The organism is Amycolatopsis rifamycinica (genome assembly GCF_000695625.1).
Classification (GTDB): Bacteria; Actinomycetota; Actinomycetes; order Mycobacteriales; family Pseudonocardiaceae; genus Amycolatopsis; species Amycolatopsis rifamycinica.
Window position 1 is genome coordinate 1 of record NZ_JMQI01000021.1, and the last position, 54,720, is coordinate 54,720.

A 54,720-nucleotide genomic window follows, 5' to 3' on the forward strand; every position below is an offset into this window, starting at 1 on the left:
CGTGTCACCCTTCCGGTCATGTTTCCCGTGTCCGATAGCGCGACGCTCGCAGGCTTGTCCCTGCCGAGCGCCCTGTCGGCACGGCTGTTCGCGGTCCTGTCCGGCGGCGCTCGAAGCTGACCCTTCCCCGATTTCCCCGCCCAGGGCGCGAAACCGCCGGGGGAGGGTCGACGCGCTCCGCCCGGTTTCGCGCATTCTTCTTCCAGCGCAGGGAAAACGCATGACCAAGCAGCAGTACGTGCGGACCAAGCCGCACCTGAACATCGGCACGATGGGGCACGTCGACCACGGCAAGACCACCCTCACCGCGGCCATCACCAAGGTGCTCGCCGAGCAGGGCGGGACCAACCGCTACGTCGCCTTCGACCGCATCGACCGCGCGCCGGAGGAGATCGAGCGCGGCATCACCATCAACATCGCGCACGTCGAGTACGAGACGCCGACCCGGCACTACGCGCACGTCGACATGCCGGGCCACGCCGACTACGTCAAGAACATGATCACCGGCGCGGCCCAGCTCGACGGCGCCGTGCTCGTGGTTTCGGCGCAGGACGGCGCGATGCCGCAGACCCGCGAGCACGTCGTCCTGGCGCGCCGGATCGGGGTCGAGCACCTCGTCGTCGCGCTCAACAAGGCCGACCTCGCCGACGACGAGGAGCTGCTCGACCTGGTCGAGCTCGAGGTGCGCGAACTGCTCACCCGCTACGGGTTCGACGGCGACGCCGTGCCCGTGGTCCGGGTGTCCGGGCTGCGCGCGCTCGAGGGCGACCCGCGGTGGACGCGGCGGATCCTCGACCTGCTCGCCGCCGTCGACGAGCACGTGCCGATCCCGCCGCGGCGGCTCGACCTGCCGTTCCTGATGCCGATCGAGAACGTCCTGACCATCACCGGCCGCGGCACCGTCGTGACCGGCGCGGTGGAGCAGGGCACCCTCGCGGTCGGTGACGCGGTCGAGGTGATCGGGCTCGGCCCGGCGGTGACCAGCGTGGCCACCGGGCTCGAGACGTTCGGCAAGCCGATGGACCGCGCCGAGGCGGGTGACAACGCCGCGGTGCTGCTGCGCGGGGTGAAGCGCGGCGAGGTCCGGCGTGGCCAGGTCGTCTGCCTGCCCGGCAGCGTCCGCCCGCACCGGCGGTTCCGCGCGGACGTCCACGTGCTGTCGGCCGCCGAAGGGGGCAGGCGGACGCCGTTCGCGGCGAACTACCGGCCGCAGTTCCACTTCCGCACCAGTGACGTCGTCGGGGTGGTCGCCCTCGCCGAGGGCGTCACGGTCGTCCGCCCGGGCGACGCGGCGGAGCTGACGGTGGAGCTGGGGCAGGCGGTCGCGATGAGCCCGGGCCTCGGGTTCGCCATGCGTGAAGGCCGGCTGACCGTCGCCGCGGGCACGGTGCGCGAGGTACTGGACTGAAGATCGGGCTCGTCCCCGCCCGGGGGCGGGGACGAGCCCGACTCGCTGGGAGAGCTGCGGGTCCGGCCCGGCCATTGGCCGGGCGACGGTCGCACGATCGACACCGCCGCGAGCAACCGCGCGATCGACGCGGCCGCGACCCGCGGGGATCCGGCCGGTCAGCCCCGGCTCAGCGGCCGCGGAGTTTCGGGCGGGCCAGCCCGACCACGGACAGGGCGATCAAGGCCACCGCCGCCACCGCGGCGATCACCGTCAGGACGGGCGCCCGGCCGTCCGTGCCGGTCAGGGTGACGATGCTCGAGACGAGCAGGATCGCCCCCACGCCCAGGTAGAGCCAGCAAAGCGAAGCCGTCGTCGGGATGACGTGCCAGCGTCGTTCGGCCATCGAAACCTCCTCGATCGGGTGCGTTCTGCGAATTGCCCCGATCGGGAGTCGATCAAACCGGCGGGAATCCGACCTGACCCCGCGTGGCGATCAAGCCGTCGCGAACCTGCCGGAACTGGTGGTCGGCCGGCGGTTCACTGGGCCCATGAACGCACCTCCGCCGCGGTGGCCGGCCGTCTTCGCCGTCACCGTCGGGATCTTCGCCGTCGTCACCACCGAAATCCTGCCGATCGGGCTGCTGAACCCGATCGCGGCCGGGTTCGGTGTCCCGGCCGGGACCGCCGGCTGGACCATGACCGTGCCCGGTTTCGTCGCCGCGCCGCTGGTCACCGTCGCGGCCGGCCGGATCGACCGGCGGCTGGTGCTGGGCGGCCTGCTGGTCCTGCTCGCGGCCGCCGGGTTCCTCGCCGCCGCCGCGCCCGCGTTCTGGGTGCTGCTGGCCGCGAGGTTCCTCGTCGGTGTCGTCATCGGCGGCTTCTGGTCGATCGGCGCCGGGCTGGCGCCCCGGCTGGTCGGGACGGCGGCCGCCGCGCGGGCGACGTCGGTGATCTTCGCGGCCGTGCCGCTGGGCTCGGTACTGGGCGTGCCGCTCGGCACCCTCGTCGGGCAGCTCGCGGGCTGGCGGACGGCGTTCCTCCTGCTGGGCGTGCTGAGTCTCGGAACGGCCGCCGCCATCGTGGTTCTCGCGCCGCCGCTGCCGCCGACGGAGGCCACCCGCCTTACCGTCCTGAGTGGACTCATGCGGCGCCGCGGCGTCCGAAGTGGACTGCTGGTGACGTTCCTGGTCGTCCTGGCCCACTTCGGCACGTACACCTACGTGACGCCCCTGCTGCGCGACGTCGTCCGGCCGGAGGCGCTCAGCGGTTACCTGCTGGCGTACGGCGCCGCCGGCATCGCGGGGACCTTCTTGGCGGGGCGGCACCGGGCCGGCTTCGCGATCGCGGCGGTGGTGATCGCGGCGGCGGTCTTCGCCCTGCCGCACACCGGACCGATCGGCGCGCTCGTCACCCTCGTGGCGTGGGGCGCGGCCTACGGCGCGGTTCCCGTCTGTTCCCAGGCCTGGTTCGCCCGCGAAGCGCCCGACGCACCGGAAGCGGCGACGGTCCTGTTCACCTCCTCCTTCCAGGCCACGCTTTCCGCCGGGGCGCTGGCCGGGGGGTTCGTGGTGGACGCCGTGTCGGTCCCGGCCGTCATGACCTGCGGGGGAGTGGCCGCCCTGCTGGCCGCCGCGGCGATCCGGGGCGCGCGCGGGATCCCGGCGGCCACCGGGCGCCGCTGATACCCGGCCGGCGTTCCGCTGGTCGGAACACCAGCCTGTCCCGACCGCCCGGCGTGGTGCGACGGTCGGACCATGGCTCCCGTGATGGCGGCGATCGTCGGCCCCGGCAACATCGGCACCGATTTGCTGGCGAAGCTGCGACGCAGTGAAGTGATCGAAGTCGGTTACGTGGTCGGAGTGGTCGAGTCGGACGGCCTCGAGCGTGCCCGCGCGCAGGGCATCGCGGCGTCGGCCGAGGGCGTCGACTGGCTGCTGCGCCAGGATCCCCTGCCGCAGCTCGTGTTCGAGGCGACGTCGGCGAGGGCGCACGCCGCGAACGCCCCGCGGTACGAGGCGGCCGGTATCCAGGCGATCGACCTGACCCCGGCGCACCTCGGCCCGATGGTGTGCCCGCCGGTGAACCTCGGCGCGCACCTCGACGCGCCGAACGTCTCGATGATCACCTGCGGCGGCCAGGCCACCATCCCCATGGTGCACGCCGTGTCCCGGGTCGCCACCGTCCCGTACGCCGAGATCGTCGCGTCGGTCGCTTCGCGCGGCGCGGGGCCGGGGACGCGGGCGAACATCGACGAGTTCACCCGCACGACGTCGCAGGCGGTGGCCGAGATCGGCGGGGCCGGACGCGGCAAGGCGATCATCATCCTCAACCCGGTCGAGCCGCCGATGATCATGCGGGACACGGTGTTCTGCGCGATCCCCGCCGACGCCGACCGCGACGCGATCACCGCGTCGATCCGCGCGATGGCCGAGGAGGTCCGCGAGTACGTGCCGGGATACACGTTGCGGGCGGACCCGCAGTTCGACGACGCGCGCGAGGACTGGGCCGGGAACGCCCGCGTCGGGATCTTCCTCGAGGTCCGCGGCAACGGCGACTACCTGCCGGAGTACGCCGGGAACCTGGACATCATGACCGCCGCGGCCGCCCGGGTGGGCGAGCTGGTGGCGCGCGCGAAGCAGGAGGTGCCGGCATGACCCGGCCGGAACTGCGCCACGACGTCCGGATCGTCGACACGACGCTGCGCGACGGCAGCCACGCGATGGCCCACCAGTTCACCGAGCAGCAGGTACGCGACACGGTGCGCGCGCTCGACCGTGCCGGCGTCGAGGTGATCGAGGTGACCCACGGCGACGGCCTCGGCGGCTCGTCGTTCACCTACGGCTTCTCCGCCGTCGACGAGCTGGAACTGATCTCCGCGGCGCGCGAAGAGGCGAAGCAGGCGAAGATCGCGGTGCTCCTGGTACCGGGGATCGGCACGGCCGAAGACCTGCGGCGCGCTTTCGACGCGGGCGCGGAGATGGTCCGGGTGGCGACGCACTGCACCGAAGCGGACGTCTCCCCGCAGCACTTCGGCCTGGCGCGCGAACTCGGCATGGAGACGGCGGGGTTCCTGATGATGGCGCACCGGACGCCGCCGGAAGACCTGGCGAAGCAGGCGCGGATCATGGTGGACGCGGGCTGCCAGGCGGCGTACGTGACGGACTCGGCGGGCGCGTTGCTGATGCACGAAGCCCGCGCCCGCTTCGAAGCGCTGGTCGCCGAAGTCGGCGACACGGCGTGGGTCGGCTACCACGGGCACCAGAACCTGTCGCTCGGCGTCGCGAACTCGGTCCTGGCCTATGAAGCGGGGGTCCGGTACATCGACGGATCGCTGTGCGCGCTCGGCGCGGGCGCGGGCAACTCGCCGACGGAGGTCCTGGCGGCGGTGTTCGACCGCTTGGGGATCGGCACCGGTCTCGACGTCGGCGGCCTGCTGGACGCGGCGGAGGAGGTCGTCCGCCCGTACCTGCACCGCTGGCCGAAGATGGACCGCAACGCGGTCGTCCAGGGCTGGGCCGGGGTGTACTCGAGCTTCCTGCTGCACGCCGAGCGCGCGGCGGAGCGCTACGGCGTCCCGGCGCAGGCGATCCTGCGCCGCTGTGGCGAGCTCGCGCTGGTGGGCGGGCAGGAGGACATGATCATCGACGTGGCGGTGCGGCTGGCGGCGGAGGGATAGGCAACCGGATCCCGGCTTCGGGCGTGGGAAGGGCATGGAAACCGACCCCACCCTGGACGACGCGCCGGACATCCCGTGGCCCGTATGCCGCCGTGCGCTGCGGACGGGACCGCTCCGGCGCGCGTCTTGGCCGCGGCGCGTGCCGGCGGTGGCCGTGGATCTCGTGCTGCACCTGTTCGTGGCGACCGAGGTCGCGATGGTGGTGGACCTGACGGTGGGGGTCGCCTTCGTGGTCACGTTGGTGGCGACCTACCTCGCCGTGTCCTTCGGCCACCGCGTGTTCCTGCAGCGGTGGTGGGGCGCGACGATCGGCCGGCTGCTCGCCGGCCTGCGCTGCGCCGACCCGAGAACGGGCCGCCGTCCGACACTGGGCCGCCTCGCCGTCGGCTGGCTGTACGGCGTGGCCGTGGGCATCGCTGTCGTGCTCCCGTAGAGCGTGGCCCATGGGTGAGTGAACCAGGCGACCACCCCATCGGCCACGCTCTCAACCGGCGAACCGGTCCAGGGCGGCGAGCTTCCAGGCGCGTTTGACATCGCTCGCGCCGTGCCCGGACCGGTCGTCGACGAGCAGTTCGGCGTCCGGCCAGGCTTCGGCCAGCTCCCACGCCGTCGTCACCGGGCAGCTGAGGTCCAGCCGGCCGTGGATCAGCACGCCGGGGATGCCCGCGAGGCGTCCGGCGTCACGGATCACCGCGCCCTCCTCGAGCCAGCCGGCGTGCGCGTAGTAGTGCGTGGTGAGCCGGACGAACGCCAGCAGCGCGTCGTCCGGAGGTCCACTGTGGACCTCCGTCGACGCGCCCGGTTCCAGCGACAGGACCGTTTCTTCCCAGGCGTTCCACGCGAGGGCCGCGTGGTCCCGCCGGGCCGGGTCCGCCATCAGCCGGGCGTAGGCGGACACGACGTCGTCGTCCCCGGCGACGTCGCGGAAACGCCGCCACGCCTCGGGGAAGAAGCGTCCGGCGCCGCGGTACAGCCAGTCGATTTCCGACCGGCGGGTGGTGCTGATCGCGCTGACCACGATCTCCGTCACCCGGTGCGGGAAGCGCTCGGCGTAGACCAGCGCGAGGGTCGTGCCCCACGAGCCACCCGTCACCAGCCAGCGTTCGACGCCGAGGTGCTCCCGCAGCCGTTCGAGGTCGGCGACGAGGTGGTCCGTGGTGTTGTGCCGCAGCGACGTCGCCGGATCGGCGGCGTGCGGACGGCTCCGGCCGCAGCCGCGCTGGTCCAGCAGCACGACGCGGTACCGGGCCGGGTCGAACATCCGCCGCATGCCGGGCGGGCAGCCCTGGCCGGGACCGCCGTGCAGCATGACCGCCGGCTTGCCGTCCGGGTTCCCGCAGGTCTCCCAGTACACGTGGTGGCCGTCGCCGACGTCGAGCAGCCCGTGGGCGTACGGCTCGATCGGCGGGTGCGGTTCGATCACCCGCCCCATCCTGTCAGGCGGGCTCGCCGAACCACCCGCGCAGCGCCGCTTCGAGACCGGCCGTCGAACCGTCCTCGCGCGCCCAGGCGATGTACCCGTCCGGCCGGACCAGCACGCCGGTCAGCGCCGGCTCGCTGTCGCACTTCGCGGACAGCACGTTCACCCGCCCGGCCCAGCCACTCGCCGTCTCGCGCAGGTCACCGCGGTCGGCGAGGTCGAGCAGCAGGGCCCTGCCGTCGTGGAGGCGCTCGCCGAGCCGGGTGCCGTCGGCGAAGGCGAAGTCGGGCGCGGCCCGGCCGGTGAGGTCGTGCTCGCCGTCGATCGGGTAGCGGTGCAGCACGCCGGAGAGCTTCTTGGCCAGGTAAGTCGCACCGTCGCCGGTGTGCAGGAGATCGGTGACGACCTGCCGCAAGGCCTTGGTCCGCACGTCGCTGCGCATCAGGGCGACCTGCGCGCGGGTCCACTCGAGCACCCACTCGCCGATCGGGTGCCGCTCGGTCGTGTACGTGTCGAGCAGGCCGTCGGGCGCCCAGCCGTGGACGGTGGCGGCGAGCTTCCAGCCGAGGTTGACGGCGTCGCCGATGCCGAGGTTGAGGCCCTGCCCGCCGAAGGGGGAGTGGACGTGCGCCGCGTCGCCGGCCAGCAGCACGCGGCCCTGGCGGTAGGTGCTCGCCTGGCGCGCGTTGTCGGTGAAGCGGGTCGCGCTGTGGACCTTGATCACGCGGATGTCGGCGCCGGAGACCCGCCGGATGCTGTCTTCGAGCTCCTGCGCGGTGATCGGCGCGTCGCGGTCCGCCGGCGGTCCGTCGAATTCGACGGTGAGCATCCGCCCGGGCGTCGGCCCGTGGACGTAGAGCCCGCCGGGGCCGTGCTGCCACCCGGCGGGCAGCACGTCGGTCCCGGTCAGCTCGGCCATCATCTGCCGACCGGTGATGGCCGGATCGGTTCCGGGAAAGGCGAATCCCGCCAGCTTGCGGACCGAGCTGCGTCCCCCGTCGCAGCCGACGAGCCACCCGGCGCGCACTTCGCCGTCGCCGAGCCGCACGGTGACGCCGTCGTCGTCGGCGTCGAACCCGGTCAGCTCGACACCGCGCCGGACCTCGACCCCCAGTTCGGCGGCGCGCTCGGCGAGGATCGCCTCGACGGCCTGCTGCTGGATGACGACCACCCGGGCGGCGGGCCCGACGTCCCGGAACGCCGGATCGGTGAAGTCGACCCCGCCCGAGGTGACCATGATCCCGGCGAAGTGCCCCACCGGGACGGCTTTCGGCCCGTTCCCGCCGCGTGACTCGAGGAACTTCTGGATCTGGGCGAAGTTCTGCTGGACGACCGCGTCCATCGCGGGCAGCAGCCCCCGCCGGTAGAAAGCCTCGGCCGTGGTCAGGTTGACCGACCCGGCCTTGATCGTCTGGTCCGGCTCGGGCAGCCGTTCGACGACGAGCACGTCCACGCCCGCCAGCCGCAGTTCACAGGCCAGCATCAAGCCGACCGGTCCGCCCCCGGAGATCACCACATCCCTGTTCATGGCTCCGATGATGCCGCTAAACTTTTACCGAGTCAAACTTTGAGCTCGGTCTATACTCCGGGGCATGGCGGACCAGGGACTGCGCGAGCGGAAGAAGCAGGCCACCCGCCTGCTGATCTCGAACGTGGCCACCGGCTTGTTCATCGAGCGAGGCTTCGAGGAGGTGACGGTGGCGGAGATCGCGGAGGCGGCGGGCGTCTCGAAGATGACGGTGTTCAACTACTTCCCGCGCAAAGAGGACCTGTTCCTGGACCGCCACGCGGACCGCCTGGCGGAGCTGACGGAGGTGATCCGCGCCCGCCCGGCGGGCGTCTCACCGTGCGCGGCGCTGCGCCGTCACCAGCACGAACTGCTTTCCTCGGGCCACCCGCTGTCGGGCGCCATCCCGGGCGGCCCGGGTTTCTGGTGGGTCCTGACGTCGAGCCCGGCGCTGATGGCCCGGTGGTACGAGCAGGAGCGCGAGATCGCGGACGCGTTCGCCTCGGTGCTGACGGAGGAGACGGGCGAGGTGTTCCGGTCGCGCATGGTGGCCGGCCTGCTGACCACGGCGATCACCACGGTGTTCGCCCACGCCATGGGCCGGATCGTGGCGGGGGACGACGCGGAGGTGGTCCGGCGCGAGCAGGTGGCGGTGATCGACCAGGCGTTCGACCTGGTGGAGCGCGGGGTCGGCGGCTTCCCCGGTAGCGCGGACTGACCGGCCGGACCGCCTCACGGACGAAGAGGCCGGTGTTTCGCCGCGTCGCGTCTCACGTCTGCGGTCGCCCGCCGGCCTCCCGGGCGTCGACGATGTACTCCGCCAGCCGCTCGAAGTCACCCCTCCGCCCGAAGTGGTGCCGCTTGGTGCCGCGCACGATCAGCGGAACGGCCTCGTCGTTGCTCTCCTGTTCGTACAGCTTGAGCACGAGGATCTTCGGTTCACCCTGCCGCTTCACGTCGAGGTGCAGGACGGAATCGATCTCGCGGTTCGCCCACTCCGACTTCTTCAGGTTCGAGCTGGCGCACAGGAGCAGGAAGCGGCAGGTCATCAGCCCCTTCTCGATGGTTCTCCGCGTCGTGTCGCCCGGGAGCAGCTCGACGTCGTCGTACCAGGACCTGATCCCGTAGTCCCGCCACAGCCGGTCCTTGATTTCGCGGATCACCGGCTTGTCCGGACTCGCGTGGCACAGATAGACGTCGTACTCGAAGTCGGGTGGCTTCGCGCCGACCACGCCCTTCAGCGCTCTCAGCAGCTCGTTGCGCTGGTCGAGCGAAAGCTGGTCCACGCCGTGGGCGGCGAGCCACAGCACCATGATCGGTTCGGCGACGCGCCGGTAGCTCGTCGCCGCCCGGGTGAAGAAGTCGGGCAGGTTCACCCACAGGAGCGGGCACTGCGCCCCGGACAGCGTGACGGGCACCGGATCCCTCGTCTCGACGCTCCCCGACACCAGGACGAAGAGGCCGCGTTCCGCGGACGGCCGGCCGATCTTGCCGGTGACCTGGTCGACGGTGAGGTGCAGGCCGGTGTCCACCGTGACGAGTTCCGTGTAGTTGAGAAGCTGGCGCAGGGTGGCCTGCCAGGCCTCCCTTTCACTGAGGCGTGCGGAGCTGCGGGCGTCGACGAGGCTCAGCGGCCCCCGGCGGTTGGCTCCCAGCAGGTAGGGAGCGACCTGCGCGGTGTGCTGCACGACGCGGTCGAGGATGAACCGGTCGTACTGGCGCTTGGCGTCCTTGCCGGCTTCCGTGCCGGTGTTGGCCAGTTTCTCGTTGACCTCCTCGCTGATGAACGACAGGAGCGCCACGTCGGTCATGGCGACGAGGTCCGCGGTCCGGGTGCGCTTCAACGCCGCCGCGAGTTCACCGACGACTTCGCCGGCGCGGTGGGTGTGCTTGGGCTCGGCGGTGCCGCCGAACCCCGAACCCTCCAGGTTGTACACCCCGACCTCGCCGCGCAGGATGACGAACATCGACTCGCCGGGCTCGCCGACGCGGCAGATCACTTCGCCGGGAGTGCGCTCGACCAGGTGACCCAGCTTCAGCATTTCGGTCAGTTCTTCGGCCCGCAGGCTTTCGAGGAAGCTGCGGTTCTCGAGCGTGTCCGCCTTCAGGATTCGCGACGCGTCCTCGAGGTGGCTCGTGACGGCCTCGTCCTTCGCGTTGATCTGCGAGATCCGTTTCGCGTAGTAGAGCGCGCCCCAGCCGTCCTGCTTTTTCAGGCAGTTCTTCAACGAGGTCAGATCGTCGGTCTCGGCCTTCGCCCATCGTGACCTCGCGGTGCCGGAGGACATCAGCCAGAGCAGCTGGCGGATCGAGGCGCGGTCCACCCGCAGGCGTTCGTCGTGGAATTCGACGTCCGCGGCCAGCGCGGACGAGGCGATCCCCCGCCGGAAGGTGTCGGAGACGACGACTCCGTCGCCGGTGGCCTGCCTGATCAGCCAGCCGGCGAAGTTGATCCCGGCGCCCACCACCTGGGTGCGCATGTCGGCGCCGAAAAGCGTCGCGACGGAACCGAGGTGGCCGGTCACGCGCAGGATGACCTGTTCTTCGCGCGCCCAAGCGGTCAGTTCGTCGATGAGCCGGACGGCGTCGGCCTGCCAGTCGTCGCCGAGGAAGACCACGTGCCCGCCGTCGCCACCCGAAGACCAGACCACTTTTCCCGGTTCACGACGATGTATCGCGTCACCGACGATCCGATTGATCGCCGCGACCCGTCGCACCTGTTTCAGCTCGCTGGCCGAGGAATGGCCGAGGATGTCGCAGGACACCACCGCGACTTCCCGGAATTCGGTCGAATTTTCCCGATCCACCGGCTGCCTCCTCCGCCCCGTGGCCGCGCGAACCACGGGGCGCCCTCGTCCGTTCGGGCCACATTACTGGGTGCGAGGAGGTGTGTCTCCGAGCGCGGATGGCGGGCGTGGCGACGGACTGCCATTAGACGCGCTAATGTTGCCTAAGAAACCTTAGCTGGAGTAACGAGCGCGCCGCTCATACGGTGACCGGGTGCTGCCTCTCCTGCTGGCCGGGTTCGGGACCGGCCTGTCCTTGATCGTCGCCATCGGGTCCCAGAACGCGTTCTTGCTGCAACAAGGCCTGCGTGGGGGTGCGGTGGCGCCGCTGGTCGTCATCTGTGCCGTGTCCGACCTCGTGTTGATCGGGCTGGGCGTCAGCGGGATCGGGGCGGTGCTGGAGCGGTGGCCGACCGCCATCGGCGTCATTGCCGTCGGCGGCGGGTTGTTCCTGCTGGGGTACGGAGCGCTCGCCGCGCGGCGAGCGCTCAGGCCGTCCGTCATGACCGTGGGTGAGGAACGGACGCCGCTGCGGAAGGCCGTGCTGGCCTGTGTGGCCTTCACCTGGCTCAACCCGCACGTCTACCTCGACACCGTGCTGCTGCTCGGCTCGGTCGCCGTCGCGCACGGGGATGGGCGGTGGTTGTTCGGGGCGGGGGCCGGGATCGCCAGCGCCGTCTGGTTCAGTGCCCTCGGGTTCGGGGCCAAACGGCTCGCCGGCGTGTTCGCGAAGCCGATGGCCTGGCGGGTGCTGGACGTCGTGATCGCCGTGACCATGACCGCGCTGGGGGTCGGCATGCTGCTCAGCCGCGTCCGTGGTGGCTGAGTGTTCAGTCGCCGCCTCTGGCCATGATCCGTCGCGCGATGGCGAGGACGAGGCGGGTCGGCAGCAGCCGACCGAAGACGAAAGCGGTCAGCGCGTTGGCTTTGCCGTCGATGACCGCCGGTCCGGTGCCCGCGAGGGCACGCACCACGGTGGCGGCGACAGCTTCGGGGCTGCGCGTACCGCGGGCGTTCATCGGTGTCTTGGTGGGGCCGGGGCTGACCGCGACCACCCGGACCCCGGTGCCCCGGGTCTCGGCCCACAGCGCCTGGGTGAACGAGACGACGAACGCCTTCGTCGCCGAGTACACCGCCAGGTAGGGGGAGGGGATGTACCCGCCGGTGCTGGCGATGTTGACGACGGCCCCGTGGCCGCGGGCGACCATCGCGGGCACCAGAAGCGTGGTGAGCTCGGTCAAGGCGGTGACGTTGACGTCGATCAAGGACCGGAACCGGGCCGGATCGCCGTCGAGCGCCGGCCCGCGTGAGCTGACCCCGGCGTTGTTGACCAGCAGCTCCACCTCGATGCCCTCGTCGGCCAGCGTCTTGGCCAGCCGCGTCGGCGCGTCGGCGGCGGCGAGATCGAGGGGGACGGTGCGCACGGTCACGCCGTGCCGCCGGCTCAGCCGCTCGGCGGTCTCGTCGAGCTTGCCGGCGCTGCGGGCGACGAGGACGAGGTGCGCGCCGGAGGCGGCCAGCCGCTCGGCGATGGCCGCTCCGATGCCGGTGGAGGCGCCGGTGACGACGGCGAACTTGTCGCGCAGGTGCGTTGCTGTGGTCATGAACTCGACGCTAAACCTTGACGTCCGTGTCAAGGTCAAGGTGAACTGAGGCATGCGCATCGGCGAGTTGAGCAAGGCGACCGGCGTCAGCACCCGGGCACTGCGCTACTACGAACAGCAGGGCCTGCTGCGCAGCGAGCGCCGGCCCAACGGGTACCGCGAGTACGCCCCCGATTCGATCGAGGTCGTCGCGTTCGTCCAGGACATGTTCCGGGCCGGTCTGTCTTCGGACGTGGTCCGGGACATCCTGCCGTGCGCCGGAGACGAGCGCCCGCGCGGCGACTGCGCCGCCCTCCTGGCGCGCGTCCAGCAGGTCCGCGACGAACTCCTGCGGCAGGAACAGCACATCGCCGAGCGCCGCCGGCGACTGGACTCCTATCTCGTCGACGGTTACGAGGCACTCCCGGGCCGGTGGGGCCTGCACCAAGCCGCGGGGTCATGACGGCCGCCCGCCGAATCGCCAGTGGTGAACCTCGATGGCGGCGTAGCGGTCCGGGGTGAGGGCGGCGCGTGCCGTGTCCGAATCCGGCGCACGCACCAGCGCCGCCGTACCCAGCCAGCGGACGCCGTTGTCGGACAGGAGCGGCCCGTAGGCGATGAGGCCCTCCCGGCCGGGTGGCACGGCGAGGTCGGCGGCCGGCCCCGAGCCGAGACCGAGCACGAGGTACCGGTGGCCACCGGTGCGGCCGCCGGGGAAGTCCCCATGGTGCGCCCCAGCGTGTTGCGCCACCGGCGCAGCAGCACATCGCGGTACACGCCGGCCTGGTAGTTGGGCTCGTCGAAGACGAACGCGCGGGCGGCGGCGAAATCGGGCAGGTCGACGATGTGCACGCTGCCGGTGGGCGTGTCGCCGTCGTCGGCGAGGGTCGGGCCGCGGGCGATCATCCGCGTCGCGTACCGGTCCATGTAAGACCAGTGCCCTTCCCGCAACTGCTCGCGTAGCGCCACGGAGCCGGGCCGATCGCGGTGGTAGCAGAAGAACTCCATGCCCTCAGTGTCCCCTCAAGCGGTGTCCTCTCAAGCGGTCTCCCAGGTGGTGCCGTCCGTGCGGGCGCCCCGCAGGCCCGGGAGCGGGAAGCCCTCCAGTGCCGACGTCGCGAAAGTCCGATGTGGACTCCACGACGTCGATCGCAGCAGGCGCCGGGACATGCCCGTCCAGCCCGCCGGGGTGGCGCTGACCACCCACGCGTCCGGCTCCGGGGCCGCGAAGCGAAGGGCTTGGCGCAGCCACGACGCCGCCGTCTCGGGCCAGGTCACCGTGGCCAGCACCGTGCCGCCCCACGCCGTGGCGAGTCGCTCGCCGTCCGCGCGGGAAGAGGTGTCCGTGCCGATCACGATGTGCCGGGCCCCGCCGATCAGGCCCAGGAGGGCCTCGAGTTCGAGGGACGTCATGCCGCGTCGTGGAAGACGAGGCCGAGCGTGTGACGACGGCCCGTCCGGACCACCGAAACACCGTGGCGCACCGGGGCCGCCGACCAGCCGCGGGCCGAGCGGACCGGCCTGTCGCGGGTGGTGAACACCAGGCCGCGGCCCTGCGGGACGAGCGTTGCCGTGCCGCGGGACTGGGCGCGCGGCCGCTGCTCGACCAGCAGGAACTCGCCGCCGGTGTGGTCGGTGCCCGGGTCGTTGAGGTTGATCACCACCTGCAGCGGGAACACCTTGTCGCCGTAGAGATCGCGGTGCAGCGCGTTCCAGCCGCCCGTCTCGTAGCGCAGCAGGATCGGTGTCGGCCGCCGCTTACCCGCGGCGTGGCACACCGCCAACCACTCGTCCAAAGTGGACGGCCACTCGGCCGGACGGCCGAGGCGCGCGGCCCAGTCCCGCGCGATCGGCAGCAGCCGCGGGTAGAGCGCCTGCCGCAGCCGCTGCACCGGTTCCGGGAACGGTGCGGCGAAGTAGTGGTAGTCGCCGTTGTCCCCGAAGCGGTGACGGCGCAGGTTCACCGTCGCCCGGAAGTGCGACGGCTCGTCCCACAGCGCGACCAGCCGCGCGCACTCGGCCGGGGTGAGCAGCTCCGGCAGGAGCGCGCAGCCGAGGTCGTCGAGCTCGGCGGCCACCGCGGCCCAGTCCGCCGCGGCGACGCGCTCTTCGAACGTCGTCACGCCGCCTCCATCGTCAGCAGGACCCGCTTGGCTTCCTCGCCGCCGGCGTACTGGCCGTACGACCCGTCGGACCGGACCACCCGGTGGCACGGCACCACCACCGGCACCGGGTTGAGCGCGCACGCGGTGCCGACCGCGCGGACCGCCCTCGGGCTGCCGGCCGCCGCCGCCACCTGCGCGTAGCTTTCCGTGCGGCCGTAGGCGATCTCGGGCAGGTGGTCCAGCACCGCCCGGCGGAACCCCCGCGCCAGCCGGAGGTCCAGCGGGACGTCGAAGGCGTGCCGCTCGCCGGTGAAGTACTCGTCGAGCTGCCGCGCCACCGGATCGAGCCGGGCCGGCGCCCGGAGGATCCGCGGGCTGATCAGCGACGCCAGCTCGGCCAGCACGGCTTCGTGGTCCTGACGGTCGAACGCCACCTTCACCAGCCCCTGCTCGGTCGCCGCCAGCAGCAGCGACCCGACCGGGGAGTCGACCGTGTGGTAGGCGACGTCCAGCAGCCCCCGGTCGGCAGCGTCGGCGACGAGCCGCTCGTGCATCACGCGCGAGTCGAGCAGGATCTCGTCGGTGAAGAACCGGAACATGTCCGTCATGAGTGCGCTCCTTCCAGGGGGTAGCCGGACCGCAGTGCCTTGACGCCGTCGGCGGCCGCCCGCCGCGCGGCGTCGGCGGTGCCGCCGGTGATCTCCGCGATCTCGCGGTACGGCAGCCCGGCCAGGTAGTGGTAGGCGACGGCGAGGCGCTGCTTGTCCGGCAGCCTCGCCAGCGCGTCCCACAGGTCGCCGTTCCACGCGTCCGCGCGGCCGGGCCGGTCCGGGACCTCCCCGACCGGGACCGGGTGGCGGGCCCGCGCGCGGGTGACGTCGACGGCCTTGCGGTGGGCGATCGTGACGAGCCACGCCTGCACATTCGTGTCGGCGGGCAGATCCGGGTACGCCTTCAACGCGGCCAGGAAGGTTTCCGACCAGGCGTCTTCGGCGTCGGCCGGCCCGAGCACGGCCCGGCAGACCCGGAGGACCATCGGCCCGTGCTCGGTCACGACTTGCTCGAACGGTGTCACGATCACACCAGGTAGACGTCCGGGAGCGCCGGAACGTGAGATCACGGTTTCGCGGTACCGGTCACGACGGTCGCTCCCACCTCGTCGCAGGAGTGCACCCGCGGCGACAACCCCGCCTCCGCGAGGATTTCCGCCAGCACGGGCGCCTGCCGTTCGCTCGATTCGATCAGCAGGGTCCCGCCGGGCGCGAGCCAGCCCGGCGCACCCGCGGCGACCCGGCGGGCGAGGTCGAGGCCGTCCGCGCCGCCGTCGAGCGCCACCAGCGGCTCGTGCAGGCGAGCCTCCGGCGGCATCGTCGCGACGGCGTCCGAAGGCACGTACGGCACGTTCGCCAGCAGCACGTCGACCCGGCCGCGCAGGGCCGACGGCAATGCGTCGTAGAGATCGCCCCGGTGGACGTGGGCGTCCGGCAGGTTCAGCCGGGCGCACTCGACCGCGGCGGGTTCGACGTCGGCGGCGTGCAGCTCACGCGGCGGGCGCGCCGCGGCGAACGCGGCCCCCAGCGCGCCGGAGCCGCAGCACAGGTCGAGCACCACCGGGTCCGGGGGAGCGAGCGAGACGGCCACGTCGACCAGGAACCCCGTGCGGTGCCGCGGCACGAACACCCCAGGCCGCACGGTGACGCGCAGGCCGTGGAACTCCGCCCAGCCCAGCAGGTGCTCCAGGGGCAGCCCGGCGACGCGGCGTTCGACGAGCGCGTCGAGTTCCGCGGGGGTCGTGGCGGCGGCGACGAGGAGATCGGCCTCGTCCTCGGCGAACACGCAGCCCGCGGCGCGCAGCCGGGAGACGACGGTAGGAGTGTCCAACGGGGAAGGAGCTTACAAGACCTGCACCGCGTCACCGACGTTCAGCCCGGTGAAGAACGCCGCCGCATCGCCGTCGGTCAAGTGGACGCAGCCGTGCGACGGCGCGTCGAGCGGCCCGGCGTGGAAGGCGATGCCGCCGGCGGCGAAGAACACCGAGTTGGGCATGTCGGTGCCGTACTGGCTGCTGCGGTGCTCGCGGTCCTTCCACACGACGTGGAACGACCCGGCGGGCGTCGCCTGGTCGGGCGGTCCGAAGCCGGCCGGGACCGGGCCGCGGACCACCCGGCCGTCCCGCAGCAGCCAGGCCTGCCGCTGCGCCAGGCTCACGCAGGCACCGGTCGCGATGGCGCACGGCGGCGCGGGCGGGGGCGTGGTCTTCGTCGTCGTCACCGGAGTGGTGGTCAGCGGCACCGGCTCGGCGATCGGGCTCGGTGTCGTCGTGCGCGGGGCCGCGCAGGCCCCCGTGACCAGCACCGCCCCCAGCAGGGTCACCACCCCGGTCCTGCGCATCCGTCATCCCCTCGCCGAAAGCTCCGCCGGGGAGTAGTACGGGTGAACGGCCCCGGAGGTTGAGCGCGAGTGGGTTACCCCGGCCGGGCGACGCCGAATCGCTACTCCGGGGCACCGTCCCGCCCAGCGCCACGACGAGCCGAACGGCTCGCTCACCAGCGCGGTCAGGTCGGCTTCGGCGAGCGCGGTGTCCGGCACGGCCGGGGTGGTGACCACGGACCTGATGCCGAGCTTCCAGCACGGCGACCGGCACGCTGATGCCGGCACCAGCGTGCCGAGTGGCAGCAGGCGATGCCGAGGCAGGCAGCAAGGTGCGACGGAGGGAACAGCACTCACCGTCACGGGCCGGTCGGGTTTGCCCGGCCTCACCCGTCTCGGGGATGATCCGCGGCGTGAGCAGCCAGAACGCGACCGGACGGCCCGCCCCGCCGGTGCTCGACGACATCTCGCGGCAGATCATCGCGCAGCTTCGGGAGGACGGGCGGCGGGCGTACGCGACCATCGGCAAGGCGGTCGGCCTGTCCGAGGCGGCGGTCCGGCAGCGGGTGCAGCGGCTGGCCGACTCCGGCGTCATCCAGATCGTCGCCGTCTCCGATCCCCTGCGGGTCGGGCTGTTGCGGCAGGCGATGATCGCGATCACCGTCGACGGCCCGCTCGAGCCGGTCGGCGACGCACTGGCCGAAATGGACGAGATCGCGTACGTGATCCTCTGCGCCGGACGCTACGACCTGCTCTGCGAGGCCGTCTGCGCCGACGACGAGGCACTGCTCCAGCTGATCTCGACGCGGATCCGCGCGCTGCCCGGCGTCCGGCACGCAGAGGCGATGGTCTACCTCAAGCTGCGGAAACAGACGTACCAGTGGGGTACCCGCTGACCGTGGCGTCCACTTTGGACAAGCCTGCGGTGGCGCGGTGGGGTCGGCCTCCGGCCCCGCTGTCCACGATACCGGGCGGCACCGACGATTCCGGTGCTCCGGCCGGGACCACTGACCCGATCGGGCGGGGAACCCGCGTTCCCGGACCCGGGGGCGCGTTCCTGAGTACCGTGGATCGCGGGGGGACCGGGGGAGCGGCCGGTGACCGGCCCGCCCGCGTCCGCGCCGATCGGCCGCGCACCCGGGAGGAGAACCCATGACCGCCACGACCGACACCCCGCGTCTGCCGTTCCCGCGGCCGAACGTCCTGGAAATCGCCCCGCTGTTCGACGTGCTGCGCCGGCAGGGGCCGGTGGTGGCGGTGACGACCCCGGCCGGGGACCCGGCCTGGCTGGTCACCGGGTTCGAGGAGGTCCGCGCCGTCTTCACCGATCCGCGGTTCGGGCGCTCGCACCCCGCGCCGGAGGAGGCGTCGGCCCTCTCGGACGCCGCCATCCTCAGCCGTCCGCAGGGGGACCACGAGTCCGAGCACGCCGACCACGCGCGGATGCGGCGCCTGCTCGTGCCCGCCTTCTCCGCCAACCGGATCCGGCGGCTCGCCGGGCACGTCCAGGAACTCGCCGACGGCTGCTTCGACGCCATGGAACGGGCTCGCGCCGGCGACGGCCCGGTCGACCTGCACGAACACCTTTCGTTCCCGCTTCCGGTGCTGGTCATCTGCGAACTGCTCGGCGTCCCGTACGAGGACCGCGAGACGTTCCGCGTGCTGTCGGACCGGATGGGGCGGATGGACATCGGCGGCGGCGCGGACGCCGCGCTCGACGAGTTCACCGCCTACATGAGCCGGCTCGCCGCGGCGAAGCGGCGGGATCCCGGCCAGGACGTCGTCTCCGACATGGTGCGGGCGCAGGCCGGGGACCCGTCGTTCGGCGACGACGATCTCGCCCGGCTCGCCGCCGGCCTGCTGTTCGCCGGGCACGAGACGACCTCCAACCGGATCGACCTCGGCGCGCTCTACCTGCTCACCGACCTCGCCCGCCGGGACGCGCTGGCCGCCGATCCCGAGGGGCGGGTGCACGGCGTCGTCGAGGAGATCCTGCGGCTGTCCGCCCCGAGCGGGCTCGGCATCCTGCGGTACGCCCACGACGACGTCGAGCTCGGCGGTGTGACCATCGCGCGCGGGGACGCGGTCGTGCTGTCGATCGCCGCGGCCAACCGGGACGAAAGCGTGTTCCCCGCCGCCGGGACGTTCGATCCGGAGCGGAAACCGAACGCGCACGTCGCCTTCGCCTACGGCGGCTGGTTCTGCATCGGTGCCAGCCTGGCGCGCACCGAGCTGCGCGTCGTGTTCGGGTCGCTGTTCCGGCGGTTCCCCGGGCTGCGCTTGGCCGTCGGCGTGGATGAACTCCGGATCCGGACCAACCGTGTCACCGGGGGAGTGGACCGCGTGCCGGTCCTCTGGTAGACCAACGGCGGTCGTGAGCGGAGGAAAAGACGTGACGTTGTGGGACAAGCTCGGGATGGACGACAAGCTCGTCAAGGTGCTGACGGAGATCCCGCCGGGTCCCGACGCCTCGGAGTTCGGCCGGGCCTACGTCACCATCCACCAGCTGGCGGTCGAGCTGGACCAGCGGTTTCCCGAGGTGCGCAAGCAGCTGGACGTGCCGCTGGGCGGCGGCGCGACCCGGCACGCCGGTCTCGTCGAACTGCTCGGCAAGGAACTGGTGGACAAGATCAAGCGCTACGGCGACGTCTACCCGATCGAAGCCGCGCAGCTTTCGTCGGTGCGGTTCCGCGAGGTGCGGCTGCGCGGCCCGGGCGGCCGTGACCTGGTCGGGGCGTCGAAGACCGACCTGCCGTTGATCCGCCTACGGCCCAAGGACTGACGCGGTGCTCGCACCGCCGCCGGTCCGGGTCCTCCTGGCCGAGCGCGACCCGGCGGTGCGAGCCCGCCTGAGCGCGATCCTCGGGGAAGCGGACGGCATCGAGCTCGTCGGCGCGGTCCCCGACGCGACGGCGGCGCGGGTGACGCTGCGCCGCCGGCTGCCGGACGTGGTGCTGCTGGACCTGCGCCTGGACCCGCCGGACGCGTCGGCCCGGCGCCCGGCGGTGGTGGCGCTGGCGACGTTCGACTCGGACACGGGCATCCTGCGCGCCCTCCGCGACGGCGCGGCGGGGTTCGTGCTGCGGTCGGCCCGGCCGCGGGACCTGATCAAGGTGGTCCGCCTGGCCGCGGACGGCCACGTGGTGCTGTCGCCGGACGCCTCCCGCCGGCTGGTGTCGGCGGCGACCCGGTTGTCCGGCCCCCGCGACGAGCGGCTGGCGGCGGTGGACCGGTTGACGGCCCGCGAGACGGAGGTGCTGGCGGCGGTGGGCGCGGCGCTGACGAACGCGGAGATCGCCGAGCGGCTGGACCTGCCGGAGCCGGTGGTGCGGGAGTGCGTGGCCCGGGTGGTGCGGAAGCTGGGGTGTGCGCACCGGACGGGCGCGGGGTTGCTGGCCTACGAGCGCGGGCTGTGTCGCCCGGGGAGTGGCGCGGGCTGAGGGTGACGGGCGCCGCTTCGAGCCGGAGTGGTGGCGCGGACCGAGGGTGATGGGCCGCCGGTTCGAGCCCGGAGTGGTGGCGCGGGCTGAGGGTGATGGGCTGCCGGTTCGAGCCCGGAGTGGTGGCGCGGGCTGAGGGTGATGGGCCGCCGGTTCGAGCCCGGAGCGGTAGCGCGGACCGACGCTGACGGGCGCCGCTTCGAGGCGAAGCCGTGCGCGGACCGACGCTGACGGGCGCCGCTTCGAGCCCGGGCCGGTGGCGCGGACAGCCGTGTCCGCGCCACCGGTTCCCTCAGAAGCCCGCCAGGCCGTTCGGCACCCCGGTGCCCGTCGGTGCGTCGTAGCCCGGCCCCGCGACGCACAGGTAGTCGCCGCCGCACTTCTTGCCGCCGCCCGCCGGGTCGTTGCTGCCCGTGGTCACGTCGGTGAACGCGCTCGCGTTCGCGTACACGCTGGCCGGCTGGGTGGTTCCCGCGTGCCCCGACCGGCCGATCAGGCCCGCGACGAACGGCGCCGACGCGCTCGTGCCGCTGACCGGGAGCCAGCCGCCCGCGTCCGTCGCGTGGATCGCGATGTCCTCGGCCGCCGCCGCCACGTCCGCGACCGTCCGCTTGCCACAGTGGGTGTCCTGCTGCCACTTCGGCTTCGCGATGTACGCCGAACAGCCGCTGCCGCCGTAGGTCCAGGCCTGTTCGGCCCAGCCGCGCGGGGAGTCCGGGTCGCGGGCCAGCGACGTCCCGCCGACCGCGATCGTCGACGCCAGGACGGCCGGATAGCTCGCCGCCGTGAAGCCGCTGTCGCCGGAGGAAGCCACCACCGTCACGCCCGGGTGCCGGTAGTGGCTCGCGTACGCCAGCGGCGCGCCCCCTTCCCGGGCGCCGTAGCTGTTCGACACGACCTTCGCGCCCAGCCGCGCCGCCGTGTCTTCCGTCTCCGCCAGGTCGGCGAACCCGGGCGAGTTGCCCTCCACGACCAGGAGCCGGCACGACGGGCACGCCGCCGAGACCATCGACACGTCCAATGTGGACTCGACGGACCACCCGAAGTCTGCCGCCGGCAGCGGCGCCGCGGCGCCCTGCTGGTTCACCTTGCGAAAGCAGCCGTTGGCCGTCGTGCAGGGCGGCAGGCCGTACTGCGCCCGGTACGTGGCCAGGTCGGCCTCCAGGTTCGGCGCGTCGTAGGCGATCGAGATGCCGACGACGGTGTCCGGTCCGGCCGCGGCGGGCAGCCGGTAGGCCGACGCCAGGTCGTCGGCGCCCCAGCCGGCCGGGCCGGCGGCCGAGACGCGGGCCGAGCCGGGGGTGTAGGTGGTGAGGCAGCGCAGCACGCCCGGCCGTTCGGGGCACGCCGCCCGCGGCGCGGGTGCCGCGCTCGCGGCCGGTGTGGCGAACCCGGCGGCCACCACCGCGGCGGCCAGCACGCCCAGCCCTCTTCTGTTCACTGTGGACAGTCCCCTCATGACGTGTAGACGTGGTAGGCGGCGGTGATCGTCTCGGCGATCGTCGCCCCGGCGGCGTCGGAAGCCGTGACGCGCAGGGAGACGTCCGTGCCGCCGAACGACTCCGTGGCCGCGGCGAAGTCCGCGTGGAACACGCCGTTGCCGCGGGCGGTCACGGTCGCGTCCTGCCAGGTCGTGCCGTCGGTCGAGTACTGCACGGTCGCCGCCGTCACCGGCGAAACGGCACTCTGCTGCAGGTGCCCGACCGTCAGGTCCATGCCCTGCGGGCCGGACACCGTCGACCCGTCCGGCCGCAGCCCCCCGACGGCGTACTTCAGCGTCAGCAGCGGTTCGACCGCACACTGCCGGTCGGGCCCGCCGTCCCCGCGGGCGCAGTACAACGTCGGGGGCAGGGTCGAGCCTTCGACGTGCCGGGACGGCCACGTCCACTCCGTGTGGGTCGCGGTGCTCTGCCGGTACATCGGCCCGGTGCGTCCGGCGTCGATCGTGAGCCCCAGCGTCGACGGGCCGGGCGCGACCTCCCGCTCGAAGCCGGCCGCGACGGCCCCCCGCGGCTCGCCTTCGGCCAGGGTCGTGCCGTCCTGGGTGAACCGGTAGTGCCCGGTGATCGTGTCCCGGGACTCGCCGTAGAACCCGAAACCGGTGTGGCCCGGCTGGTTGTCGCTGAACGGCGTGATCGAGAACCGCAGCAGATCACCCGCCCGCGTCGCACCCGGCAGCGTGTACGCCCGGCCGTCGGTCAGCGGCAGCAGCGCCACCTCGCCCGCCGGGTGCAGCGGGAAGCGGTTCCAGTCCTCGGTGACCGACGAGCCGCCCTGGTAGGTGTGGAACGGCTCGCGCTGGCCGCCGGCCCAGCCGGGGAACGGCCCGGGCAGCACGTACTTCGAGAACCCGCCGAACCACCCCAGGTCCGGCGACGCCGAGACGTACTCGGTCTGCCTCCGGGGCAGCGGGAGCGGGTGCGCCGGCCGGCCGCTGACGTCCTCGAAGGTGAACATCCCGCTGCGCTGGCGCAGGCCGAGCGAGGAGTACTCGCTGAAGTAGGTGGCGTCGACCGCGGCGATGTCCTTCGCCGTGATCACGTACCGCTGCTGCGGAATCACGCCGATGCTCGCCTTCTGCAGCACGTATTCGTACGGCGTGCCGGGCCCGGGCGGGGACACGAGCCTGCTGTACGGGTAGGTCTGCAGCGCCCCGGTGCGCACCGGCACGGCCGTCGGCGACACCGAGATCGGCACGCCGGGCCCGGCGTCGAAGTCGACGAGCAGGGCCGGCCCGGTCCTGGCGGCCCGGCGGAACAGGAAGCCGGTGTCGTCGAGCAGCGCGGGGCGCGGCGTCACCCAGGTCACCTTGCTGGACGCCCGTTTCGCGTCGACGCGGACGGTCGCGTCCGCGTGCACCGCGAACTCCGGCTGCGCGCTGAACCGCAGTTCGGTCGGGTTGCCGTCGGCGTCGGTCGTCCAGAACACGCCGAGCGCGCTGTAGTTGCCGTCCGGCACGCTGAACTTGGCCGTGCCGCCGAAGAAGTAGTTGAAGTTCTCGTCGGCGGCGAGGGCGTCGCCGTCGTCGGTGTTGTAGAGGAACGCGATGCCGGTGTCGGCGGGCTTGCCCACGATGTCCGTGGCGTCGACGGAGACCGTCCGCATCACCGACCGCGGCCGGGCGGCCTGCCGCTGCGGCGCGCCGGCGAGGGCGTACCGCACGCCGTCGGCGAACAGCCCCCGGCCACCGAACCGGCCGCGCGCGCTGTCTTCTTCGAACTGCTTCGCCAGCGCGGCGCCGAACGTGGCGGTGTCCACCGGCGCCCGGCCGCCGGCCAGCAACGCCTTGACGTCGAACAGGCTCAGGTCGAGCCCGCGCCCGAGGTAGGGCAGCGCGGTGCCGGGCACCTCGTAGTCCCGGCCGCCGAGCCGCAGGTGCACCAGCGCCCGCGCCATGCCCTTCGCCGCGGCCGGCCGCACCTCGAACGTGTCCCGGCCGTCCGGTGCGGTCCGGACGGTCACCTGGTCCCCGGTGACGAGGGTGACGGTCGACGACGGTTCCGCGGCGACCGCGGCTGTCGCGGACGGCGGGGCGAGCCCGGCCACGCCCGCCGAACCGGCGAGCAGGACCGCGAACACCGAAAATGTTCTTCGCACTGGCACCTCCGTGTGGTGATCGATCACCACTACCGACGAGCCAGCCGCCCGGACCGTTGAGCCCGGGTTCTCGATCTTTCGCGAATTACCCCGACCGGTCCAACAACGGACAGTCAGCGCCGCGCCTGGTCGAAGGCTCGCGGTCACGAAGACGATCTCGCCGTGTTCCCGCCGGGTGACTTCCCGGTGGTCAAAGCGTCCGGCAGGTGAGCGCCGGGCGGGCGTCGGCACTTCCGTTCTGCGTCAGGGCGATCAGGCCGAAGGTCGTCGTCGCGTTCGCGTCGAGCTTCGCGTTCCAGTCGGCGTTTTCGACCGTCACCGTGGAACCATCGACCGTGTAGGTGCCGTTCCACAAGCCGCTGATGCGGTGACCGGCGGGCAGCTGCCAGCGGACGCTCCAGCCGGACAGGCCCGCGGTGCGGTCGTTGCGCACCGTCACCTGGACCTGGTAGCCGCCGGGCCAGGAGTTCGTCACCTCGTAGCGGGCGGCGCAGCCCAGGTCGGCCGTCGTCGTCGGCGCGGAAGACGCCGGGGGCGGCGAAGCGGACGAAACGGGGGCGGCGACGGTGGTCGTGCCGCCGGGGACCAGCACCGTGCCGATCAGCACGCCGATGGCCAGCAGGACCGCGCCGGCGGCCGCCGCCAGGACGAGCCGGCGGCGCGGACGGCGGACGCGCAGGAGCCGGGTCCCGGCCCGGGCCCGCGGGCGGGGCGGCGGCAGCGGACGGCCGCCGGTGACCGCTTCGAACAGCTCCTGCACCTCCGCCATCGACGGACGGCCTTCGGGGTCCCGCTGCAGCATCCGGGTCAGCACTTCGGCGAGCGGCCCGCTGTGCCGCGGCGGGGCGATCTCCTCGTTCGCGATGCGCAGCAGGAGCGTGATGGCGTTTTCGTCGTTGCCGAACGGGGGAGCGCCCTCCAGCGCGCGGTAGAGCGTCGCGCCGAGGGAGAAGACGTCGGACGGGAAGCCGGCTTCGCGGCCGCCGGCGACTTCCGGGGCCAGGTAGGCCGGTGTGCCGGCGATGAACCCGCCGCCGGTCACGGTGCCTTCGCCGGTGGCCCGCGAGATGCCGAAGTCGGCGATCTTCGCGACGCCGGCCTCCCCGAGCAGGACGTTGCCGGGGGTGACGTCGCGGTGCACGACCCCTTCGGCGTGCGCGGCGGCGAGCGCCGACGCGACCTGCACGCCGATGCGCGCCACCTCGTCGGCGGGCAGGCTCTCCCGGTCGAGCAGGATCTCCGCCAGGCTGCGCGAGGGCAGGTACTCCATCACCAGGTAGGGCCCGCCGGCCGCGTCGACGACGTCGTGCACCGTGATCGCGTGCGGGTGGCGCAGGCGTGCGGTCAGCCGTGCCTCGCGCAGCGCACGTAGGCGCGCCTGCTCACCGGCGGCCTGCCCGGTGGCCGCGTCGTAGTCCAGCTGCTTGACCGCGACGACCCGATCGAGCCGCTCGTCGCGGGCGCGCCAGATCACGCCCATCGAGCCCTGGCCGATCCGTTCGGCCAGCCGGTAGCGCCCGGCGATCAGCTCTCCTGCGTCGGTCACGGCGACCTCCCCGGCCTTCCCTCCCGGACACACGGATGCGGGTGGCGATCGGTTCGAGCCTAACGGCCTGCCCGCCGGTGTGCCGACGGACAGGCCGTGCTCAGGCGCCGGGCCGGTGCAGCTGGTCCCACGCCGGGACGTACGGCGTGAAGCGCAGTTTCATCCCGGCCTCGCCCGGCAGCTTGTCGGCCTTGCGGGCGTTGCAGCTGCGGGCGGTGCCCCCGCACGCGGCCACCGTGTTGAGCCAGTCGGTCCGGGCGCCGCCGCGGCTCAGCGGCGTCACGTGGTCGATCGTGGTGGCGCGCTGCCCGCAGTAGGCGCAGCGGTGGCCGTCACGGACCAGCACGCCGCGCCGGGACCAGCGCGGCGGCTGGGTATATCGCCACTTCATGACGACATACCGCAGCAACCGCACGATCTTCGGGCGCGGGAACAGCCCGTAGGCGAGGCCATCCTCGGCTTCGTGGATTTCGGCGACGTGGCGCACGAGCATGCGGATCGCGTGCGGGACCGAAACGGTCTGCAGCGGCTCGTAGCCGGCGTTCAGGACGAGCACCTTCACAGCGCACTCCCTTTCGACGATGGGACGCGGGACGCTTTCCCGCTGGGCCGAAATCATCGTCGCCGAGGGGCTTGACCTGCGTCAATCGTGTTTCACGGCAGCGGATGCGCGCGGAAGAACCGCCAGATGACCGGCGTCGCGTCGATCACCGACGGCGTCGCGGAATCGTTGTTGGGCCGGGTGCTGGGCCACACGTGCCCGGCGCCTTCGACGCGGTAGTGCTCGAGGACGCCGTGCCGGTCGCAGCCGAGCCACTTCTCGGCGACCACCCCGGTGACCGGCGTCCACGACACCGGATCGGGCCGGCAACCGTCCCTTGTGGACCAGGCCGCCAGCCAGTCCGGGATCGCGGGCAGGCCCTTCGCGGGGTTGCCGGTGTAGGGGATCGTCGTGTCGGCGGTGCCGTGGAAGTCGAGGACCGGCACCGGACGGCTCGGGTGGCACGCGCCGCCCTGGGGGTAGAACGCGCCGGAGACCGGGGCGAACGCGGCGATCCGCCCGGCCAGGCGGCAGGCGAGCACGCCGACGAACCCGCCGCCGTTGGACTTGCCGGCCGCGTAGATCCGGCCCGGGTCGACGCAGAGCGTGCGCTGCAGCGCGGTCAGCAGGTCGCTGGTGAACAGGACGTCGTCCGCGGCGGCCGAGTAGGGCGCCCCGGTCCACGCGGACTCGCCGTCGGTGCCGATCAGGCCCTGCGGGTAGACCGCGATCGCGTCCAGTGCCGAGAAGCCGGACAGCTCCTCCTGGTACTGCGAGGTCCGCTTGTGCCCGTGGAAGGACAGGACCAGGGGGTACGGCCGGTGCGGGTCGTACCGGGCGGGCAGGTGGACGGTGTACTCGCGGTCCAGGCCGCCCGAGGTGACGTGCCGGGTGGTCGTCACCCCGGCCGCGAAGCCCGCGGGACTCCCGCAGCCGGTGGTGCGGACGGGGTGGTCGGCGACGCCGGCCGCGCCGGCGGGCGCGGCGAAGGCGGTGGTCAGGGCGCAGGCCGTGGCGAACACGGCCGCCCACCGGGGGAAACGTCCGGGCACTCGATCCTCCTTGATCGACAACGGGGTGTGGCCAGCATCACCCGAGGGGCCCGCGGCCCCTAGATTGCGTTCATAAAGTGCGCGGTCGGAACCGTCGGACCCGCTCGGTAGGATCGACCTGGCCTCGGGCCCCCGGGACACGCGCACCCTCGGACACGCGGAAAGGAATGGAAGTGACTGCCCCGATCGAGACGCTGGAGTTCCAGTCGGAAGCGCGTCAGCTGCTCCAGCTGATGATCCATTCGATCTATTCGAACAAGGACACGTTCCTGCGGGAGCTCGTGTCGAACGCCTCCGACGCCCTCGACAAGCTGCGGCTGGAGTCGTACCGCGACAAGGACCTCGAGGCGGACACCGGCGACCTGCACATCGCGATCGAGACCGATCCGGAGGCGCGGACCCTGACGGTGCGCGACAACGGCATCGGCATGACCCGCGACGAGGTCGTCGCCCTGATCGGGACGATCGCCAAGTCCGGCACCGCCGACTTCCTGACCAAGCTGAAGGAGGCGAAGGACGCGGCGGCGTCGCAGGACCTGATCGGGCAGTTCGGCGTCGGGTTCTACGCGAGCTTCATGGTCGCGGACAAGGTCACGCTCGTGACGCGCCGCGCGGGCACCGCCGAGGGCGTCCGCTGGGAGTCGACCGGCGAAGGCACGTACACGATCCAGCCGGTCGAAGACGCGCCCCAGGGCACCGCGGTCACGCTGCACCTCAAGCCCGAGGACACCGAGGACCACCTCTACGACTACACGTCCGCGGCGAAGATCCGCGAGATCGTCAAGCGGTACTCCGACTTCATCACCTGGCCGATCCGGATGCAGGGCGAGGGCGAAGACGCCGAGGTCGAGACCGTCAACTCGATGAAGGCCCTGTGGGCGCGCTCGTCGAGCGAGGTCTCCGAGGACGAGTACCACGAGTTCTACAAGCACGTCAGCCACGACTGGCAGGACCCGCTGGAGACGATCCGGCTGCAGGCCGAAGGCACGTTCGAGTACCAGGCGCTGCTGTTCCTGCCCTCGCACGCGCCGATGGACCTGTTCCTGCGGGAGCGCAAGCGCGGCGTGCAGCTCTACGTCAAGCGCGTCTTCATCATGGACGACTGCGAGTCGCTCGTCCCCGAGTACCTCCGGTTCGTCAAGGGCGTCGTCGACGCGCAGGACCTCTCGCTGAACGTCTCGCGGGAGATCCTCCAGCAGGACCGGCAGATCCAGCTGATCCGCCGTCGCCTGGTCAAGAAGGTGCTCTCGACGGTCAAGACGATGATGACCGCGGACGCCGAGAAGTACGCGACGTTCTGGCGCGAGTTCGGCCGGGCGGTGAAGGAGGGCCTGCTCGACGACTTCGAGAACCGCGAGGCCATCCTCGAGATCTCGTCGTTCGCCTCGACGCACGACGCCGAGAAGCCGACGTCGCTGCGCGAGTACGTCGAGCGGATGAAGGACGGCCAGCAGCACATCTACTACATGACCGGCGAATCGCGCTCGGCGATCGAGAACTCGCCGCACATGGAGGCGTTCCGCGCCAAGGGCTTCGAGGTGCTGGTGCTGACCGACCCGATCGACGAGATGTGGGTCGACGCGGTGCCGGGCTTCGACGGCAAGCAGTTCCAGTCGATCGCCAAGGGCCAGGTCGACCTCGAGTCGGAGGACGACAAGAAGGCCACCGAGGTCGCCCGCGAGCAGCAGAAGAAGGACTTCGAGGGCCTGCTGACGTTCATGGGGACGGCGCTGGGCGAGACGGTCAAGGAGGTCCGTCTCTCGTCGCGGCTGACGACGTCGCCGGCCTGCATCGTCGGCGACACGCACGACCTGACCCCGACGCTGGAGAAGATGTACCGCGCGATGGGGCAGGAACTGCCGCCGATCAAGCGCATCCTCGAGCTCAACCCGGAGCACGCGCTGGTGACCGGGCTGCGCGAGGCCCACGCGGCCCGCCCGGACGACGAGGGCCTGGCCGAGACGGCCGAGCTGCTCTACGGCATGGCGCTGCTGGCCGAGGGCGGCGAACTCGCCGACCCGTCACGGTTCATCAAGCTCCTGGCCGGCCGCCTGGAGAAGACCCTCTGACGTCTCCTGACGCTCGTGCGTGGTAAGGCAGGTTCTGACCCGCCTTACCACGCACGACAAGCCGGGTGGATCGGTCAGGGGGCCGCGTTCATCAGGTCCAGTGCGCTCTGCTGGCGAGCCGCGTCGGGCTGGTCGAACGGGCCTGCCCACATCAAGCCGTACGCGTCCGCGCTGTTCCGGTCGTTCGCGTACGCCGCGTTCGCCTGTCGCTGCAGGTAGGGCGTGTACGGACGGTCCGTCAGGGCCGCGTTCAGCACCGCCAGGTCGCGGACGTACACGCCCTTGAAGCTCGGGCCGTCGACGCCGCCACCGCCGGCCGTCTCGCCCGGGTCGCGGAGGACGCCGCCCGGGTTCAGGCCGGTGTTCGTCGTCGAGGCGTTCGCCATCGCGCGGGCCTTCGTCAGCAGGCCCGCGTCGCCGGTGGCGCGGTACAGCTCGGTGAGCGCCGCCAGGGGCACGCCCTGGTTGTACGTCCAGACCGGCTGGCCGTTGTTCGCGCAGGTCGACGTGGTCAGGCCGTCGTTGACCAGGTTCGAGCCGTTGATCATCCCGCTGCCCGCGAACCACGTCCAGCCCGCGCGGGCGCGCGCCAGGTACGTCGTGTCGCCCGGGATGCGGTTGTGCAGGGCCGCGTTCAGCTGGACGTACAGCGAGTTCGGGATCGCGTTCTTGTAGGTGCGGCTCGTGCTCCACCAGACCCCGCCGCCGCAGACGCCGTCCCAGTACGCGTACATGTGGTCGGCGTCGGCGCGCGCGGTGTTCAGGTACTTGCTGTCGCCCGTCAGGTCGTAGGCGTCCACCCATGCCAGGCCCCACCAGCCCGTGTCGTCCAGGTAGTCGTTCCGGAACTGGCCGCCCTGCGCGGCGAGGTTCTTCGTGTACGTCGTGTCGATCGCGTAGCGGTAGCTGCCCATGCCGCTGATCCGGGCGTTGTCGATGACCGCGGTCAGCGCGTTGGCCGAGTTCCACCACCCGGTCGTGTCGAAGAGGCCGGTGCCGAGGTTGTACCGCTCCATCAGCGCCGTGGCGGCCGCGGTGCGCCGGTCCCAGGCGTTCCACGTCGGACGCGCCCAGCCGGTGCAGGCGATGGTGCCCGACCCCGCGGGCTGCCCGCACGCGCGCAGCAGTCCGACGCCCTTGTTCGCCCAGTCGTCGGCGTTGTACATCAGCGTCCGCCAGCCGGTCGCGCCCGGCGGCGTCGCGGTGTCGCCGAGTTTGCTGCCCGACGCCCACGTGCGCCCGGCGTCGAACGAGCGGTCCAGCCAGACGTGGTCGCCGGCCGCGCCGCCGGTGATCGCCGCCCAGCCCATGTCGTCGGCGTCGTCGAGGTGCAGGGAGATCCGGCGGGATCCGGTGGTCACGGAGACGCCTTCGCGATCACCGGGGGACAAGGCCGGATCCCGCGCATCGCAGTACTTGTCACAGATCGGGGTGGCGGCGGCCGGGGCCGCGGCGGGCGTGGCCGCCATGACCACGGCGAGCAGGGCGACAAGGAAGTGCATCGGTCACCTTCCGCGTTGAAGGGCGATGGTTCCATTGTGGCGTCCCGATCTCAGTGGTCCAGTCCTTTCCGGGACAGGTTCCGGACAGGAATTCACCCCCGCCGCGCGCTCGGCAGGAGCCGGCACCGCACCGCGATCCCGGTGCCGAGCGCGGCGGCCGCGGGCGTGGTGGGCGGAGGAGTGGTCGCGGGCGCCGGGGCGCCTGAGCCGCGCGGACGCTTGAGCCCGCCGCCCGGCGGGTATCCCGGGCCCATGACGAATCTCGACGACACCACGACCGCGAAGCTCGACGAATTCGTGCTCGCCCGGCTCGCGGAGGACGAAGAGCGCGTCCGGGCGGGGGAACTGCCGCTGATCGACGAGGCCGAACGCCGCGGGCGGCTGCGGATCATGTACGCCGACGACGAGGACGGGCTGCTGCTGGCCGGCGGGCCGGTCGAGGCGACGGAGGACCGGCACCCGGTGCCGTTCGCCGAAAAGGCGGAGTTCCTGCGCCGCGAGATCCGCGACGCCCACGACGACGCGTCCGTCAAGCTGATCGCGTCCGTGTACGAAGCCCACCCCGACTGGCGCGACGAGTGGCGCCCGTGACCTGATGCCCGCGCGGCCGGCTCGTCCGCGGATCTTCGCCGACCGGGAGGACGGCGGCCGCCGGCTCGCGGGCGAGCTGCGGGAGCGGGCCTGGGCCGACGCGGTCGTGCTCGGGCTCGCCCGCGGCGGGGTGCCCGTGGCCGCCGTCGTCGCGCGGTGGCTCGGTGCCGAACTGGACGTCGCGGTGGCCCGCAAGATCGGCGCGCCGGGCCACCGCGAGTACGGCGTCGGCGCGGTCACCCCCGACGGCCCGGCGATCTACGACGAAGCCGGCCTGCGCGCGCTGAAGCTGACCGCCGCGCGGATGGCCCGGGCCGAGAGCCGGGAACGGGCCGAGGCGTGCCGTCGGATCGAGCGCTACCGCGCCGGCCGACCGCCCGCCGGCCTCACCGGCCGGGACGTCCTGCTGGTCGACGACGGGCTTGCGACCGGCGTCACCGCGACGGCTGCGCTGCGTGACGTCCGCGCCGCCCGCCCGCGGACGCTCGTGTTCGCGACGCCGGTCGCCGCCCCCGGCGCGGCCGCGCGCCTGCTGGGCGAAGCCGACGACGTCGTCTGCGTCGCCGAACCACCGGAGTTCCGCGCGGTCGGCCAGTGGTACGCCGACTTCCGTCAGCTCGGTGACGACGACGTCCTGGCCCTGCTCGCCCCGTGACTCCACTCGGGGTGCACCCGGGTTGACCGGGTGGGTGACGGGGTATCACCCGATGGGGGCACCGACCGAAGAGGCGGGAGCGGGGATGAGCGAACGGGACGGGCTCGGCGCCGCGGCGCGCGGTCTACGGCAGTACCTGCTGGCCGTCGCGGCTAAACTGGACGCACCCGCCTGGTTCTGCGAGGTGGACGTCCCGGCCGGCGCGTATGTGGCACTGGAGCGCCGCCTCACGCGATTCCCGGACCACGAAACGGCATTGCTGTGGGACGAGCGCGACGGCTGGGCGGCCGCGGTGGAGTCCGCCGCCGGCGAGGAGGTCATCGTTCTCGCCTACCTGGGTGAAGACGTCCTGCCCCCGCCCGAGGTGGTCGTGGAGTTCGTGGCGGGCATGTACGGCGAGAAGTACCCAGGGCGGCCGGACCCGCCGGACTTCCGGAGACCCGGCACCGCGGACGGCTTCGACGAACGCCTGGCCGCCTACGCCGGCGACCCGGTGGGGCAGGCCTGAGTCAGCGGGCCGGCAGGACGCAGAACTCGTTGCCCTCCGGGTCGGCGAGCACGATCCACGGGTCGTCGGGCGGGTCCTCGAGGACCTTCGCCCCGAGCATCACCAGGCGTTCGACCTCGGCCCGCTGATCCCCTTCGACCGGCGCCAGATCCAGGTGCAGCCGGTTCTTGCCGGCCTTCTCTTCGGGCACCGGCTGAAACAGCAACGCCGGCCCGTCTTCGAAGTCGAGCTGGCGGTAGGTCAGGCCGTGGGAATCGGTCCACGTGCGGCTCTTCGCGTTGCCGAGGGCCGCGGACCAGAATTCGGCCAGCAGGTCCGGCCGTCGGCAGTCCACCGCCACCGCAAGGATCCGCGCGGCCGTCATGCCTGCGCCACGATGCGGTTGATGGCTTCGGCGACCAGGTCCGGTTCGGACACCGTCACCGTCAGGCCCGGGTGGCGGACGCGGCCCCACGGGTCGATGCCGCGGACCGGTTCGCGGAACCGGAGGCACACGCCACCTTCGGTCGTCGTGCCGAAAGTCAGGCCGCGGTCGGCCAGGGAAAGGCGGACGCCGAACACGCGGAAAGCCCGGTACGGGCCGGTGGCCTCGGCCCCGGCGAGGTTGCTCAACGGGGTTTCGACCAGCCACGGTCCGAACCGGACGCGCAGGCCCGCGGCGTCCAGTTCCAGACCGGCCCGCGGCCCCAGGATGCGGCGCAGCCACCCGGGACCGGCGAAGTCCGCGTGGAGGCGGTAGTGCACGACGACGGCGGGTTCGCCCACCGCCGCCGCTTCGCTCGTGGTCATGCGCCGCCGCCCAGTGGCGGGACGTCCGATTCGTCGTCGGCCGGGAGTTCGGGCTCGCGCCACTCCTCGGCGCGGGACGGGCCGTTGCCCTGCAGGGTCCCGCGCAGCTCGGCCTTCAGAGCGTCGTCCTCCCGGGGTGAATGCCGGTCGCTTTCGCGGTGCATGGGAACCTCCTTCACGCGGTGTCCTTCCCGGCTACCCGGTGACCCCCCGGCGAAACGACCGAGGTCATCGCGCCTGCGCGGCGGCCCGGTTGACCGCCCGGGCGGCGACGATGCCGAGCACCAGCCCGGCGACCGCGGTCAGCCCGTGCAGCCAGTTGTCCGCCCAGTTCAGGTTGATCGGGTCCTCGGGGTTGACCAACGCGGTCGCCAGGATGCCGTACGCGGTCATCCCGGTGAAGCCGACGAACAGCACCCAGCAGTAGATGATCGCGCCCGTGCGCCGGGTCGCGGCGAGCAGCCCGAGCACGCCGACCGCCGCGTGGACCAGGTTGAGCAGCGGGGTCACGCTGAAGATCCAGACGGCGCGGCTGGTCTCGTGGCCGACCGCGGCGGTCTCCGGGGTCAGGAACCCGGCGATCCCGAGGGCCAGGTAGAGCAGCCCGAGGACGGCGACGACCGGGCGGAGCCAGGACGCCCCGGCGCGGGTGCGGGTTCCGGTGGAAGAGCCGGATTCTGCGGAAGACATGGGGTTCTCCTTCCCTCCGCGGCCGGATACCCCGTCGCGCGTGCGGAAAACGGACAAGTGGAAGGGGCCGGACGGCGAGCTGGGGGATCCGCCGTCCGGCCCACGGCCGGGGCCCGCGCCGGTCCCTGCAGCCAGGACGCGGGCCCCTGGTCTTTAGGGGGAGCGCCAGTCGTGACCGCGGTAGGCGGTCCCGTGCTGGGCCCCCATCAGCAGCAGCCCGCCGTCGACGACGAGCGACGTGCCGGTGATGTAGCCGGCCGCCGGGGTCGCCAGGAACGCGACGGCGGCCGCCACCTCGGCCGCGTGGCCGGGGCGGCCGAGCGGGATGCCCGGCCGGTCCTGCTCGCGCGGGTCGGCGTCGGTCTGGCCCGTCATCGGCGTCGAGATCTCGCCGGGGGCCACCGAATTGACGGTGATGCCGTGCTGGGCCAGCTCCAGCGCGAGCACCTGGGTCAGGGCGCCCGCGCCGGCCTTCGCGGCGCAGTAGGGCGCGGCACCGACGCGGGGCACGTGCTCGTGGACGCTGGTGATGGTGATGATCCGGCCGCCGTGCCCGGCGTCGATCATGTGCCGGGCGGCGCGTTGCGAAAGCAGGAAGACGCCGTCGAGGTCGACGTCGAGGACCTGGCGCCACTTCTCGTAGTCCAGGTCCACGGCGAGCTCGCTGCTGCCGGTGCCGGAGCAGTTGACCAGGACGTCGATGCCACCGAGGTCTTCGGCGAACGCGTCGACGACGTCGGCGGCGCCGGGCAGCTCGGTCAGGTCGAGCCGCCGGACGTGCGCGGTCACCCCGTGCGAACGGGCCTCGGCGGCCGTTTCCTCCGCGCCATCGGCGTCCGAGTGGTAGGTGATGCCGACGTCCAGGCCACCGCCGGCGAGGGCGGCGACGACCGCCCGGCCGATGCCGGAGTCGGCACCGGTGACGACGGCGCGCCTCGGCGTGGCGGCTTCGGCGGGCAGCGGGGCCGGGAGCGACACGGGCGTCTCCTTTCGTCCCCGGTCGGCTACCACCCCCGCCCGGGACTAAACGCGGCGGCCGGGCGGCTGCTGCTGATCGACATCGGCGGCGGGTCGATGGAGCTGGTGCTCGGCCGGGGGCCGGTGCGGTGGCCGCGGAAGTGACGTTGTCGGCCTTGGACGTCCCGCGCGTCGAGGTCGGCCCGGGGGCGTTGCGGAGGGGATCCTGCTGCGGCACCTGGAACAGCTCGCCGAATCGACGCCGTTGCCGCTGCGACCGTTGACGCGCCACCCGGACGCCGCGGTGCGCCACCTTCACCCGGCGGGGGAGCAGCCGGTGCCGTCCTGAGCGTGTGTCGGGCGGCGGCCGGGGTAATCGCGCGGTTCCCCGAACGGAAGGAGAGCTCCCGTGAGCAAGCCGAACCCGATCGAACTGCAGAAGTACCTGTCCGGCGTCGACTACCCGGCCAAGCGTGACGACCTGGTGCAGGCGGCCGAGAAGAACGGTGCCGACTCGGACACGTTGGACATCGTGCGCGGCCTGCCTGACCGGACCTACGAGGGGCCGAGCGGCGTGAGCAAGGAGATCGGCGGCTGACGATCCCGCGGCCCGGGCGCGCCCGGGCCGCGCTCAGCCCGAGGTCAGTTCGGCGGTCTCCGGCAGGACGGCACCCGGCTGCGCCAGGGCCGTCACCGCGCGGCAGACGTCGGCGGGGTCGATCGTCTCGAGGCAGGGGTGGCCGGGGACCGGGCAAGTCCGCGCGCGAGTGGCGCGGCAGGGCGCGTGCTGGTCGCCGAGCACCACCGTGGGGACGCCGTAGGGCGCCCACCGCTCCTGCGGCACGACCGGCGCGAACAGCGACACCACCGGGGTGCCCGCCGCCGCGGCGAGGTGGGCGGGGCCCGTGTTGGGCGCCACCACGACCCGGGCGCCCGACAGGATCGCCGCCAGCTCCGCCAGGGACGTCCGGCCGCCGAGGTCCACTCCCGACGTCCCGGCCACCTCCCGGGTCAGCGCGCGCTCCGCCGGCGCGCCCGTCACCAGCACCCGGTGCCCGTCGGCGGCCAGCGCCCGCACGGTCTCGCGGCTCCACGCCGCCGACGGCTGGCGGGCCGGCACCGACGCCGCGGGGTGCACCACGACGTACGCGCCGCCGCCCGTCAGCCGGGCCGTGTCCGGCAACGGGCGCCGCAGCGCCAAGGCGCCGTGGTCGTCCGGCGGGAGCGCGTAGCCCGCCGCTTCGGCGAGCGACAGCATGCGGACCGGCTCCGGCGGATCGCCGTCGACGCGGTGGCGCAGGTCGAGCAGGCTGCCCGGGTAGTCCTCGGAGATCGCGCCGATCCACGGCACCCCGGCCTGGCGCAGCAGCAGCGCCAGTGGCAGCGGGGACTGGTGGAACGACGTCAGGATCAGCGCGCGGTCGAACGCCCGCGCGCGGATCAGCGCGACGAACTCGCCGGTGTCCTCGGCGGTCACCGGCGGCGGCTCGGGGTCGATCCACGGCGCGGTCCAGGTGAGCAGGTCGCTCACGCCGGGCAGCAGTTCGCCGGCGGCGCGGCCGTGCGGTCCGGTCAGCAGCGTCACGTGCGCCCCGGACGCCGCGACCGCGCGGACGCAGGGTCCGGCGAGCAGGACGTCCCCGAGGTTGTCCTGGCGGGCGACGAGCACCCGGGTCATCCGGCGACCCCGGCGACGCGCAGCGCCTCGGACAGGTCCCGCGCGACGGCGGCGTGCTGCCGGGCCCGGGCGATTTCCGGTTCGAGCGTGCGGTGCGTCGGCACCAGCACCGCACGGGCGCCGGCCGCCAGCGCGGCGTCGACGTCGGCGCCGGTGTCGCCGATGACCACACAGGACGCGGGGTCGACGCCGAGCTCCGCGGCGGCGCGCAACACCATGCCCGGGGCGGGTTTCCGGCACGCGCAGCCGTCGCCGTCGTCGTGGACGCAGACCTGCCAGGTGCCGAACGGGCCGAAGAGCTCCTTGACGCGGGCGTTCACCGCGTCGAGCTGTTCGCGCGTGATCAGTCCTTTCGCGACACCGGACTGATTGCTCACCACCCCGACCGGGATTCCGCGCTCCCGCAGCCCGTTGACGAGCTCGACCGCGCCGGGCACCGGGCGGACACCGTCCGGGTCGTTGAGGTAGGGAACGTCGACGATCAGCGTGTCGTCCCGGTCGAACAGCACCGCCACCGGGGGCCGGGGCCGCCGCGCGGCGATCTCCCCGCGCAGCCGGTGGTAGCACGCGGCGGGCGGGATGAGGGCGCTGGTGACGACCATGCGCGCCACTTCGCCGGGGGTCCGCGGGCCCGGCAGGATCCGCCGGGTGGCGAACTCCGCCGTCAGCCCGGCCCAGACGCCGGCCGCCAGCAGCGCCTTCCCGCGCTGCCGCAGCACCGGCAGCGTCAGCGCGGCCAGACCGGCCACTGTGGACAGTGCGTGCAGGCCGAGCCTGCCGGACCCGGCGCCGGTGCGCTGCCGCCAGAGCACGCCGTGCTTGGCGCGCATCAACGCGTTGTCGGCGTTGCCGCGCTGGGCTTTCAGGCTGTAGAAGAACCCGGCCCGCCGGGCGGGGTGCGTGGTCAGCCGCTCGCCCTGGTCGATCCGGTGCCCGGCTTCGGCGACGCGCAGGGCGAGATCGGAGTCTTCGCGGAACGCGCGCGGGAACCGCTCGTCGAAGCCACCCACCTCGACGAGCGCGCGGCGGCGGTAGGCCATGTCCGCGGTGATCCACCGCGCCCGCTCGAGGCCCGCGGTGCCGCGTTCGTCGTCGGTGGGCCGCCGGTCGGCGGGCAGCGGGACGGTGATCCGGCCCTGGGACGCGGCCACGTCCGGCGGCAGCGAGCCGAGGTCGGCTTCGAGCTGCCGCGCCCAGTCGGGGGCGAGCACGACGTCGTCGTCGACGAACGCGATCCATTCGCTCCGCGCGGTGCGCCAGCCGAGGTTGCGTGCCGCCGCCGGCCCGCGCCCGCCGGAGCGGAGCACGCGCACGCCCTCGGGAACGTCCAGCTCGGACCCGCCGGGGCGGTCGTCGACGACGAGGATCTCCGCCGGCCGCGGATCGGGCCCGCCGAGAAGGGTGAGCAGCAGTGGCCGAAGCGTCTCCCGGCCCGTCGTGGGGATCACCACGGTGTAGTCGAGCGAAGCAGTCACCGGACCCGGGTACCCCGGGCGGCGGTGATCAAACGGCGTGTCGAAGGCCCCGCACCCGGGTAACCGGCGGGCGACGAGAAGGAGGTGCGGATGACCGCGGGAACGATCGAAATCCGGAACCCGGCCGACGGCAGCGTGGTGGGCACTGTGCCGACCGCGGGCGAAGACGAGATCGACGCGGCGCTCACGCTGGCTCGCGAGACCCGGGTGCCGTGGGCGCGGACCTCGGCCGCCGAGCGCGGGGCGCTGCTGCACACCGCGGCCGAACGGCTGCGGGCGCACGCCGACGAGCTGGCGAAGGCGAACGAGGCGGAAACGGGCAAGCCCCGTGACGAAGCCCGCGAAGGCGTGCTCGCCGGGGCGGGCACCCTGGACCAGTACGCCGAACTCGGCCCGGTCCACCGCGGCCGCAGCCTGCTCGGCGACATCGGCGCGACGGACCTGATGGTGCCCGAACCGCACGGCGTCGTCGTCGCGCTCACGCCGTGGAACGACCCGGTCGCGGTCGCCTGCGGGCTCATCGGCGCGGCGCTGGCCACCGGCAACACGGTGGTGCACAAGCCGAGCGAGCGCGCGCCGCACACCGGGCAGCTGCTCGGGGAGGTGCTCGGCGGCGTGTTCCCCGCCGGCGTGCTGCAGACGCTGCACGGCGACGGCGGGGTCGGCGCACTCCTGACGATGCGCGACGACGTCGACGTCATCGCGCACGTCGGCAGCACCGCGACGGGCCGGTCGATCGCGGCGAGCGCGGCCGCGACGGGCGCGAAGACGTTGCTGGAGAACGGCGGCAACGACCCGCTGGTGATCGACTCCGACGTCGACCCGGTGTGGGCGGCCGGCCAGGCGGCGCTGGGGGCGTTCGCCAACTCGGGGCAGATCTGCGTGGCGGTCGAGCGGATCTACGTGTGCTCGGCGATCGCCGAGCCGTTCCTGGCGGCGCTGGTGAAGGAGGCCGAGTCGCGCACGCTCGCCCCGCTGGTGGACCGGCGCCACCGCGACCACGTGCACGCCCACGTCGAGGACGCGCTCTCGCGCGGCGCCCGGCTGCTGACCGGCGGTGCGGTCCCGGACGGCCCGGGAGCGCACTACCCGGCGACGGTGCTCACCGGGTGCGCGCCGGACCTGCGGGTGATGACGGAGGAGACGTTCGGCCCGGTGGCCCCGGTCCGGGTGGTGGAGAGTTTCGACGAAGGCCTGGCCGAAGCCGCGAAGGGCGAGTACGGCCTGGCGGCGACGGTGCTGACGGCTTCGATGACGCACGCCCAGCGGGCGTGGCGCGAACTCCCGGCGGGAACGGTCAAGGTCAACAACGTGTTCGGCGGCGCCCCGGGCGGCGCGGCCCACCCCCGCGGCCGGAGCGGCAGCGGGTACGGCTACGGGCCGGAGCTCCTCGACGAGATGACGCAGACGAAGCTCGTGCACATCGCCCCGCCCGCATGACGGAACCGCAGAAAGGCGCCGGGGCACTTTCCCGTGAAAGTGCCCCGGCGCGCCGGTCCGGGGCCGGCCGGTTCGCGCGCATGCTCGAGCGCGCCGGCTCCTCGCCGGACGACGACGAACGGCAAGACCGCACCCCGATCGGGTGGTTCGCCCGCGCCGTGCGCGTCCCCGGGCGGGAACGACGTGCTCTCGTCCAGAGCGCCAAAGCCACGTTCGCCGCCACCGTCGCCTGGCTGCTCGCCACCCTCGTGCTGCGGCTGCCGCAGCCCTTCCTCGCTCCCTACGCCGCCGTCTTCCTCGTCGAAGCCACCGTCTACCGGTCGCTGCGAGGCTGGCTCCAGCAGGTCGGCTCGGTGGCCTCCGGGGTCCTCCTCGCCGCCGTCGCGGGGCAGCTCATCCCGTGGCAGGCCGTGGCGCTGGCCGTGGTCGTCTTCCTCGGGCTGCTCGCCGGGAGCTGGCGGCGGTTCGGGGACGCCGGGGTGTGGGTCGGCGTCACCGGCATGCTCGTCATCTCCTACGGCACCGCCCGTGAGCCCGTCCTGCTCGGCGACCGGCTCCTGGAAACCGCGCTGGGCGCGGCCATCGGCGTCGCCGTCAACACGCTGATCTTCCCGCCGCTCTACGGGGAACGGCTGGCCGCGGCGGCCGGGCGGCTGGGGAAGGCGCTGGCCGAACTCCTCGAGTCCCTCTCCGACCTGATCCGGCGGGACGAGCCGCCGGAGGACCTCGACGGCCTGCTGTCGCAGGCGCGGGACACGCGCAGCCAGGTGCTGGCCGCCGAAGAAGCCGTCGGCCTGACGCGGGAAGGGCGGATGCTGAACCTCCGCCGCGGGCGCCCGGCCGCCGGGGCGCACCATGAACGTCCCCTCCGGACGTTGATCGGGCTGTGGCCCGCGGTGTCGCAGCTGCTCGCCGCCGTGCGCACGACGGCGGGCCGCCGCGAGCACCCGTTCGAGTACCCCTGGCCGGACGCGCGGGAATCGCTGGCCGATCTGATGCACCACCTGGCCGGGGCGGTGCAGGCCGTGGCGATGGTGGGCGAGCCGGTCGAACTGGACGAATGCCGGGCCCTGCTCCGGAAGCTCGAGGAGCGGCTGGTGACCGCCGAGGAGGACGGCGTCCCCGCCCGGCTGGGCCTCGGCACGATGACGCTGCCCGCGCGGCTGCTGGTGGAACAGCTGGAAAAGCGGTGAAAGGCCGCCTCCCCGGAGGAAGGCGGCCGTTCACCCACCGGAACCTACGAAACGGCGATCGAATCGGCTTCCGACCGGTGGCGGCGGCAGGCGGTGCACACCATCGTCTGGCCCAGCAGCGTGCCGTCACCGGACACGAGCCGGGCGACGTGCAACGTCGGCAGGCCGCATTCCTCGCAGGGGATCGGCTTGCTGTCGCGGCTGATCATGACTCGGTTCGGCACGGTGGAGCCCCCTGACGCGCGGTTGGAAGGTCCCGGTGGGTTACCCCCGTGTTCTGCGCCACACTCGTCCGGCGCAGTGACGTCACTCGAACGGCGTAATCACTGGGCGGGGTACCGGTGCTCGCCGAGCACGGTCGCCAGGTGGACGGCGTTGCGGACCAAGGTCGCGTTCGTCGAGGCCACAGCCTCGGGTGTCTCGTCGAGGTCCTGGTAGTCGCCGCCCTGCATGGCCTCGCCGTTCCAGTACGTCGCGCCCTGGGCCGGCACGGTGAAGCCGACGTCGTTCAGCGCCTGGAACAGGTCCGCGATGATCTTGTGGGCGCCGTCCTCGTTGCCGACGACCGCCGCCACCGCCACCTTGCCGAACATCGCCGGGCGGCCTTCGTCGTCCGTTTCGGACAGCTCGGCGTCCAGGCGTTCCAGGACCCGCTGCGCGACGCTCGACATGTGCCCGACCCACGTCGGGGTGGCGATCAGCAGGATGTCGGCGTCGGCGATCTTCCGCCGGATGCCGGGCCACGCGTCGCCGTCGCCCATGTCGGCCTCGACGCCCGGGCGGACGTCGTGGTCGACCACGCGGACCAGCTCGCCGGTGGCGCCGCGTTCGGCGAACAGGTCGAGCAGCTGCCGCGCGATGAGGTCGCTGCTCGACTTCGCCGGAGACGGCTTGAGCGTGCAGGTCAGCGCGAGGACGCGCAGGGTCATGGCTGCCTCCTGGAACGGGTGCCGACACCGACGTGGGCGAACCCGGCGTCGGCCAGGGCGTCGGGATCGAGCAGGTTGCGGGTGTCGACGACGATCGCCCGGTCGGCGGACGCGGCCAGCCGGGCCCAGTCGAGGTCCCGGAACTCGGGCCACTCGGTGAGCACGACGAGCGCCGCGGCGTCCTTGGCCACCAGGTACGGGTCGTCGACGACCTGGACCGCGCTCATCCCGGGCACGCACCCGACGGCCGGGTCGTGCGCGGTGAGTTCGGCACCCGCGCGGGCGAGCTCGGCCGCCACGGCCAGTGCCGGGGAGTCGCGCAGGTCGCCGGTGCCCGCCTTGAAGGCCAGGCCCAGCAGGCCGATGCGGGCTCCCGCGAGGGATCCGGCCGGCGAACCGGTCACCGCCTGCCGCACGGCCCGCACGACCCGGGCGCGCTGCCGGGCGTTGACGCGGACCGCGTCCCGGAGGATGGCGAAGTCGACGCCCGCCGCCTCGGCCGCGTGCAGCAGGGCCGAGGTGTCCTTCGGCAGGCACGAACCACCCCAGCCGGGACCGGGGGCGAGGAATTCGGGACCGATCCGCGCGTCCAGGCCCATGGTGCGCGAAACCTCGCGGACGTCCGCGCCGAACCGCTCGCACAGTTCGGCCAGGACGTTCACGTAGGACAGCTTCACGGCGAGGAACGCGTTGCTCGCGTACTTCGCGAGTTCGGCGCTGGCCGAGTCGGTCGCCACCACCGGGGCGCCGGTCGGCTCGTACAGCCGTGCGACCCGCCGTGCGGCAGGCGAATCCGCCGGGTCGGTGCCGACCACCACCCGGTCCGGGTGCAGGAAGTCTTCGACGGCGTGCCCTTCGCGGAGGAACTCCGGGTTGGCGACGACCGGCAGGTCGTCGCGGCCCAGCAGGTGGGGCAGCCGCGCCGCGGTGCCGACCGGCACGGTGGACTTGGTGACCACCACGCAGCCGGGCCGCAGCAGCCGGCCGAGCTGCGGCACGACCTGCTCGAGCACGCCGAGGTCGGGGCGGCCGTCCTCGGCGGGCGGCGTGGGCAGGCACAGGAAGACCAGGTCCGCCCCGTAGAGCTCGGCCTGGGCGGTGGTGAAGCTCAGCGTCCGATCGGCGAGGCCCTGGCCGACCAGCTCGGCGAGGCCGGGTTCGGCGATGGCCACCTCGCCGCGGCCCAGCTCGTCCACTTTGGACTCGTCGGCGTCCACGCAGGTGACCCGGTGCCCGAGTCGGGCGAAGCACGCGGCGCTCGTCAACCCGACGTAGCCCGCACCGACGATCCCGATGTGCTCAGCCATGGGCCACCCGCATTTCCAGGGCCGAGCGCGCCGCGGCCAGCACGCGTTCCTCGCCCAGCAGCAACAGTCCACCGTCGGGCTCTTCGCCGTGCGGGTCGCCGACGTTCCCGGCCCAGAGCACGACGTGCTGCCGCGCCGACGGCGGCGGGCCCCACAGCCGCGGCGGGGTCGGGCCGAACAGCAGCACCGACGGCGTGCCGAACGCGGTCGCGAGGTGCCCGACGCCGGTGTCGCCGCAGACGACGAGCGCCGCCCCGGCCACCAGCGCGGCCAGCTCCGCCAGGCCGGTGCGCCCGGCCAGCACGGCGTCGTCGCCGAGCCCGGCCGCTTCGGCGATGGAAAGCGCCAGATCGCGTTCGGCGGCGCTGCCGGTGAGCACGACGCGGTGACCGTCGGCGGCGAGGTCCCGCACGACGGTCGCGAACCGCTCGGGCGGCCAGCGCCGGGCCGGGAACGCCGCGCCGGGGTGCACCACGACGGCGTCCGGGGCCGGGCTGGGGCCCGGCGGCACGGGCAGGTGCAGCGCCGAGCGGTCGGCCTCCAGGTGGTGGTACTCGACGAGCCGGCACCAGCGGTCCACCTCGTGCACGTCGTCGCGCCACTCCAGCCCGGGTACGTCGGGGAAGTCGGGGTGGCGGTGGGTCAGCAGCTCGGCGGGGTCGGTCTCGAGCAGGTCGTGGAGGCTCTCCGGGCCGCTGCCGTGCAGGTTGACCGCGAGCCGCGGCGGCGGGCCCGGCCAGGCGAGCTCGCCGAGCCCCGGCGTCGGCAGCAGCTCGTCGACCGCGTCGATCAGCTCCACCAGGTCCCGCAGGCTCTCCGGCGCGGCCAGCACCAGCCGTTCGCCCGGGTACGCCGCGCGCAGGGCGCGCAGCGCGGGCACCGCCGTCAGCAGGTCACCGACGCCGAGCGCGCGCAGCACGAGGACCGCGGAGCTCACGGCCACGACCCCTCCTCCGACGCGCACACGACCATCTCCCGGACCTCGGCGCCCGGCGGCTGCTGGAGCGCGAACACGACCGTGCTCGCGACGTGCTCCGGCTGGTTGAGCTTCGCGTCCGGCGGCGGCTTGTACTGGTCGGTGCGGTCGTCGAAGAAGTGCGTCCACATCCCGCCGGGGACGAGCAGCGTGACGCCGACGCGGCCGGCCAGCTCGGCGGCGAGCGCCCGGGTGAAGCCGACGACGCCGAACTTCGAGGCGCAGTAGGCGGTCGCGTCGCTCACCGCCTTGATGCCCAGGGTGGACGCGACGGTGACGACCGTGCCGTGCGAGCGTTCCAGGTAGGGGAGCGCGGCGCGGATGACCGCGGCCGTGCCGAACAGGTTCACCTTCACCACCCGCTCCCAGTCCTCGGTGGACACTTCGCCGAGCGGCCCGCACGCGTCGGTGCCGGCGGCGGTGAAGACGCCGTCCAGGCCGCCCGCGCGTTCGGCCAGCTCACGCACGGCCGCCTCGGTGGCGGCGGTGTCGGTCAGGTCGGCTTCGACGTACTCGGCCGGGTCGTCGGGGCGGACGCGGTCGAGGACGTAGGGGGTGCCGCCGGCCTTGCGGACGGCGTCGACGGTGGCGGCGCCGAGGCCGGACGCGCCACCGGTGATCAGGACGTTGCCGAGGGGTCGCATCGCTCTCCTTCGCGGGCGAGGGGATCAGGCACTGGCCGCCGCGGCGACCAGCCGGGAGGTCGAGTAGCCGGGCACGGTCGGGACGAGCACGACCTCGCCGCCGTGCCGTTCGACCACTTCGCGTTCGGGCAGGTCCGCCGCCGCGTAGTCGCCGCCCTTCACCCACACGTCCGGGCGCAGCTTCTCGAGGACGGCGACCGGCGAGGGCTCGTCGAAGACGGCGACGGCGTCCACAAAGGACAAAGCGGTGAGCAGCCGGGCGCGGTCGCGGTCACGGACCAGCGGGCGGCCGGGCCCCTTGAGGCCCCGCACCGACGCGTCGGAATTGAGGCAGACGACGAGCGCGTCACCGAGGGCGCGGGCCTGTCGCAGCAGGCTCACGTGCCCGGGGTGCAGCAGGTCGAAGCAGCCGCCGGTGGCGATCAGGCGGCCACCGGTTTCGCGGACCCGCCGGGCGAGGCCGAAAGCGTCGGTGGCGGGCTGGGGGTCGGGGACCGGGCCGTCGTTCGTGGACAGCGCGGTCGCGCCGCCGGCGGCGACGAACCGGGCGGCCGCCTCGACCGCCGTCACCACGGCCTCGGTCGTGTCCGCCCCGCCGAGCAGCGCCGCGGTGGCCGCGGCGGCGAACCGGTCGCCCGCGCCGCAGGTGTCGGGCGCGGTGTGGCCAGGGGTCCGGGCCGCGGCGGGGATCGGGACGGTCGTTTCGCCGAGGCCGTCGGACAGGACCGCGCCCCTTGACCCGACGGTCACCGCGACCGCGTCGGCGTGCCAGTGGCCGCGCAGCAGCTTGGCGAGCTCGGCCGGCTCCTCGTGCCCGGCGAGCACCGCCCGCGCCTCGGCGAGGTTCGGCGTGGCCAGCCGTGTGCCGGGCACCGGCTGCGCGCCGCGCGGGTGCGGGTCCCAGACCACCGGGATCCGCTCGGCCAGCTCCCGCAGGAGCCGCCGCACGTCGGCGTTGCGGGTCAGGCCGCGGCCGTAGTCGGCCACGAGGATCGCGCCCGCGTCCTCCAGGAGCTCGTGCACCCGGGCGGGCAGCGGGTCGGTGGTCGCCGTGCCGTCGCCGGAATCCAGGCGCAGCAACGACTGCCCGCCCGCGCGGACGCGGGTCTTGCAGACCGTCGTCCCGCGCAGCGGCAGCGGCACCACCGTGACGTCCGGTTCCAGCAGCCCGGCCAGCGCGTGGCCGCCTTCGTCGTCGCCGAGCGGCGTGACCAGGACGACCTCCGCCGCGGACCGCGCGGCCAGCAGCGCGGCCAGACCGGCGCCACCGGGGCGGCGGCGCCGGGCCGTCAGGTCGACCACCGGCACCGGCGCCTCCGGGCACAGCCGCTCGGCGGTGCCTTCGGCGTCGACGTCCAGCAGCGTGTCGCCGAGGACGACCAGCGGCTTCACGCGGTCACTCCGAGCGCGTCGTCGAGCGCCGCGCAGAGGCCGTGGACGAGCGCGAGATGCATTTCCTGCACGGTCGCGACGGTCGGCGCCTCGACCGTCACGGCGTCGTCGCACAGGGCGGCGAGGGGGTTCGGGGCGGGCCCGGTCAGCGCCCACGTCGTCACTCCGAGCTCGTGCGCGGCCTTGGCCGCGGCGACGACGTTCGGGCTGGTGCCGCTGGTGGACAGGCAGACCAGCACGTCACCCGGCCGCCCGTGCGCGCGCACCTGCCGGGCGAAGACCTCGTGGTCGCCGTAGTCGTTGACGATGGCCGTGGTCGCGGACGTGTCCGCGTGCAGCGCGATGGCCGAGAGCGGCTGCCGTTCGTGGCGGAACCGGCCGACGAGCTCGCCGGTCAGGTGCTGGGCTTCGGCGGCGCTGCCGCCGTTGCCGCACGCGAGCAGCCGGCCACCGGCCTCGAACACGCCGGCGAGGTGCCGTCCCCACGCGACTATCTTGGGGGCGGATTCGCGAGTCCGGCTGGCGGCTTCGGCCAGCGCGGCGAGATGGTCTTCCATCACGGCACCTCCTTCTTCTCCGGCGACGCCGCGCCGGTTCGAGTGGGGCGGGGACGCCGGAGCACGAACGGCCCCAGCGCGAGCAGGTCGATCGGGGCCGAGCCGAAGCACTCCAGCGCGTCCCGCGGCGAGTCGACCATCGGGCGGCCCGCGGTGTTGAGACTGGTGTTGATCACGACCGGCAGGCCGGTCCGGCGCTCGAAAGCGGCCAGCATCCGGGCCAGCACCGGGTTTTCGCGCTCTTCGACGGTCTGCACGCGGGCCGTGCCGTCGACGTGGGTGACGGCCGGGATGCGGTCGCGCCAGTCTTCGGCGACGTCGTGCACGAACAGCATGTACGGGCTGGGCAGCGGACCGCGGGTGAAGATGTCGGCCGCCCGCTCGGCCCGCACCATCGGCGCCACCGGCCGGAACTGCTCGCGGCCCTTGACGTCGTTGAGCCGCTCGAGGTTCGCCTTGCGGCCCGGGTGGGCCAGCAGCGACCGGTGCCCCAGCGCCCGCGGGCCGAACTCGGCGCGGCCCTGGAACCAGGCGATCACTTCGTCGTTGGCCAGCGCTTCGGCGACGGTCTCGGCGAGGTCGTCGGGCCGCTCGTAAGGCAGCTTCGCCTTGATGAGGATTTCCTCGAGTTCCTCGTCGGTCCACCCGCGGCCCAACCCGGCGTCGCCCATGGGTGTGCCGCGTTCCCCGGCCTCGGCGGCCAGCTGCAGCGCCGCGCCGAGCGCGGTGCCCGCGTCCCCCGCGGCGGGCTGCACCCAGATCCGGTCGAACGGGCCCTCGGCGTGCAGGCGGGTGTTGGCGACGCAGTTGAGCGCGATCCCGCCCGCCAGCGCCAGGTTCCGCTGACCGGTGCGTTCGTGCAGCCAGTCGGTCAGCTCGAGGAGGATGTCTTCGAGGACCTTCTGGACGCTCGCGGCGAGATCGGCGTGCCGCGGGCTCAGCTCCTGGCCGGCTTCGCGGCGCGGGGCCAGCGAAGCGAGGTCGACGCCGGAGGCGCGGAAACCGCCGTCGCCGGTGACGTGGACGTGCTCGCAGAGTTCGTCGAGGAATTCCGGCTTGCCGTAGGAGGCGAGCGCCATGACCTTGTACTCGTCGCTGGACCGCGCGAAGCCGAGGTGCTCGGTGAGGTCCTCGTAGAGCAGGCCGAGCGAGTGCGGCAGCTTCTGGGCGGCCAGTTCCTTGAACCGCCCGTCCCGGTACTCACCGGCCAGATAGGACGTGCTTTCGCCGCGGCCGTCCGCGACGAGCACGGCGCAGTCGCCGAACGGCGCGGCGAGCGCGGCCGACGCGGCGTGCGCGACGTGGTGCCGGACGAACTTGACGATGCCCGGGTCGAGTCCGGGCAACGCGGATTTCAGGAACAGGGGTGCCCGCTTCGCGAACTCCGTCCGCAGCTCCTCGCCGCTCGGGTCGTGGCCGGACAGGCCCGGCTCGACCAGCGCGGGGTCGTAGGAGTATCCGACGGCGTCGAGGTCCTTCGCGGACAGTCCCGCCTGGGCCAGGCACCAGGCGGCGGCCTGGGCGGGCTGTTCCCACGTGGAGAACGGCACCGCCTGCTTGCCGTGCTTGCGGCGGCTGAAGCGTTCTTCCTCCGCCGCGGCGATGATCTCCCCGTCCACCACCAGCGCTGCGGCCGGGTCGTGGAAGACGGCATTGATCCCGAGTATGCGCATCGACCTGCCTCTGGCGTTTCGGCGCGGACTCGTGGGGCCCGCTCTCACCTATAGCGCTACCCGGTGAAGTCGTTGATAAACGATGACGGGCAAAAGCCCTGGGCGTCGCTACTCAGCGTGACGGCGCCCGGCGGAACCACGCCGCAGTGCGACGGAGACCGTCGTCGGCGTCGACCTTCGGTTCCCACCCCAGGACGTCGCGGGCGAGGGTGATGTCGGGACAGCGCCGCTGCGGGTCGTCGACGACGGCGTCGACGGCCACGATGGGTGAGCCCGAGCCGGTGATGTCCTTGATCCGCTCCGCCACCTGGCGGACGGTCAGCTCGTGCGGGTTGCCGATGTTGACCGGTCCCGGGTGGCCCGACCGCGCGAGGGCGAGCAGGCCGCGGACGGTGTCCTCGACGTAGCAGATCGACCGGGTCTGCTCCCCGCTGCCGGTGACGGTGATCGGCTCGTTCTTGAGCGCCTGGTCGAGGAAGGCGGGGATCATCCGGCCGTCGTGGGCGCGCATGCCGGGGCCGTAGGTGTTGAAGATCCGCGCGATCGCCGTGTCCACGCCGAATTCGCGGCGGTAGGCCGACGTCAGCGCTTCGCCGTACCGCTTGGCTTCGTCGTAGACGCTGCGCGGGCCGATCGGGTTGACGTTGCCCCAATACGTTTCGCGCTGCGGGTGTTCCAGCGGATCGCCGTAGACCTCGCTGGTCGAGGCGAGCACGAACCGGGCGCCCGTGCGGCGGGCCAGTTCGAGCGCGTTCTCGGTGCCGTGCGAGCCCGCGCGCAGCGTCTCGATCGGCAGGGCCAGGTAGTCACGGGGCGACGCGGCGGAAGCCAGGTGGAACACGACGTCGGCCTCGCAGCTCGGCGGCATCGGCTGGGTGACGTCGTGGCGCACGAACCGGAACCGTTCGTGGCGGCGCAGGTGGTCGAGACTGTCCGCCGAGGACGTCGCGAGGTTGTCCACGGCGACCACCTCGATGTCCTCTTCGAGCAGCAGCTCGCACAGGTGCGCGCCGACGAAGCCGGCACCCCCGGTCACCACCGCACGTTCGTACCGCCTGGTCACTGCCGGATTCTCCATGCCGTGGCGGCTACCCGGCCGAGGTGGGCGCAAAACCGTGTAAGCGGGTGGTGAGCGGGTAAGCGTCAAGACCATGCGAGTTCTGCTCACCGGTTGGGCCAGTTTTCTGCACGGAGAAGCCACGGCGGGTGACGTCCTGAGCCTGCGCGCGGCGGCGTCCGCGCTGGCGGAGGCGGGGATCGATCACCGGGTCGCGTGGAGCCCCGGCTTCCGCCCCGGCACGCTGCACCTGCCCGACGCGCCACCCGAGGACTACACGCACGTCGTCTTCGCCTGCGGCCCGGTCCACGGGCCGCAGGTGCGTTCGCTGCACGAGCGCTACGCCGCCTGCCGCCGGATCGCGGTCGGCGTGTCCGTGCCCGATCCCGATGATCCGGCGGTGACGGGGTTCCACCGGGTCCTCCCGCGCGACGACGGCGTCACCGCCGAACTCGACTTGGCGCTGGGCGCCGCGGTGTCGCCGAAGCCGGTGCTGGGCGTGATCCTGGCCCCGCACCAGCCGGAGTACGGCCACGCGGGCCGGCACGGCGACGTCCACGAGGCACTGACGGGCTGGCTCGCCGGTGTCGACTGCGCCCGGGTGCCGCTGGACACCCGGCTCGCGCACGAGGACTGGCAGCGGTGCGCCACCCCGGACCAGTTCGCCGCGCTGGTGTCCAAAATGGACGCCGTGGTGACGACCCGGCTGCACGGGCTGGTCTTCGGGCTCAAGGCCGGAGTGCCGGTGCTCGCGGTCGACCCGGTGGCCGGCGGCGGGAAGGTGACCGCGCAGGGGAAGGCCCTGGACTGGCCGGTGGTGGCCGCCGAGGACGTCCACGACACCGCGCTGCTCGACGCCCGCCTGAAGTGGTGCCTGCCGGCCGCGGTGCGGCCGCCCGCGCACCCGCCGTCGCTGGCCGCGCTCGTGGACGAGCTGGTGGGGGCGCGGTGAGCGCGCGCACGACCGTCGTCATCGCCACCCGCAACCGCGCCACCGAGCTGGCCAGGACCCTCAGCCGGTTGTCCTCATTGGACCCGCGGCCGCCGGTCATCGTGCTGGACAACGCGTCCGAGGACGACACGGCCGAGGTGGCCGGACGGCACGGGAACGTCCGGGTGATCCGCCTGCCGCAGAACCTCGGCGCCGCCGCCCGCACGCTCGGCGTCATCGCGGCCGACACCCCGTACATCGCCTTCAGCGACGACGACTCGTGGTGGGCGCCGGACGCACTGACCGAGGCGGAGCGGATCTTCGACGAGCACCCGAGGACCGGCCTGCTCGCCGCGCGCACCCTCGTCGGCCCGGAATGCCGGGACGACCCGGTGACACCCGAAATGGAGCGCAGCCCGCTGGGCCACCCGGCCGGCGCGCCCGGGCCGCTGGTGCTCGGCTTCCTGGCCTGCTCGGCGATCGTGCGCCGCACGGCGTACCTGCAGGTCGGCGGCTTCAGCCCGCTGCTGCACTTCGGCGCGGAGGAGCAGCTGCTCGCCTACGACCTGGCCGCGCGCGGCTGGGAGGTCTGCTACGTCGGGCGCCTGCGCGCCCACCACCACCCGTCGCGGTCGCGGCCGCCCTCGTCGTGGCGCCGCCGGGCCGAGCTGCGCAACCGGCTGCTCATCGCCGTGCTGCGCCGCCCACCGCGGGTGTGCCGCCGCGAGGTGGCGCGGACGCTGGTGAAGGCACCGGGCGCCGTCCTCGGCGCGGTGCCGCGGCTGCCGCGCGCGCTGAGCTCCCGCCGCGTCCTGCCCGCCCACGTCGAACACCAGGCCCGCACTCTGGAAAGGACCGCCGAATGGCGCGAATCTCGGTCGTGATCATCACCTGCAACCGCCGCGAGCAGTTGCGCGAGACGCTGGCGCACATGACGTCCTTGCCGGACGCCGCGCCGATCTTCGTCGCCGACAACGGCTCCGCCGACGGCACGGCCGACATGGTCGCCCGGGAGTTCCCCGGCGTCCGCCTGTTCCGGCTGGCGGAGAACCTCGGCGCGGTGGCCCGCAACGTGGCCGTCGAGGAGGTGACGACACCCTACGTCGCCTTCTGCGACGACGACACGACGTGGCAGCCCGGCGCGCTCACCCGGGCCGCGGAGATCCTCGACGCGTACCCGGGCCTCGGGTCGGTGACCGGGCGTTGCCTGGTCGAGCCCGGCCTGGCCGAGGACCCGATCACGCCGGAGCTGCGCGAGTCGCCGGTGCCCGGCCCGGACTGGCTGCCGGGGCCGGCGCTGCTCGGCATCATGGCGGGCCTGACGGCGGTGCGCGTCAGCGCGTTCCGCGAGGTCGGCGGCTTCTCGACGCGGATGTGGCTCGGCGGCGAGGAGGAGCTGTTCGCACTGGACCTGGCCGCCCGCGGCTGGTGGATGTGCTGGGCCGAGGACGTCGTGATCCACCACGCGCCGTCGAAGCTGCGCGACCCGCGCCACCGCCGTCGCCTCGGCATCCGCAACACGCTGTGGACGCTGCTGCTGCGCCGCCCCTGGCCGGCGGTCTTCCGCCGTGGCCGGGACGTGCTGCGCACCGCCCCTCGCGACGCGGCGACCGCCGCCGCCCTGCTCGACGTGCTCCGCGGCCTGCCGGGGGTCCTGCGGGACCGCCGGGTGGTCCCGCCCCACGTCGAACACGGCCTCCGCCTGCTGGAAGCTCCCCAACGAGCCTCGAAAGCCCGCCGCTACGTCGGCTGAAGACGGGTCCGAGGCGTCACTTTCACGTGAAAGTGACGCCTCGGGACCGCCACTTTCACGTGAAAGCGGCGCTTCAGCGGGCCTCGGCGGTGGCCGCGGCCTGGGGGACGAGCTTGTGGTACGCCCGGAGCGTGTCCGCGGCGACGCGGTCCCAGGAGTAGCGGGCGACCGCGCGGTCGTGGCCCGCGGTGCCGTAGGCGTGGCAGAGCGCCGGGTCGTCGATCAGCCGCCGGACCCGGGACGCGAGCTCCTTCGGCTGGTGCGGGCGGACCAGCAGCCCCGTGACGCCGTCGACGACGGTGTCGGTCAGGCCGCCCACCGCGGCCGCGACCACCGGGACGCCGCAGGCCATCGCCTCCAGGGGCACGATCCCGAACGGCTCGTACCACGGCGTGCACACGACCGCGTCGGCCGAACGCAGCAGCGCCGGCATGTCATCCCGCGACACCTGGCCGGGCCAGCGGACGCGGTCGCCGACGCCGAGCCGTCCGGCCAGCTCCCGCAGCCGCGTCGCCTCGGGGTCCTGGGACAGCCGGCCGCGCTCGGGGCCACCCGCGATGACGAGCTCGGTGTCCGGCAGCTGGGCGAGGGCGGTGATCGCGATGTCGAACCCCTTGCGCGGGACCAGGCGGCCGACGGCGACCAGCCGGTGCGGCAGCCGGCGCCGGGCCACCGGCCCGTCGGGGGAGAACCGGCCCAGGTCGACGCCGCAGGGCACGATCGAGATCCGCGACCGCGGCACGCCGAGGCGGGACAGCTCGAAGACCTCGTCGGAGCAGGTGGCGATCACCCGTCCGGCCTGCCGCCCGATCATCCGCTCCAGCCGGACGCGGTCGGCCGGGCTGGTGTCCTTGTCGCCCTGGTAGCGCTTCTTGACCACGCCGAGGGCGTGGAACGTCTGCGCCACCGGCGTCCCGGTCGCGCTCGCCGCCAGCGAGGTCGCCAGGCCGGACATCCAGAAGTGCGCGTGCGCCACGTCCGGGCGCTCGAGCGCCCAGTGGTCGCGCAGGAAGCTGCCGAACTCGCCCATGTAGGGCAGCAGGTTGTCCTTGGGCTCCTTGCGGGGCGGCCCGGCCGGCACGTGCACGACGCGGAAGCCCTGCGGCGTCCGGACCTCCGGCGGCTCGCCGGGGCTCTCCCGTCGCGTGTAGACGGTGACCTCGTGTCCGGCGCGCACCATCGCGGCCGACAGCTCCGCGACGTGCACGTTCTGGCCGCCGGCGTCGGCTTCGCCCAGCGCGGCGAGGGGGTTGGCGTGCTCGGACACCATCGCGATCTTCATCGGTGAGGCGTTCCCTTCGGGGTCAACGGGCCGTCTCGGCGAGGAGGTGGTCCCAAGCGGTCAGGAAGGCGTCCAGCCCGTAGTGCTTCAGGGCGTGTTCGCGGGCGTTCTTGCCGGCCAGCGCGGCGAAGTCCGGCTCGTGCAGCAGCTCGCGGAAACCGCGCGCCAGCACGGAGACGTCCGTGGAGAGCACCCCGGCGTCGTCCGGCACCGCCTCGACCGCCTCGGTGGCGGCGAAGACGACGACCGGCATCGCCAGGTGCATGGCCTCCAGAAGGGACAGTCCCAGCGACGTCCACCGGGCGGTGTGCAGGTAGACGCGGCGGCGCGCGATCTCGTCGTGCAGCGCGGGCGCCGGGACGTCGCCCCGGCCGCGCAGCGGCTCGGCGAGCTCCTCGGTCCCCATGCCGAACACGTCGACGGGACCGCCTTCGGCGAGCGTGCCGAGCAGGTCGGCGCCGGTGACGCGTTCCCGCCGCACCGGCTCGTTGATCATCGACACGCCGGCGGCGAGCTCGCCGGTGTAGCGCGGTCCCGGATCGGGGATGCCGTGCGGCACCACGGTCACCGGCGCGCGGCCGCAGTCCCACATCGCCGCGTTGAAGTGGGTCACGTGCGCGACGGTGATGTCGGACCGGCCGGCGAGCGGGTGTTCGCTGGCCGCGGCGTACGGCCGGGGCGCGTTGTGTTCCACGTAGACGGCCGGAACGCCCAGGCGGGCGGCGAACTCCAGCTCTTCCGGGCGTTGCAGGACGACGACGTCGGGCTCGGCGTCGGCCAGCCGGTCCAGCGGCACTTCGGTCACCGAAGGCCAGTTCCGGCCCGCCTTGCCGAGTCCCCAGGGCGCCCCGTCGGATGACACGGGCAGCAGGTAGTCGTGACGGCCGCGGACGAAAGCGTCGGTCCACGAGCCGTGCACGTGCCAGAGCAGTACTCTCAGGCGCCGGGATCCGGGATCGGTCATGTCTCCTGATTTCCCGGAGATCGAACGTTAAACGTCCGGCCGGACGGGGTACCCGGCCCCGGACGGGCGTGCGCGACGAAGGGACTTCCATCCATGCGCTTCACCCCACGGGGCACGCGGTTCTTCGACCTCCTCGCCGAAGCGGCGAAGAACCTCGTCACCGCGACCGCCCTGCTCAGGGAGCTCGTGGCCGCCGACCCGGCCGAACGGGAACCGATCGCGAAACGCCTGCACGAGGTCGAGCACCAGGGCGACGAGCTGACGCACACGATCATGGTGGAGCTCAACAGCTCGTTCGTGACGCCGTTCGACCGCGAGGACATCCAGGCCCTCGCCGCCAAGATCGACGACGTGCTGGACTTCATGGACACCGCGGCGGACCTGGCCGTGCTCTACCGCATCGGCACGTTCCCGCCGGGCATCGACGTCCTGGTCCGGGTGCTCTGCCGGGCCGCCGAGCTGACGGCCTCGTCGATGCCGGGCCTGGCCAAGGTGGGTGATCTCGAGCCGTTCTGGATCGAGATCAACGAGCTCGAGAACGAGGCCGACCGCGTCTACCGGCGGATACTGGCCCACCTGTTCGAGCCGGGCGGCGACGCGCTCGAGGTGCTGAAGACCAAGGAGGTCGTCGAGCAGTTCGAGCTGGCCGCCGACGCCTTCGAGCACATCGCCGACGTGGTGCAGACCATCGCGGT

59 protein-coding genes and 1 pseudogene (1 of these 60 only partly in view) are annotated in these 54,720 nt (G+C 73.2%); 23 read left to right on the forward strand and 37 right to left on the reverse strand.

All coding sequences use genetic code 11. From position 1 onward, the window contains the following. Positions 1–220: 220 nt before the first annotated feature. The gene (gene tuf / locus DV20_RS09580) at positions 221–1,408 is read left to right on the forward strand and encodes an elongation factor Tu (protein WP_043778535.1); all 1,188 of its coding nucleotides are present in this window, start codon (positions 221–223) and stop codon (positions 1,406–1,408) included. Positions 1,409–1,577: 169 nt separating this feature from the next. Here tuf and DV20_RS09585 read toward each other — a convergent pair whose 3' ends face one another. Continuing rightward, positions 1,578–1,793 (reverse strand): hypothetical protein, encoded by a 216-nt coding sequence (locus DV20_RS09585; RefSeq protein WP_043778538.1) that lies wholly within the window; start codon positions 1,791–1,793, stop codon positions 1,578–1,580. A 145-nt stretch (positions 1,794–1,938) separates the two neighbouring features. Between DV20_RS09585 and DV20_RS09590 the strand changes: the two genes are divergently transcribed. The 4 genes from DV20_RS09590 (at position 1,939) to DV20_RS09605 (ending at position 5,499) form a co-directional block, all read left to right on the forward strand. Then, positions 1,939–3,072 carry an MFS transporter gene (locus DV20_RS09590; protein ID WP_043778539.1) on the forward strand — a complete coding sequence of 378 codons (1,134 nt, stop codon included), beginning with the start codon at positions 1,939–1,941 and terminating at the stop codon, positions 3,070–3,072. 72 nt (positions 3,073–3,144) lie between these two features. After that, the gene (locus tag DV20_RS09595; protein ID WP_084093394.1) at positions 3,145–4,044 is read left to right on the forward strand and encodes an acetaldehyde dehydrogenase (acetylating); all 900 of its coding nucleotides are present in this window, start codon (positions 3,145–3,147) and stop codon (positions 4,042–4,044) included. Then, positions 4,041–5,066: a 4-hydroxy-2-oxovalerate aldolase gene (dmpG, locus tag DV20_RS09600; protein WP_043778542.1), complete on the forward strand. Its 1,026-nt coding sequence runs from the start codon at positions 4,041–4,043 to the stop codon at positions 5,064–5,066. The genes DV20_RS09595 and dmpG overlap by 4 nt, the downstream gene beginning before the upstream one ends. Positions 5,067–5,100: 34 nt before the next feature. Beyond that, positions 5,101–5,499 (forward strand): RDD family protein, encoded by a 399-nt coding sequence (locus DV20_RS09605; protein ID WP_043778543.1) that lies wholly within the window; start codon positions 5,101–5,103, stop codon positions 5,497–5,499. A 51-nt stretch (positions 5,500–5,550) separates the two neighbouring features. On the opposite strand, the gene pip is transcribed toward DV20_RS09605, so the two are convergent. Together pip and DV20_RS09615 are read right to left on the reverse strand one after the other, a co-directional pair. After that, positions 5,551–6,489 (reverse strand): prolyl aminopeptidase, encoded by a 939-nt coding sequence (gene pip, locus DV20_RS09610; RefSeq protein WP_084093409.1) that lies wholly within the window; start codon positions 6,487–6,489, stop codon positions 5,551–5,553. Between the two features lie 13 nt (positions 6,490–6,502). After that, complete coding sequence (locus tag DV20_RS09615) at positions 6,503–8,014, reverse strand: FAD-dependent monooxygenase (protein ID WP_084093395.1); 1,512 nt, start codon at positions 8,012–8,014, stop codon at positions 6,503–6,505. Between the two features lie 64 nt (positions 8,015–8,078). Between DV20_RS09615 and DV20_RS09620 the strand changes: the two genes are divergently transcribed. Next, positions 8,079–8,711: a TetR/AcrR family transcriptional regulator gene (locus DV20_RS09620; protein WP_043778547.1), complete on the forward strand. Its 633-nt coding sequence runs from the start codon at positions 8,079–8,081 to the stop codon at positions 8,709–8,711. Between the two features lie 52 nt (positions 8,712–8,763). Here the strand turns inward: DV20_RS09620 and DV20_RS09625 are convergent, their stop codons facing one another. After that, the gene (locus DV20_RS09625) at positions 8,764–10,800 is read right to left on the reverse strand and encodes a TIR domain-containing protein (protein ID WP_152603664.1); all 2,037 of its coding nucleotides are present in this window, start codon (positions 10,798–10,800) and stop codon (positions 8,764–8,766) included. Between the two features lie 193 nt (positions 10,801–10,993). Here DV20_RS09625 and DV20_RS09630 point away from each other — a divergent pair, with 193 nt between their 5' ends. Further along, the gene (locus DV20_RS09630) at positions 10,994–11,605 is read left to right on the forward strand and encodes a LysE/ArgO family amino acid transporter (RefSeq protein WP_043778549.1); all 612 of its coding nucleotides are present in this window, start codon (positions 10,994–10,996) and stop codon (positions 11,603–11,605) included. A 4-nt stretch (positions 11,606–11,609) separates the two neighbouring features. Here DV20_RS09630 and DV20_RS09635 read toward each other — a convergent pair whose 3' ends face one another. After that, the gene (locus DV20_RS09635) at positions 11,610–12,383 is read right to left on the reverse strand and encodes an SDR family NAD(P)-dependent oxidoreductase (RefSeq protein ID WP_043778550.1); all 774 of its coding nucleotides are present in this window, start codon (positions 12,381–12,383) and stop codon (positions 11,610–11,612) included. 52 nt (positions 12,384–12,435) lie between these two features. Between DV20_RS09635 and DV20_RS09640 the strand changes: the two genes are divergently transcribed. Next, positions 12,436–12,825 carry a MerR family transcriptional regulator gene (locus DV20_RS09640; protein ID WP_043778551.1) on the forward strand — a complete coding sequence of 130 codons (390 nt, stop codon included), beginning with the start codon at positions 12,436–12,438 and terminating at the stop codon, positions 12,823–12,825. On the opposite strand, the gene DV20_RS46440 is transcribed toward DV20_RS09640, so the two are convergent. From DV20_RS46440 to DV20_RS09675, 8 genes and pseudogenes are all read right to left on the reverse strand, one after another. Further along, the gene (locus tag DV20_RS46440) at positions 12,820–13,113 is read right to left on the reverse strand and encodes a hypothetical protein (protein ID WP_235190783.1); all 294 of its coding nucleotides are present in this window, start codon (positions 13,111–13,113) and stop codon (positions 12,820–12,822) included. The two genes, DV20_RS09640 and DV20_RS46440, sit on opposite strands and share 6 nt — an antisense overlap. A 53-nt stretch (positions 13,114–13,166) precedes the next feature. Further along, positions 13,167–13,370, reverse strand: a pseudogene (locus DV20_RS46445) (YciI family protein); the annotation flags it as partial. A 30-nt stretch (positions 13,371–13,400) separates the two neighbouring features. Further along, on the reverse strand, positions 13,401–13,775 hold the full coding sequence (locus DV20_RS09650) for a hypothetical protein (protein WP_043778552.1): 375 nt from the start codon (positions 13,773–13,775) through the stop codon (positions 13,401–13,403). Further along, positions 13,772–14,485 (reverse strand): 2OG-Fe(II) oxygenase, encoded by a 714-nt coding sequence (locus DV20_RS09655; protein ID WP_043778553.1) that lies wholly within the window; start codon positions 14,483–14,485, stop codon positions 13,772–13,774. The genes DV20_RS09650 and DV20_RS09655 overlap by 4 nt, the downstream gene beginning before the upstream one ends. Continuing rightward, positions 14,482–15,075: a methylated-DNA--[protein]-cysteine S-methyltransferase gene (locus DV20_RS09660; protein ID WP_051735871.1), complete on the reverse strand. Its 594-nt coding sequence runs from the start codon at positions 15,073–15,075 to the stop codon at positions 14,482–14,484. The genes DV20_RS09655 and DV20_RS09660 overlap by 4 nt, the downstream gene beginning before the upstream one ends. Further along, a complete protein-coding gene (locus DV20_RS09665) occupies positions 15,072–15,548 on the reverse strand; it encodes an RNA polymerase sigma factor (protein WP_043778555.1) in 477 nt (158 codons plus the stop codon). Before DV20_RS09665 ends, DV20_RS09660 begins: the two co-directional genes overlap by 4 nt. 35 nt (positions 15,549–15,583) lie before the next feature. Then, positions 15,584–16,348: a putative protein N(5)-glutamine methyltransferase gene (locus DV20_RS09670; RefSeq protein ID WP_043778556.1), complete on the reverse strand. Its 765-nt coding sequence runs from the start codon at positions 16,346–16,348 to the stop codon at positions 15,584–15,586. Between the two features lie 12 nt (positions 16,349–16,360). After that, entirely contained in the window at positions 16,361–16,858 is a 498-nt protein-coding gene (locus DV20_RS09675; protein ID WP_043778557.1) for a L,D-transpeptidase, read from the reverse strand. A 380-nt stretch (positions 16,859–17,238) separates the two neighbouring features. Here DV20_RS09675 and DV20_RS09680 point away from each other — a divergent pair, with 380 nt between their 5' ends. From DV20_RS09680 to DV20_RS09695, 4 genes are all read left to right on the forward strand, one after another. Beyond that, positions 17,239–17,733, forward strand: a complete 495-nt coding sequence (locus tag DV20_RS09680; protein ID WP_051735872.1) for an Lrp/AsnC family transcriptional regulator — start codon at positions 17,239–17,241, stop codon at positions 17,731–17,733. Positions 17,734–17,989: 256 nt separating this feature from the next. After that, positions 17,990–19,198: a cytochrome P450 gene (locus tag DV20_RS09685; RefSeq protein WP_043778558.1), complete on the forward strand. Its 1,209-nt coding sequence runs from the start codon at positions 17,990–17,992 to the stop codon at positions 19,196–19,198. Between the two features lie 31 nt (positions 19,199–19,229). Next, positions 19,230–19,619 (forward strand): hypothetical protein, encoded by a 390-nt coding sequence (locus DV20_RS09690; RefSeq protein WP_043778560.1) that lies wholly within the window; start codon positions 19,230–19,232, stop codon positions 19,617–19,619. Positions 19,620–19,623: 4 nt separating this feature from the next. Further along, positions 19,624–20,277, forward strand: coding sequence for a LuxR C-terminal-related transcriptional regulator (locus DV20_RS09695; RefSeq protein ID WP_043778562.1), 654 nt, complete (start codon positions 19,624–19,626; stop codon positions 20,275–20,277). Between the two features lie 292 nt (positions 20,278–20,569). Here the strand turns inward: DV20_RS09695 and DV20_RS09700 are convergent, their stop codons facing one another. The 5 genes from DV20_RS09700 to DV20_RS09720 all read right to left on the reverse strand — a co-directional run bounded on the left by DV20_RS09700 (position 20,570) and on the right by DV20_RS09720 (position 27,013). Then, positions 20,570–21,718, reverse strand: coding sequence for a S53 family peptidase (locus tag DV20_RS09700; RefSeq protein ID WP_235190763.1), 1,149 nt, complete (start codon positions 21,716–21,718; stop codon positions 20,570–20,572). 14 nt (positions 21,719–21,732) lie between these two features. Continuing rightward, the gene (locus DV20_RS09705) at positions 21,733–23,874 is read right to left on the reverse strand and encodes a hypothetical protein (protein WP_235190764.1); all 2,142 of its coding nucleotides are present in this window, start codon (positions 23,872–23,874) and stop codon (positions 21,733–21,735) included. Positions 23,875–24,064: 190 nt separating this feature from the next. Further along, positions 24,065–25,420 (reverse strand): protein kinase domain-containing protein, encoded by a 1,356-nt coding sequence (locus tag DV20_RS09710; protein WP_043778567.1) that lies wholly within the window; start codon positions 25,418–25,420, stop codon positions 24,065–24,067. 100 nt (positions 25,421–25,520) lie between these two features. After that, positions 25,521–25,982, reverse strand: coding sequence for an HNH endonuclease (locus DV20_RS09715; RefSeq protein WP_043778568.1), 462 nt, complete (start codon positions 25,980–25,982; stop codon positions 25,521–25,523). A gap of 92 nt (positions 25,983–26,074) precedes the next feature. Further along, entirely contained in the window at positions 26,075–27,013 is a 939-nt protein-coding gene (locus DV20_RS09720) for an alpha/beta hydrolase family esterase (protein WP_043778570.1), read from the reverse strand. A 173-nt stretch (positions 27,014–27,186) separates the two neighbouring features. Between DV20_RS09720 and htpG the strand changes: the two genes are divergently transcribed. Beyond that, a complete protein-coding gene (htpG, locus tag DV20_RS09725; RefSeq protein ID WP_043778919.1) occupies positions 27,187–29,082 on the forward strand; it encodes a molecular chaperone HtpG in 1,896 nt (631 codons plus the stop codon). A 74-nt stretch (positions 29,083–29,156) separates the two neighbouring features. Here htpG and DV20_RS09730 read toward each other — a convergent pair whose 3' ends face one another. Then, a complete protein-coding gene (locus tag DV20_RS09730; protein WP_043778573.1) occupies positions 29,157–30,584 on the reverse strand; it encodes a glycoside hydrolase family 76 protein in 1,428 nt (475 codons plus the stop codon). A gap of 252 nt (positions 30,585–30,836) precedes the next feature. On the opposite strand from DV20_RS09730, the gene DV20_RS09735 reads away from it, so the two are divergent. From DV20_RS09735 to DV20_RS09745, 3 genes are all read left to right on the forward strand, one after another. Next, a complete protein-coding gene (locus DV20_RS09735; RefSeq protein ID WP_043778575.1) occupies positions 30,837–31,175 on the forward strand; it encodes a hypothetical protein in 339 nt (112 codons plus the stop codon). A 4-nt stretch (positions 31,176–31,179) separates the two neighbouring features. Then, positions 31,180–31,830 (forward strand): phosphoribosyltransferase, encoded by a 651-nt coding sequence (locus DV20_RS09740; RefSeq protein WP_043778577.1) that lies wholly within the window; start codon positions 31,180–31,182, stop codon positions 31,828–31,830. Between the two features lie 85 nt (positions 31,831–31,915). Continuing rightward, positions 31,916–32,338, forward strand: a complete 423-nt coding sequence (locus tag DV20_RS09745) for a DUF6292 family protein (protein ID WP_043778579.1) — start codon at positions 31,916–31,918, stop codon at positions 32,336–32,338. A gap of 1 nt (position 32,339) precedes the next feature. On the opposite strand, the gene DV20_RS09750 is transcribed toward DV20_RS09745, so the two are convergent. The 5 genes from DV20_RS09750 to DV20_RS09765 all read right to left on the reverse strand — a co-directional run bounded on the left by DV20_RS09750 (position 32,340) and on the right by DV20_RS09765 (position 34,795). After that, positions 32,340–32,702 carry a VOC family protein gene (locus tag DV20_RS09750; protein WP_043778580.1) on the reverse strand — a complete coding sequence of 121 codons (363 nt, stop codon included), beginning with the start codon at positions 32,700–32,702 and terminating at the stop codon, positions 32,340–32,342. Beyond that, positions 32,699–33,127, reverse strand: a complete 429-nt coding sequence (locus tag DV20_RS09755) for a hypothetical protein (protein ID WP_043778584.1) — start codon at positions 33,125–33,127, stop codon at positions 32,699–32,701. The genes DV20_RS09750 and DV20_RS09755 overlap by 4 nt, the downstream gene beginning before the upstream one ends. Beyond that, positions 33,124–33,291, reverse strand: coding sequence for a hypothetical protein (locus DV20_RS45775; RefSeq protein WP_167344369.1), 168 nt, complete (start codon positions 33,289–33,291; stop codon positions 33,124–33,126). The genes DV20_RS09755 and DV20_RS45775 overlap by 4 nt, the downstream gene beginning before the upstream one ends. Before the next feature lie 64 nt (positions 33,292–33,355). Then, positions 33,356–33,817: a DUF4383 domain-containing protein gene (locus tag DV20_RS09760; protein WP_043778585.1), complete on the reverse strand. Its 462-nt coding sequence runs from the start codon at positions 33,815–33,817 to the stop codon at positions 33,356–33,358. A gap of 153 nt (positions 33,818–33,970) precedes the next feature. After that, positions 33,971–34,795 (reverse strand): SDR family oxidoreductase, encoded by an 825-nt coding sequence (locus DV20_RS09765; protein WP_084093397.1) that lies wholly within the window; start codon positions 34,793–34,795, stop codon positions 33,971–33,973. A 388-nt stretch (positions 34,796–35,183) separates the two neighbouring features. Here DV20_RS09765 and DV20_RS09770 point away from each other — a divergent pair, with 388 nt between their 5' ends. Next, the gene (locus DV20_RS09770; RefSeq protein ID WP_043778588.1) at positions 35,184–35,372 is read left to right on the forward strand and encodes a DUF2795 domain-containing protein; all 189 of its coding nucleotides are present in this window, start codon (positions 35,184–35,186) and stop codon (positions 35,370–35,372) included. Positions 35,373–35,405: 33 nt separating this feature from the next. Here the strand turns inward: DV20_RS09770 and DV20_RS09775 are convergent, their stop codons facing one another. Together DV20_RS09775 and DV20_RS09780 are read right to left on the reverse strand one after the other, a co-directional pair. Then, positions 35,406–36,452: a glycosyltransferase family 9 protein gene (locus DV20_RS09775; protein WP_043778590.1), complete on the reverse strand. Its 1,047-nt coding sequence runs from the start codon at positions 36,450–36,452 to the stop codon at positions 35,406–35,408. After that, a complete protein-coding gene (locus DV20_RS09780) occupies positions 36,449–37,927 on the reverse strand; it encodes an HAD-IIIA family hydrolase (protein WP_043778592.1) in 1,479 nt (492 codons plus the stop codon). Before DV20_RS09780 ends, DV20_RS09775 begins: the two co-directional genes overlap by 4 nt. Positions 37,928–38,017: 90 nt before the next feature. On the opposite strand from DV20_RS09780, the gene DV20_RS09785 reads away from it, so the two are divergent. Continuing rightward, complete coding sequence (locus DV20_RS09785; RefSeq protein ID WP_043778593.1) at positions 38,018–39,367, forward strand: aldehyde dehydrogenase family protein; 1,350 nt, start codon at positions 38,018–38,020, stop codon at positions 39,365–39,367. 80 nt (positions 39,368–39,447) lie between these two features. Beyond that, positions 39,448–40,560: an FUSC family protein gene (locus DV20_RS09790; RefSeq protein WP_043778922.1), complete on the forward strand. Its 1,113-nt coding sequence runs from the start codon at positions 39,448–39,450 to the stop codon at positions 40,558–40,560. Between the two features lie 44 nt (positions 40,561–40,604). Here DV20_RS09790 and DV20_RS09795 read toward each other — a convergent pair whose 3' ends face one another. The 9 genes from DV20_RS09795 to DV20_RS09835 form a co-directional block, all read right to left on the reverse strand. Then, positions 40,605–40,784: a hypothetical protein gene (locus DV20_RS09795; protein WP_043778595.1), complete on the reverse strand. Its 180-nt coding sequence runs from the start codon at positions 40,782–40,784 to the stop codon at positions 40,605–40,607. Positions 40,785–40,883: 99 nt separating this feature from the next. Further along, on the reverse strand, positions 40,884–41,489 hold the full coding sequence (locus DV20_RS09800; RefSeq protein ID WP_043778597.1) for a flavodoxin family protein: 606 nt from the start codon (positions 41,487–41,489) through the stop codon (positions 40,884–40,886). Continuing rightward, positions 41,486–42,796: a UDP-glucose dehydrogenase family protein gene (locus DV20_RS09805; RefSeq protein WP_043778600.1), complete on the reverse strand. Its 1,311-nt coding sequence runs from the start codon at positions 42,794–42,796 to the stop codon at positions 41,486–41,488. Before DV20_RS09805 ends, DV20_RS09800 begins: the two co-directional genes overlap by 4 nt. Further along, positions 42,789–43,739 (reverse strand): glycosyltransferase family 9 protein, encoded by a 951-nt coding sequence (locus DV20_RS09810; protein ID WP_043778601.1) that lies wholly within the window; start codon positions 43,737–43,739, stop codon positions 42,789–42,791. Before DV20_RS09810 ends, DV20_RS09805 begins: the two co-directional genes overlap by 8 nt. Continuing rightward, positions 43,730–44,416, reverse strand: coding sequence for an SDR family oxidoreductase (locus tag DV20_RS09815; RefSeq protein WP_043778603.1), 687 nt, complete (start codon positions 44,414–44,416; stop codon positions 43,730–43,732). The genes DV20_RS09810 and DV20_RS09815 overlap by 10 nt, the downstream gene beginning before the upstream one ends. Positions 44,417–44,440: 24 nt before the next feature. Continuing rightward, positions 44,441–45,808: a PfkB family carbohydrate kinase gene (locus DV20_RS09820; protein WP_043778605.1), complete on the reverse strand. Its 1,368-nt coding sequence runs from the start codon at positions 45,806–45,808 to the stop codon at positions 44,441–44,443. Next, positions 45,805–46,365 carry a D-sedoheptulose-7-phosphate isomerase gene (locus DV20_RS09825; protein ID WP_084093399.1) on the reverse strand — a complete coding sequence of 187 codons (561 nt, stop codon included), beginning with the start codon at positions 46,363–46,365 and terminating at the stop codon, positions 45,805–45,807. Before DV20_RS09825 ends, DV20_RS09820 begins: the two co-directional genes overlap by 4 nt. Continuing rightward, the gene (locus tag DV20_RS09830; protein ID WP_043778609.1) at positions 46,365–48,038 is read right to left on the reverse strand and encodes a carbamoyltransferase family protein; all 1,674 of its coding nucleotides are present in this window, start codon (positions 48,036–48,038) and stop codon (positions 46,365–46,367) included. Before DV20_RS09830 ends, DV20_RS09825 begins: the two co-directional genes overlap by 1 nt. Positions 48,039–48,150: 112 nt before the next feature. Then, positions 48,151–49,101, reverse strand: a complete 951-nt coding sequence (locus DV20_RS09835; RefSeq protein ID WP_043778611.1) for a UDP-glucuronic acid decarboxylase family protein — start codon at positions 49,099–49,101, stop codon at positions 48,151–48,153. A gap of 88 nt (positions 49,102–49,189) precedes the next feature. Between DV20_RS09835 and DV20_RS09840 the strand changes: the two genes are divergently transcribed. From DV20_RS09840 to DV20_RS09850, 3 genes are read left to right on the forward strand one after another with little or no spacing between them, the layout of a single operon-like run. Then, complete coding sequence (locus DV20_RS09840) at positions 49,190–50,047, forward strand: polysaccharide pyruvyl transferase family protein (RefSeq protein WP_043778613.1); 858 nt, start codon at positions 49,190–49,192, stop codon at positions 50,045–50,047. Next, on the forward strand, positions 50,044–50,910 hold the full coding sequence (locus DV20_RS09845; protein WP_043778616.1) for a glycosyltransferase family 2 protein: 867 nt from the start codon (positions 50,044–50,046) through the stop codon (positions 50,908–50,910). The genes DV20_RS09840 and DV20_RS09845 overlap by 4 nt, the downstream gene beginning before the upstream one ends. Next, positions 50,889–51,779 carry a glycosyltransferase family 2 protein gene (locus DV20_RS09850; protein ID WP_043778618.1) on the forward strand — a complete coding sequence of 297 codons (891 nt, stop codon included), beginning with the start codon at positions 50,889–50,891 and terminating at the stop codon, positions 51,777–51,779. Before DV20_RS09845 ends, DV20_RS09850 begins: the two co-directional genes overlap by 22 nt. A 73-nt stretch (positions 51,780–51,852) precedes the next feature. On the opposite strand, the gene DV20_RS09855 is transcribed toward DV20_RS09850, so the two are convergent. Beyond that, positions 51,853–53,061 carry a glycosyltransferase family 4 protein gene (locus tag DV20_RS09855; protein ID WP_043778619.1) on the reverse strand — a complete coding sequence of 403 codons (1,209 nt, stop codon included), beginning with the start codon at positions 53,059–53,061 and terminating at the stop codon, positions 51,853–51,855. A gap of 22 nt (positions 53,062–53,083) precedes the next feature. Then, positions 53,084–54,025 carry a glycosyltransferase gene (locus DV20_RS09860; protein ID WP_051735874.1) on the reverse strand — a complete coding sequence of 314 codons (942 nt, stop codon included), beginning with the start codon at positions 54,023–54,025 and terminating at the stop codon, positions 53,084–53,086. Positions 54,026–54,118: 93 nt separating this feature from the next. Here DV20_RS09860 and DV20_RS09865 point away from each other — a divergent pair, with 93 nt between their 5' ends. After that, positions 54,119–54,720, forward strand: partial view of a DUF47 domain-containing protein gene (locus tag DV20_RS09865; RefSeq protein WP_043778620.1) — the 5' portion only. 13 nt of this gene lie beyond the right edge of the window; 602 of the gene's 615 nt are visible here — the first part of the coding sequence; its start codon is at positions 54,119–54,121; its stop codon lies off the right edge, out of view.

Coding starts and splice junctions, on each gene's coding strand:
- DV20_RS09595 (WP_084093394.1), top strand. CDS start 3,145: ATGGCTCCCGTGATGGCGGCGATCGTCGGCCCCGGCAACATCGGCACC.
- DV20_RS09760 (WP_043778585.1), bottom strand. CDS start 33,817: ATGTCTTCCGCAGAATCCGGCTCTTCCACCGGAACCCGCACCCGCGCC.
- DV20_RS09685 (WP_043778558.1), top strand. CDS start 17,990: ATGACCGCCACGACCGACACCCCGCGTCTGCCGTTCCCGCGGCCGAAC.
- dmpG (WP_043778542.1), top strand. CDS start 4,041: ATGACCCGGCCGGAACTGCGCCACGACGTCCGGATCGTCGACACGACG.
- DV20_RS09680 (WP_051735872.1), top strand. CDS start 17,239: ATGATCCGCGGCGTGAGCAGCCAGAACGCGACCGGACGGCCCGCCCCG.
- DV20_RS09735 (WP_043778575.1), top strand. CDS start 30,837: ATGACGAATCTCGACGACACCACGACCGCGAAGCTCGACGAATTCGTG.
- DV20_RS09805 (WP_043778600.1), bottom strand. CDS start 42,796: ATGGCTGAGCACATCGGGATCGTCGGTGCGGGCTACGTCGGGTTGACG.
- DV20_RS09815 (WP_043778603.1), bottom strand. CDS start 44,416: ATGCGACCCCTCGGCAACGTCCTGATCACCGGTGGCGCGTCCGGCCTC.
- DV20_RS09755 (WP_043778584.1), bottom strand. CDS start 33,127: ATGACCACGAGCGAAGCGGCGGCGGTGGGCGAACCCGCCGTCGTCGTG.
- tuf (WP_043778535.1), top strand. CDS start 221: ATGACCAAGCAGCAGTACGTGCGGACCAAGCCGCACCTGAACATCGGC.
- DV20_RS09855 (WP_043778619.1), bottom strand. CDS start 53,061: ATGAAGATCGCGATGGTGTCCGAGCACGCCAACCCCCTCGCCGCGCTG.
- DV20_RS09825 (WP_084093399.1), bottom strand. CDS start 46,365: ATGGAAGACCATCTCGCCGCGCTGGCCGAAGCCGCCAGCCGGACTCGC.
- DV20_RS09860 (WP_051735874.1), bottom strand. CDS start 54,025: ATGACCGATCCCGGATCCCGGCGCCTGAGAGTACTGCTCTGGCACGTG.
- DV20_RS09830 (WP_043778609.1), bottom strand. CDS start 48,038: ATGCGCATACTCGGGATCAATGCCGTCTTCCACGACCCGGCCGCAGCG.
- DV20_RS09850 (WP_043778618.1), top strand. CDS start 50,889: ATGGCGCGAATCTCGGTCGTGATCATCACCTGCAACCGCCGCGAGCAG.
- DV20_RS09750 (WP_043778580.1), bottom strand. CDS start 32,702: ATGACGGCCGCGCGGATCCTTGCGGTGGCGGTGGACTGCCGACGGCCG.
- DV20_RS09790 (WP_043778922.1), top strand. CDS start 39,448: ATGCTCGAGCGCGCCGGCTCCTCGCCGGACGACGACGAACGGCAAGAC.
- DV20_RS09590 (WP_043778539.1), top strand. CDS start 1,939: ATGAACGCACCTCCGCCGCGGTGGCCGGCCGTCTTCGCCGTCACCGTC.
- DV20_RS09650 (WP_043778552.1), bottom strand. CDS start 13,775: ATGACGTCCCTCGAACTCGAGGCCCTCCTGGGCCTGATCGGCGGGGCC.
- DV20_RS09740 (WP_043778577.1), top strand. CDS start 31,180: ATGCCCGCGCGGCCGGCTCGTCCGCGGATCTTCGCCGACCGGGAGGAC.
- DV20_RS09660 (WP_051735871.1), bottom strand. CDS start 15,075: ATGACGGACATGTTCCGGTTCTTCACCGACGAGATCCTGCTCGACTCG.
- DV20_RS09620 (WP_043778547.1), top strand. CDS start 8,079: ATGGCGGACCAGGGACTGCGCGAGCGGAAGAAGCAGGCCACCCGCCTG.
- DV20_RS09840 (WP_043778613.1), top strand. CDS start 49,190: ATGCGAGTTCTGCTCACCGGTTGGGCCAGTTTTCTGCACGGAGAAGCC.
- DV20_RS09605 (WP_043778543.1), top strand. CDS start 5,101: ATGGAAACCGACCCCACCCTGGACGACGCGCCGGACATCCCGTGGCCC.
- DV20_RS09585 (WP_043778538.1), bottom strand. CDS start 1,793: ATGGCCGAACGACGCTGGCACGTCATCCCGACGACGGCTTCGCTTTGC.
- DV20_RS09675 (WP_043778557.1), bottom strand. CDS start 16,858: ATGCGCAGGACCGGGGTGGTGACCCTGCTGGGGGCGGTGCTGGTCACG.
- DV20_RS09640 (WP_043778551.1), top strand. CDS start 12,436: ATGCGCATCGGCGAGTTGAGCAAGGCGACCGGCGTCAGCACCCGGGCA.
- DV20_RS45775 (WP_167344369.1), bottom strand. CDS start 33,291: ATGCACCGCGAAAGCGACCGGCATTCACCCCGGGAGGACGACGCTCTG.
- DV20_RS09785 (WP_043778593.1), top strand. CDS start 38,018: ATGACCGCGGGAACGATCGAAATCCGGAACCCGGCCGACGGCAGCGTG.
- DV20_RS09730 (WP_043778573.1), bottom strand. CDS start 30,584: ATGCACTTCCTTGTCGCCCTGCTCGCCGTGGTCATGGCGGCCACGCCC.
- DV20_RS09635 (WP_043778550.1), bottom strand. CDS start 12,383: ATGACCACAGCAACGCACCTGCGCGACAAGTTCGCCGTCGTCACCGGC.
- DV20_RS09745 (WP_043778579.1), top strand. CDS start 31,916: ATGAGCGAACGGGACGGGCTCGGCGCCGCGGCGCGCGGTCTACGGCAG.
- DV20_RS09800 (WP_043778597.1), bottom strand. CDS start 41,489: ATGACCCTGCGCGTCCTCGCGCTGACCTGCACGCTCAAGCCGTCTCCG.
- DV20_RS09615 (WP_084093395.1), bottom strand. CDS start 8,014: ATGAACAGGGATGTGGTGATCTCCGGGGGCGGACCGGTCGGCTTGATG.
- DV20_RS09775 (WP_043778590.1), bottom strand. CDS start 36,452: ATGACCCGGGTGCTCGTCGCCCGCCAGGACAACCTCGGGGACGTCCTG.